Here is a 56,747-nt window from a genome sequence, read left to right on the forward strand (position 1 = left end):
GCTTTGGGTGGCACAGGACAGGGCAAGTCGGCAGATTGTGGGCCTGCACCTGGGTGAGAGGGGCGCAGCGGGTGCAAGGGGGCTGTGGGAGAGTATTCCTGGGCACTACAGGCGGCAAGCGACTTTCTTCACCGATGACTGGGATGCCTATAAGCAGGTGATACCAGCCAGGCAGCATAGAGCCTCTAAAATGAAGAAAGAGACCAACCATGCCGAAAGGTTCTTCTGCTCTCTCAGGCAGAGATGCTCAAGGTTAGTGAGAAAGGCACTCTCTTTCTCAAAAAAGTTCGACAGGCACCTGATGGCTATTAAGTTCTTTGTCGCCAACTATAACTTATCATTACTTTTATAAAAGTACCTAAAGCAAAACATGATAACTTAAGCTATCTACTTATTAGACTTTTATTTAATATTTTTACCCAACCAACTTAGTTGCTCTCCAATACCCATATTAGCTAGAGGCACCTCAACAGTATACCCGAGCAATACAAGGTTTCGTACAAGAAACTCCCTATAACGTACCCCCGCTAGAAAGACAATATGATCTCCCACAGTCGTTTTAGCTTCTATAGACTTCAGTACCTCATCTGCCCATTTGAGTCGTTCCTTTTTAGGCATTGAGTTTAAAGTTTTTTCATATGGCTCTATCATATCACTTGGAGCTACCAACCCATACTTCGCAGAAAGAATGAACCACTCATCTGCACGTTCTTGTGTAAAAGCCTTGGCCTTCTTAAACCAACTGGAGATATAAAGATCCGTAGCAGCAGCTTTCTTGTTCTTCTTTACGCTGACACAGGAAACTAGATAAATTTTGCCATAGTTTAGTTATGAAACAATAGGTAAAGATTGGGCTGTCTCCTTTGCCTGCTGCCTAATTTTTGAAAGAGTGCTTTGGAAGGGGTGATGCTGGTTTTTATCTAGGTTTAACAGAAGGGATATATTCTTTATAAACTCTTCTTCCGGTTCCCACGGAGTTGGGTACTCACAGCAAGCAATGAATGCGTTCTGGTCCATCCATTCTGATAAAGTTTCTTCTCCTTTAGAAAAGGTGAATCGCTTGCCACTGCCTACTCTTCTTAACTGAATGTTTAGTTCGGTATTAAGCAGGCATCCGGGAGTGAGTCGAAGAGTAGAGCCTTCTGCATTACCTCTAAAATGGTAGCGCACTCGGTCCCTAACCGTTTGACTGCTAAGCTTTGCACCATTCAAGGGGGGAGCCTTAGGAGATATACCTACATATAGAAGCGTGTATTCATTATAGCGAATGCAATTCTCAGTAGGAACACCTGGAGGAACCTCTTTAAAATACCAGGCATAGATTCCCGGTGCTTTTGGGATTGGGCAAAGCTTTTGTAAAACTTCCTGGCGCGACCAAAGTTGTGGGTGGAGAAATAACTGCTGTTGTACGTTTTGCATTTAATATCTACTGATAATCAAGTGAATGGATGATATATTGACCTTTCCGTTGGTCAAACTTATTATTAGATCAACGACCCCTCAAACATAGCAGCCCATTTTTTATTGAATATATAAAAATTAATATATAAATTGGGAATGCTCATTTTCATTATAATAAAGATTATCTATCGGAGCTTCTACCAGCATCAATAGTAGCATTTACTAAACAACTATACTAAACATCAGATGGAACAAGAACAACTTATTGAAAACGAACAAATTATTACCCAGTCTTCGGAGGGAGTAGTAACACTAACTACACACAGAATTAGGTATGCTACCTCTGGTTGGGGACATGCTCATATTACCTCAATCATGTTGGATAGCATTAGCTCAATTCAGTCTCACTTTAAAAGTATACCTTTATTCATAGTCTTAGGTGTAGCTGCATTTATTGTTGGATTATTTGCTGAATTCAACAATGAAAGTGGCGGGGCCATCGCAGGTTTAGCAGTAGGAGCAGTGTTTACACTACTATACTTTGCATCAAGAAAGCATGTAGTGACTGTATCTTCGAAGGGAGGTGCAGCTATTAGCTTCTTAGCGAAAGGGATGGATCAGTACGAAATAACAAAGTTTATTGATCAGGTTGAGGAGGCTAAGAATAGCAGGAGAGCTGCGGTGCTCTAAAAGGCTTCGCTCAAAACCCTATTATGGAGAAAATAAAACCATCTATTACTATGTTATTAGATGGTTTTATAATTTAAGCTCGAATAGTTTTAAATGAGTGAAAGGAAAAAAACTTAAAAGAATTAAGTATACCATTATCCATGGTTAAATTAACTAATTACGAGCAACCTGAAATACTATTAAGTAAGCAAATAAGGCCCAAAGGCTTTAAGCTTATCGATGAGCGAAATCAAGACAAATTTGTTGAAATTTTTAATTCTTGTATTGCGCGATTACCAGACGAGTTAAAATTTCATCCAATCTTATTTGCGTCTATTTATCGAAGGATCTTTGGAGTTATTCCTTACAAAGTTACAACACAAATCATTTTAACAAGAACAAGTATAATCATCAACAATAGAGTTGAGAGCAAAATTTACTCTTTTAACTTAGATAACTTAGAAATACTTTACAATGAGCAAAAGGCAGCATTGAAGGGTAATGGTTTTGTAACTGATGGTGCTTTCATAAGCCTTTATACCTCACAAAGCTCAAAGGAAAGCGACAAGATCAAAGAGTTAGAATTAGTTCTCAGGACAATCAATTCATTAAAATTAAAAGGAAGTTGGTTGGTAGAAGCTAAGCCTTTTATCAAAAGTTGGAAAAAACATGCGTTTCTACCTTACCATAATGCTTTGGGAGCAATTAGGGATAAAGCTTATTCATTAGGTAGAAATTGTCTATTGAATGGAACAAAGGCGAACCCATCCGCTGTAGCTTACCTTGTCCCGGATAGCTTTGATCAAAACTATCCCAACCTTTCTAAAGCTTTAGAAATCGATTTTCAGGAGGGGTTCAATTCCGCCTATGAGGGATACAAGCTTAGAGTTAAAAAGAAGTTATCAGAATTCTCAAAGTTTGTTACTTCTCTCTTATCTGAACTTCAAAAAGAGGTTGATAATAAAGGAAGAGAATGTTTTGAAGAGTGCAAAGAGCCAGATGAATACCTTTCTGTTCTACAATCTAAGTTTAACACCGACTTATTAGAGTTTTGTTCTATAGAGGATATAGAAGATTGGTTCTTTAAAGGCTATAATGAGCAAATAGAAATATTGAAAAATGAAGCATATTCAATAGGCTACAATTACGGATACAGTAGTAAGTACTTATCAAGAAGGTATATAAATTTCTTTTATGAGCTAACACATAGCTTGGATGAGCAGCCTCAGGCTGAAAAGCTTATTAGAATGATGACTTTCGAATTTGAGCTTGGTTCTAAAGAGGGGGCTAAAGGTAAGCACGAAAAAGAAGAGGATAGGAAGAAGAGGGAAGCTGAATGGGAAAGGGAAGACCAGAAGTGTATGTGAGCAATAAAAGCGAATACTAACAAGTGATGTGGAGCTGCTACATTTGAGAGGACAGAGAGTTAAGCGAAAAATCAATAACTTAACGCTATGTCACGAGAGAGAAGAAAGTTCGATAAAGAGTTCAAGCTAATGGCTGTAGAGCTCAGCAAGACCAGAGAGAATACGTATGAGCTAGCCAAAGAACTGGGCATACGGCCAGAGCTTATTTACCGCTGGCGCTCCGAGCATTTAGAAAAGCCAGAGAGTAGCTTTGCAGGCCATGAAAAACCCAGACATACCCCAGAGGAGGCAGAGATAGCCAAGCTAAAGAAACAGCTTCGGGATGTGGAAATGGAAAGGGATATCTTAAAAAAGGCCATCAGCGTCTTCTCCAGGGCAGACGGGAAATCTACAGGTTTATAAGCTCTCACAGTTCCAGATTTCCAGTTGAGAAGATGTGCAAGGTATTCAAAGCAAGCAGGAGTGGCTACTATGATTCATTGAAGGGTTCTATATCAAAAAGGGCCAAAGAAAATGAAAAGCTGCTGGATTTGATCAAAGAAGAGCATAAGAAAAGCAAACAGCGCTATGGCAGCCCCAGGATCACCAAAGCACTGAAAAACAGAGCAGTGCAAGTTTCTAGACCTAGAGTTGCACGCCTAATGAAACAGGCTCAAATCAGAGCTAAGATGGTAAGAAGATTCAGGTTAACCACAGATTCAAAACACAGTTTTGCTGTAAGTGAGAACCTGCTGAATCGAAATTTTACAGCTGTAACTACGGGTCAGGCATGGGTATCGGACATTACCTATGTCAGAACCTCAGCAGGTTGGCTTTACTTGACTGTAGTGCTGGATTTAGCGGATAGGAAAGTTATAGGCTGGGCCTTGAGTGAAAGCATGAAAGCAAAGGATACTACGGTAGCCGCTTTGAAAATGGCTACCATCAACAAACCTGTTGTTCAGGATCTCATCTTCCATTCTGACAGAGGGGGTGCAGTATGCCTGTGATGATTTCAGAAAAGAACTAAAGGCTTACCCTTTGATCCGTCAGAGCATGAGCCGCAAAGCCAACTGTTGGGATAATGCCGTTGCTGAAAGCTTTTTTAAAAGCCTGAAAACAGAATGTGTGTACGGAGGTAAATTTGGAAACCAAAGAAGGGCAGCCATGGAAATGTTCGAATACATCGAGGTTTTCTACAATAAAGAAAGGCTTCATTCTAGCCTAAGCTACCGTACACCTGCACAGATGGAACAACTACTACACCAGAAACCTTTAGCAGCTTAATCTTTTGTCCACTTTTTTGTTGCAAGTCCAGTTTCATTATTAAGGCTTGAAACAATAAGCATTTCACCAGTAATCCAGCTAAGGCTGCTGGTAATATGCATATTGGTAATAACCTCCCGGTTTTTCACCAAGTTTTAATGTGTCAGGAATGCCTCCTTGGAAGTCTAACACGATCATCAGGTTTCTTGACTCGTTTAAATGTTCAATCCTTGTGAAAACACCATTAAAGCCTTTTATACCACCAGAAGTGAACCTAATCACGTTAGTGGCTGGGTCAAATTCATAACTTCCAGTCTTGTCAAACATTTTGTATTCCCCGTTCAATAGCTCGATTTTATACTGAAATGTAAATCCTGCGGCTGACAGCTGGTGAATATGGTAAACACCAGGCTTTAGTTGGCCTTCAGCGGTTTGAGCTTCCTGCTTGAGAAAGGAGGCTGTTTCAGTTGCCTGTGCCTCCTTTTGAGTATCTGTGCATGATACACAAATCAGCAATGCAGCAACGAGTAGAGAAGTTCTCATAATTGATAGTTTTAGATTAATATACAATTTCAATAATGTTGAATAAGAATGTTCTGAATTATTATATGTTACAAGAGTACCAGTAGCTAATCTCAGGAATTAAAGCTCTAATTTTTGCCCTGCATTTTATACCTATCATTTCTTAATTCTTTCATTGTTATATTATAGAGCAGGTTTACAAATAAAAAATTATTAAGTAAAAATATAATAAATAATATTAAATATTTATTATATTTTTATAAATTTACTTGTAAAATACAATTAAAGACTTTTATAATTAAAAAAATAATTTATTGCCATCTTGCCATGTGCATGTTTAGCCTGCTGTTTACAACAGGTAGCGTCCTTGCACAAGGTACAGAAAAAGAGCAGCGGATCAAGGGATCCTACATGATTGCTTTCGGCCGCCTTCCCTCCAGCGGTGAGCTTAGTTACTGGAACGGGCAGGGCAACTACTCAGTTGGGCAGCTAGTGGATAATCACAAAGGCTACATCAGCAGTGATGCAGGTACAAAGCCTAGCGTGATCACTAAGTCCTACAACGACGCTTTCGGAAGGAACCCAAACGCAGGTGTATTAAAATATTGGTCCCAGTATTCGCAGTCTTATACCGAATTAGTAAATGCCCATGTTCAGGGGTTAACGTCTAATTCCAGAGAGTATGTTGATGTGATCAAAAGATCTTATGTGAAAGTTTTTAGAAGACAGCCTAGTGCAGGAGAGATTAATTTCTGGAAGGCAAAGCCTTATTCTTATTGCACTACTGTTGGCCTGCCACGATGAGTATAAGCGGACAAACGGAAGAAGTGCATCTGGTGGCACTACTAAGATCTCTCCTGCGAGCAGAGCGCTTAATGTAGTTAACTTGTCAAATAGGGTAGCCAATGAGGCTAAAGCGGCAGCAGGAATAATCTCCACTGGAGGCGGTAACATAACTGCCACAGGAGGTGGTAATATAATTGCCACAGGAGGACTTAATTAAATTATGAACAACAAACTCCTGTTATTATTATGAGTCACCAGGGCTTTTGTGCAAATAAACTGCCTTATTTAATCCTGAGACATCTCTTTGGTAAGATACAGGTATAACAGTATTTCACAAATTTTTATACCTGTTGTTAAGTACTACAAAGGATTGAATTATAAATTGCAACTGCCACTGCTGACCATACTGTTATTCTGCTCCACTCCACTGCTCTCTATGCTCAAAACGCTTTAGACGAACAGCCAGGCACAGAGATAGCTCAGATTAGTGTGAGCTTTTCTGACGACAACAACTGGGAGTGCGGCTGTGAAATTAACTAGTATCTGACGGCACCAGGTTATACCAACCTCTGGTAAAGGGGGCCTACATTATTGGTCGCTCTAACTTAAAGGGCCTTAAAAAGAGAGTTTTCACATATCAAAGCCTGGTGGCTTCCCTTTCTAAGGCCCTTATCGTGACTCATAATAGTATAAATTCGGATCTGCTATGGATTAGATCTTGCTGCTAGCCTCCGAACAGTTCTTCCAGGTCAGCTGACTCTACATAAGGTTCCAATATTTTGGAACTCATGAAGCCATGTACCAAAGCTATCTGATTATCTTCCGGTGAATACCACACTTCGGCAAAGAACTCTGGCATTTTGTATAAAACAACACTACATTCCATATAATCTCTTATAGCCAGTAACCTTCCATGCTGCCAGACAAGTGCAACCCTTTCACTCCCGGGTAAGTAGTTGAATTCATAGATGTCCATTGTGTTACATGCTGCTTACTCTAATAATACACTTGTACTTAATAAGACAATCAAAATTCTTTCAAAGATGCACTTCCTTCATTGATGAATAACCATAAATAAAACCATCTCGTTTAGAAAAGTACTGTATTTAAAAAGCAGCGGGAAATCGCTAAGCTTTATCTTTGTTGATGCTAAATCAAGTCATGCCAAATACTGGCGAAACAAATCTTTCTCCGTCTGAAATCTAAAGCATCATTTAAGTCTTCTAAAATGAAAACAGAATTAAAGGTCTTAATCCTTGGGCATAATTCAGATGACATCTTCTTGCTTCTGGATGTGCTAAAAAAAAGTAGTTTGAAATATGTAACAGAAATAGTACAAACTAAAGAAGAGTTTGAAAATGCACTTTATAGTTTTAGACCGGATATAGTTTTATCAGATTACTCTCTTCCATCATTTGACGTGGTTACGGCTTTTAAACTCAAGCAGGAGGTTTGTATTGAAACACCCTTTATTGTTGTTTCGGACCCCATAGGCGAAGAAAATGCAATAGAGTTAATCAAATTGGGAGTGACGGACTTTGTACTGAGGGAGAATATTCATCAGGTTGTTCCTAAAATTCAGCGTGCTTTAAAAGAAGCGGAAGACCGGAAGCAAAAAAAGCTGGCAGAACATCAGCTCAGGCAAAGTGATGCACAGCTTCAGAAGATAATGGACCTCTCGCTCGATATTATCTGTACTATGGATGAGGAAGGAAAATTTGTAACTGTTAGTGCTGCTTCTGGTATTGTCTTGTGTTATTTGCCAGAGGAGCTTGTTGGCAGAAAAGTAATAGATTTTGTTTTTGAAGAAGACATAAACAAGACAATCAAAGCCATTGCAGATCTAAAAAATGGTACTGATTTAGTTAATCTTGAGAACCGCTATGTGCGCAAAGATGGAGAGGTTGTCACACTACTTTGGTCAGCACGGTGGGACAAGAATGAGAAGTTAGTATATGCAATAGCCAGGGATGCAACTGAGATTAAAAAGGCGGAGGAAAAGATAAGAAATAGTGAGAAGCGGCTTAAAGCGATTCTGCATAATAGTGTAGAAGCATACAGTCTGTTAGCTGCTGACGGAACTGTAATAGAAAGAAGCGATACAAGCCAAAAAATATTCGGAGACAACTCTGATGAAACCTGGCGGAGCTTAATTCATCCCGATGACTTACCACCTGCAGAGGAGACTTTTGCTAAGACTTTGAACAATCCGGGTAAAGCTTTTAAAGTAGAATACCGCTTCAGGGTGCCGGATGAAAGTTATATATGGCTTGAGATGACTATCCAAAACCTATTGGAGGACCCCGCTGTAAATGCTATCGTGCTAAACTTCAGGGATGTTACAGAAAGAAAGACATCCCGAATAGCTCTCGAAGAAAGTGAAGCAAGACTTAAAGAAGCCCAGGCCATAGGACGTATTGGTAATTGGGAATTCAATCTGATTGATGGAAGTACAACATGGTCTGATGAAATTTACCATATATATGGAATACGCAGAGGAGACGTACAGCCATCGTTTGAGAACTTTATTTCCTATGTTCATCCTGATGAACGATCTACTGTGCTTGAAAAAATAAAAAGAGATTTATTAGCTATTGAGTATAACCTTTCAAGCTTCCGTATCCTGCGCCCTAGTGGAGAAGTTCGTCATGTTTCTATAAATGCAAAATATAATTTTGATGCTCACGGAAAACCAATCAAACTTGTTGGTGTAGAACAGGACGTTACAGAGCAGGAATTCATCAAAGAAGAACTAAAGAAAAGCGAAAATCAATATCGGGAGCTCTTTAATCAGAGCCCTATACCCAAGTGGGTATTTGATGTTGAGACGTTGCAGTTCCTTAACGTAAACGATGCTGCTGTAGAGCATTATGGTTACAGTAGGGAAGAATTTCTATCGATGACCTTGAAAGATATTCGGCCTAAGGAGTATGTTGTAGAACTGGAGGAGGTTGTAAAAGGGCTTAGAACTGACAACCCTGGAAAGTATAACAAAGTAACACAGCATGTGAAGAAAAACGGTGAGGTTATTCTAGTAGAAATAAAGAGTAATTTAATAGATATTCCAGGCAAACAAGCTCGCATGGTTCTCGCTATAGACATCACAGAACGAGTAAAATATGTTCAAGCTATTGAAGAGCAAAATGCTAAACTGCGCGAAATAGCTTGGACACAGTCACATGTTGTAAGAGCCCCGCTGGCACGCATGATGGGTTTGATCAACCTGCTCAATAGTATTGACCATCAAACAATCAATACTTCTGATGTTTTAGGCTACATAGCTGCATCTGCTCAGGAACTTGATCAGATAATACGGGATATTGTAAGAAAGACAGAAAAAGTAAACTATCAGCCAATTATTGAAGAGGAGGTTAAAAGATGAGTTTAAAAGTTTTCCTGGTAGATGATGACGATATGATCATTTATTTACATAAAATGGTAGTTAAGCTCAGCCAGTTATCCGATACGCCTTTTTGTTTTAGTGATGGTAAAAAAGCCTTGGATTATCTTTTTGAGCATTATGATACGAAAGATAACTACCTCATTTTATTAGATATCAAAATGCCTGTCATGGATGGTTGGAGTTTTCTTGAGTCAATTCAGACAAAACAATTTGATGGCGTTATAGCAGTAGTAATGGTTACTTCTTCTATTGACAAAGCGGATCGGGATAAAGCTTTTCAGTACCGGCAAGTGATAGACTACCTAGAAAAACCGCTAAGCTCGGAATTGTGTAGGCATATAATGCAACTGCCTCAGGTAAGAGGCTATTTTGACAGATCTTAAAACTAAACCATCATTGATTGTGGAAGCTGATTCCCTGTTTTGAACAAATCTGCTGGAGTACAAATTAAATAAGGGGTATCAAGTAATAATCAAGGATGGCTACAAAATCAGTCCAGTCTGTATCGTAGGCAGAGTGCCACGTGAAAAAGACTGGATGGAATGGTTCAAGTGTGCAGAAGGGAACCTTTTAATTTTGGTAAAAGGTAAACACGGCTGGCAAATAGCAAAACAGTATAGTCTGTATAAAACTTAGGAAAGACAACAGATATAAAAAAAGCATTGCCTAACCAAGCACATGAGCCAAGCTTCGGCTATGCCTTACTCACCCCATGTACAAGACAGTTATCTACAATTAATGACTTCAGACTATTTAAGATCAATCTAAAAATTATTAACGGATCAAAAATAGCTCTAGTGTCCGAATAGTGTCCGAACTAAAATAAAAAATCCCTTCAGGATTAACTGAAGGGATTTTTAGTAGTCCGTAGGGGAATCGAACCCCTGTTGCCAGAATGAAAATCTGAAGTCCTAACCCCTAGACGAACGGACCGTTTTGCTGTATTGCGGTGCAAATATAATAGCTTTTTTTATTATTGCAAATATAGATGCGAAAAAAATAAAATGCAATCTATGGCTATATAGAGAAATTTTAACCTATAGATGCATATTGCGTTTATAATCTATATTAACAACGGAAGAAACTTCAGATGAGCAAGCAAGTACAATATGAGGGTGTTAAACCCGAAGCTTTTAATCAATTTAAAAGTAAACTACAGCAGATGGGGGTAAATTTACCTGGCAATGCAGGCAGTTTTAGCGAGAAGGGAGTATCGGGTAAATATGCCTACGATGAAACTACAGAATTATTAAAAATAGATGACCTAAGTGTGGGATTCCCTGCAAGTATGATGCTAAATTCCGATACGCTGGTGAAAAGAATGACAGATCTTATTCAACAGCATGGGGGAAGGCCTAAAGTATAGCTATCTTTTCCTATGCTGCATGCGTAAACAACTTAAATTATATATTAAAGAACATACACTATAACTATGGAAAACAATACATCTCAGAACCAAGGTAACAACAAAGAGCAAAAAGGCCAACAAGGTGGAGGTGAAGGCATGCTGACGCTGCTGCAGCCACATGATATGTCAAGAACAGTGGAGTCGGCATTGCATGTATTTCAAGGGCGCCACGATAAGCTGCCTGATTTGATGCAGGATGTTGGGCAAATTCTTTTGAAAGCTACAAAGCGTTTTTCTACTACACAGCTTATTGTTGCAGCAGGTGCATTAACAATAGGAGCCATATTGATTACACGTTATGGCCCTGAAGGTGTTGAAGTAGAACAGTAACAAATACTTTAGACAGATAATAAAGAAGTCCTTCGGCGTTAGCTGAAGGACTTCTTTGCTTTAGAACCAGTAAAAGAACATGTATGGCTATATAGTGTGGCACTATACTTGCGTTCATTCATGAAAGAACTAAATCAACTATCTGTTGCTATAAAATTATGAAAAAGAAGCCCTTTATTTTTTTGTTCGCACTCTTACTGTTTGCTTTTAGAGTTAATGCACAGCAGCAGGTAGCACCACCTTTGGTGAGCGTAAATGGAGTAGGTGAGGTAATGGTAAAACCTACCGAAGTAGTTGTAAGTTTAGGAATTGAGGAACGAGAAAAAACACTTGATGCTGTTAGAAAACTGACAGACAAAAAAGCGGCCGCGGTTATCAATTATCTCAGAAAACAAGGTCTTGATTCTAAGCATGTGCAAACTTCTTTTGTAACACTAAACCCCATTTACAATAATGGAGAATTTAGTAGAACAACACCAGACTTTTACGTGGCCCAGAAAAGCATGACTATCACTATAAAGCAGATAGATAAGTATGATCAGATTCTGGCGGGTTTGTACGAAGTAGGAGTAAATAGGGTAGACGGAGTTTCATTTCAGGTGTCTGACCTAGAAAAATATAAAACGGAGGCTCGTAAAAAAGCCATACTACAAGCCAAACAAAAAGCCATAGCCCTTACTTCGGAACTTGGAGCAAAAGTAGGGCGTGTATATGCTATAGATGAAGGTAGTTCCGATATGCCACGACCTCTATTGAGAGGTAAAATGGAATCGATGTCTTATGATGCTGCTCAAGGTCCGTCTATTGCAAGTGGTGAACTAGTGGTTACTTCAAGCGTTAACGTCAGTTTTATTATAGAGTAGTATCATTGCATCATTAAAAGCAAACGGCCCAACTTTTTATAGTTGGGCCGTTTGCTATTTTGAATATTCTTGAATCACTTTGAAACTTCTTTGCTCATCCAAAAGAAAAGTTAATGGCTCACGTGGATTCTTTAAGATTTCTTCTTCTCGAATGCTCCAAGGCTTCAGCATTTCTTCCAACATGTGGGCATAAGCTGTCATTTCCCAAGGGTTAAAGATTTCGTTGGTAACATCATCTACAATAGTGTCTATCACCAAACAACTATCTTCCGCTTTGGTAGGGCGAATAAAATACTCTGGAATAACATTGAAAATATAAGCTGCATAGAACGCTCGTGCTTTGAACTCTGCTAACTGAATGGGATGTAGAGCCTTTCCTTCTGTCAGCCGATACAGTTTTCCTAAGGCACGTCCGATATAGCCATTGTCAAGCAGAGTGCAAACTACTGCCACAGAACCTAATTTTATACTAAAGGCCATGGTGGTTAGTTCATCCTGGTATTCGAAAGGAAGCTCATCTTCTTTTGGGTCTATTTTTAGCAGGAAAAGCGAGCAAGGCAGAAAATCAGAAAATTCCATAGGCACGCGTAGCGACTGCAGTACCATGAAAAAGTAGCGGAACTTGCCCTGCATTTTGGGGTCTTCACTGACAGGGTACTCAGACCTGATGAGAGGGTCTACTTCCTTTATAAGTTCTGTAACCAGTGTGCCATAATACATTTTCCCTATCCATTGAAATAGCCGCTGTTCTGGAACTGCCTGCAATCCTTCAAAGCCTTGTTCTGCAGCCTGAGCTATTTCCTGCTCTAGTGGCAATACATGGTGTAAGTGGCAGTGGTCGCAGCAGGGGATGGTAAGGTTGCCAAAGGTGGTAACGCTTTTATCCAGCAGCAGCAATTCTTTCTGAGCCAGTTTATATTTTTCTTGTAGCCACTCTCCGAATACAGGAGTTCGTTGGTCTTTGGTGATTGTTGTGCCGCACAGAAAGCAATGTTCATCACTGAACTGCATCTTCTCGAACGGGTCGTATAAAGTAAGATCTGCCATGATTTTGTAATGAAGTTGCAAAGATACTAAAACATCGGTTGATCAGCAGTACTATAAGCTTTAACCAGGCAGTTACTGTTGTTACTTTTATATAGTGCTTTTTTTATGTTAAACACATAGGTTTAAGTTTTCCTCTACGAAGAGATTTTTCGAATTATGGAAGGGTGGGAAGTGTTTATGGGAAAGTATAAATTAACAACAAGCCGATAAGCCGGGTTCTGTCGCTCCACCCGAAGGTGTGCGTCTTATCATTTATCTAGGCCTGCACTCGCGCACAGGCTCCATCGACCTACCCACTGACATCGGACGAGCAGCCCTTAGCCTTGCCGAAGCGAGGCGCTGCCAGCCTATTTGGTCTTTCAACTCCTAAGGTTTACCCAGCTGGGTCGGTCGCCCGCCCACTGGTGCGCTCTTACCGCACCTTTTCACCCTTACCTCCTTTGCAGGAGGCGGTAATTTTCTGTGGCACTAGCTGTAGCCTTTCCGTCTCCAGAAAAGCCCCTTCCCGTTAGGAAGTAGGATGCTCTGCGTTGCCCAGACTTTCCTCTCCTCTATAAAAGAGCAGCGATAAGATGGCTTGCTGTTAATCTACAATTACAAAGGTAACATTAATTGAGAAAAGGTTTTAAGTTAAAAATTCAGAAGGTTAAAAAGCTTTGAAGAGTTAGAGAGTGACTATCCTGAGATAAACATCTATGAGCGTTAGTGCACAGTTCATAAAGCTAATATTCAACCTTCTACCTTTCTACCTTATTTCAGCTTTACCAAGGTGGCACCGTAGCCGAATTTTTCTTTTTTGGCGTCCTCGAAATATTTGATGCCAGGAGTGCGACTCAATAGCTTTTGTATCTCTTTACGTAGCACTCCGTTGCCTGCTCCGTGTATAAACACAATTTCGTGCATGTTTGTAGCCATGGCTCTGTCTAATGAGTCTTGGAAGCGCTCTAGTTGAAGTTTTAGCATGGCACTGTTGCTCATGCCACTGTGGTCTTCAGTCAGTTTTTCAATGTGAAGGTCCACCTCATGCTCTGGGGCCTGCAGCCTGAAAGTCTCCTGCTGGGCTACTGCCTCTGAGAGTTGCTCTATTATCTTGTCAGTGTTGACAGTTGTTGGTTTTGTGTCGATCTGGAATACATATCCTTCTTTATTCAAGACAGGAACTGTTTTTCTGCTTTTGTAGAAAGAGGCAGCCTTAAACTGTACTTTCTTAGTAACTGGTTCAAACAAACTAGGTGCCCCGTTGCGGTGCTGCAGAAACTGTATTACAAGACTTGGCCATTTCTCAAAATCCTTCATATGATAATGTGTTATCACACGTGTTGCCTTGGGTGCAAGCTTATCGTTTTGCAAGCCTCTGTAGCCATTGGCGCGTTCTTCCCCAGAGGTGAAAAGCACATCATAATCTGTATTATTAATGACTGTGACAGCCAGAAGTTCATCTGATTGGTGAACCAAAGCCAGGTATATACCTTTAGCAGACAGTACAGGAGCTGTTGGTTCTTTTTTACGAGGTGCCTGAGTTGCAACAGGTTCATTATTCATGAACTTTGCTTCCTGAGCGTCAATTACCACCACCTCACGGCGGGCAACTGGTATAGTAAAGTCGTTGTCTATAGCGACTTCTACAATATTATTTTCTAAAATGCGCGTAACAATGCCTTCCTCTCGGCCAGACATTAAGCGCACGCGGTCTCCTACGTTCATCGTTTTATCTTTTCTTAATCGTTCTGTCTCTCTTGCTTCCTAACAGGAGCAGAAAGAAACATGCTTTAACAAAGGTACGGATTTATCATCTCCTGTGTCGAGCGTTCTTTGTTTTGGCTCTACAGGGCAGGTTATGTACAAGGCTTTTTAACGTTAAAAGTACAGGGTGTGTACTCTGAAGCCTTGGCGGTTGCTGTACGCTAAAGTAGGAGCTGGTATCTTAATGGTGCTGAGTAGGTATAATGCTGTGTTCAATACTTTGCTTCGGCCTTTGAAGTGCATTAAATTAAGGTCAGGGCTTAGGTAGTATTGTCGGTAAGCTTGAAAGCCCATTGCTCTGTTGCTTGGTTCATGGTTATAAACCATTTCTTCTGCACCGTATCCCACAGCTATATTCAGCCACTTCGGGTACCTGCTTTCTTCTTTCAGAAATGCTCCTAAATTTACCGAAAGCCAGTAAGTTTGGCCGTTATAGTCTTTCAAAATTTGTTCCGCAGTAGTGCTACCAAGTACGTTGGGCCTTGCGGCAGCGTATTGTGTGGTGTGGAAAGAAAACTTTGGCATAATGCGCACTTCCTGCCAGGCCAGTTCCTGGGCTACTACAGCGGCACTTCCTACAGTGTTTGCTATCAAATCACCAACGGAGGCACCATAGTCAGATTGGTATCCGTCAAAAATTTCTATTGGTGTTTGCAGCACAATGCCTGTAAGGCCACCGTATATAACTGCTTTTTTCTCGGGCACACCTGCCCAGCGCAGCAGGTCTATACCAGCGCGGCTCTGGTGGAAAGCACTCCAGAAATGACCAGCCTTGTCCAGCTGTTTCCATTGGTTGTTATCGTTGAAGAAGTGGAAATTAGTGCGCTCCTGATTTTGGTACCAAGCTTTGTTGAGAGTGATGAGCATCGATGCATAGCCTGCCGTAAAACCTGATCCAAGTAAAATTAGGCGGGGCTTGCTTGGTTGAGTAACAGTAGAATCGGGCATAGCATTAAGCTGGAGCGGCCAAAAGAACAGTAGCCAACTAATGCAAGCCAGACTTATGAGTTTATACTTAACCATGTTTCAAAGTTAAAGATATATAAGCTTAACATAATAATTGGTAGGAAAACACAGGCAGGATACATTCTAATCTTATTCTAATGTGGCTTTAATATTAAGTTAAGGAGACAAGTATTACTTGCAGCTTAATTATTATGTAATCTATGAGATACCTATTACTATCAATTTTATTGTTTATTGCTGTTGTAAGCGTACAAGCACAGGATACCCTGTCAGTTGAAAATGCAAAGAAAAAGCCGCTGAAAATAGAGCATGCTGAACCGCTCTACATTGATTTGATTCGGGACCTTGGAGCACATAAGGGTGAGAAAGAGTGGAATATTGGTGCTGGTATGACAGATAACCTCTCGTATGACGAGTATGAATTCTTGGTGGAATATGAATGGGCCCCAATAAATAGACTGGGCCTGGAGATAGAAGTACCTGTAACACTTTATAGCAAGAACAGCAAAGACCGAAATGGGGAGGTAAATCGTCCGTCTGATAGGGTTGAGTCGCTGAAGCTTGCTTCGCAGTATACCTTTTTTGTTTCTGAAAAACTGCAGACCTCTATGGCTTTAGGCCAGATAACTGAATTCGAATTCAAAGACTTTGATACGTTTAGCAGGAATGATATGTTTCAGGGGCTCTTGTTCAACCCTTTTTTTATAGCGGCTAAGCGTTGGGGCAAAGATTTTCATTCTCTTATTTACACTGGTCCTAGACTTTCCAGGCATTTTGGGCATAGTGGCATTAACACCTCTTATGAGGTTAATACTAGCTTTCACTACATGATCCCGCACAGCAGAAACTTTGTGGGATTGGAATTAAATAAGGAAATTGCCGATGGAAATATGCATGTAACAGCCAGGCCTCAAATGCGACTCGCTATACACGAGGGTTTAATGGTGGGTATTGTTTCAGGTATACCTCTTACCAGAGGCAACGAGCGTATAAGTTCTTTTGTGCGTTTGATATACGAACCTGGACATAAACGACATTCGCATTAATCAAGCATTTGCCAGTGGTTATGCTTCTTTACTGCAATCAAGCATAAAAACTGCTCCATATGAACATACTTATAATTGAAGACGAGCCTAATGTAGTAGCTTTCATAAAACGGGGTTTGGAAGAGGAGGGCATTCTTGCGGATGTAGCATACGAGGGCGAGACGGGTTTGAATATGGCTCTGCAAAATAAGTATGACCTCATTATACTGGACATAATTTTACCTGGTAGCGATGGTATAGAGGTATGCCGCACCATCAGGCAGCGCAAATTGCAGGTACCCATTCTTATGCTGACTGCCTTGGGCACAACAGAGGATATTGTAAAAGGCTTGGATACTGGAGCCGATGATTATCTGACAAAACCCTTCAAGTTCAAAGAGCTACTAGCTCGCATTAAGGCCTTGGGCCGCCGAATCAGTTTTACTAAAGTAACGCCAGCCTTAGCTGTAGCTGATTTGGAAGTAAACCTAGATACAAAGCAGGTAACCCGTGCCGATAAAAAGATCGGTTTGACTGCCAGAGAGTTTCTATTGCTTGAGTATTTTCTACGCAATAAAGGCAGAGTAGTGTCGCGGCAAGACCTGCTGGAAAATGTGTGGGAGTTAAATTTTGACCCTGGGTCTAATGTGGTGGAAGTGTACGTAAACTACCTTCGAAACAAGATTGATAAGGGATTTGAACCAAAGCTGATTCAGACAGTGGTAGGTATGGGGTATGTGTTGAAAGATTGAGTCCAACAAATGAATTTCCGAAGCAAACTCACCCTAACTTTTACAGTGCTTATAGCTACCGTTATAAGTGTTCTTAGTCTGACGATCTACTTTTTTGCTAAACAATATACTTACAGTGACTTTAACGATCGGTTAAAAACAAGGGCATACACTATTGCACAGGTATATTTGGAAGAGGATGAGCTAAACAGGCAGGCTTATAGGGACATTTTAAAAATGTATCAGGTACCGCTATCTGACGAAGAAGCTTATATTTATGATGCACAGCGTATGCCTGCTTTTGAATCTGATACACTCGAGCTATCCTCACAGAATGAAATTCTGGACAAGATACGGAGTGACAGTTACCTAGAGTTTAAAAGGCAGGATAGGCAGTGGGTAGGTCTTTTTTACCAGGACAATCAGGGTGATCATTACGTTTTTGCGTCTGCACGAGATGTAGCAGGTAAGCGCAAGCTGGAGAATCTCAGAAATATTCTTTTGCTGTGCTTCTTCGGAAGTACAGGATTAGTTTGGGCATTAGGCTATTTCCTATCGGGTCTGGTACTCAGGCCTATTGCCACCCTTATTAAAGAAGTTAATACCATCAGAGCTTCAAACCTGCATCTTCGGCTACAGGAGCCATCGGAGCATGATGAAATTTCTGCGCTTACGAAAACCTTTAACCAAATGCTGGACCGACTTGAGGTTTCGTTTGAGATGCAGAAAAACTTTATTGCCAATGCATCGCATGAACTTCGAAATCCTTTAACTGCCCTTAGCGGTGAAATAGAAATCACGCTTCGCAGACAACGAACACCAGCAGAGTATATAAACTCATTGGAAACGCTGCAGAAAGAAACAGACAGGCTGGAGAAACTAACCAGCGATTTGCTTAGGTTAGCTCAGGCAGGTTTTGATGAAGCAGAGGTTAAGCAGGAAAAAGTGCGACCAGACGAACTACTATTGGAGTGCCTGGCGGAGCTGCGGTATTCAGAAACAGTAAGGCTATGCTTAGACGATATGCCTGAGCAATCTGAAAGTTTATCTATTATGGGTAATACTAGCCTTCTGAAAATGGCTATTATGAATGTGCTTGAAAATGCTATAAAGTTTTCGGGGAAGTACGTCGTAACAGTGCGGCTACAGTTACAAGAGCAAAAGCTTGCTATAGTTGTAGAAGACCAGGGAATTGGCATACCGCAGGATGATATAACACATGTGCTGCAGCCCTTTTACAGAGCTAAAAATGCACGCGGGCACGCTGGAACAGGCATAGGTTTGTCTTTATCAGATAAAATTGTTCGCTTGCATGGCGGCAAACTTTCCATAAATTCAACAGAAGGAAGAGGTACAACTATTACCTTGTTGCTTCATTGCTCTTAGTTAGTAAATTAAGGAAGTAAAGCTTGTGCGTGTTTAAAGCTAATTTTTTATCTAGCTTTGCACCTGTAAAAACAGAGGCTATTGTTCTACAGTACAAGCCTCGACTACATCTAAAGCCATAACTTGCGCATGTTTATATCCATTAGCTCTTTTGAGGTTGCCAACGATATGGCTCCCGAAGTAAAGGAGGCATTCAGAAACAGACCACATTTAGTAGATGATGCCCCAGGCTTTATAAAGCTGCAGGTGCTAAGCCCACAGGAAAATCTGAACGAAATCTGGCTGATGACATACTGGACTGATGAAGAGAGCTTTCAGGTCTGGTACAAAAGCCACATGTACCACGACGTGCACAAAGGGATACCTAAAGGATTAAAACTGGTACCTGGCAGCGTGAAGGTACGTGGCTTTGAGCACGTGACCGAATAGGAGCGAAATGTTACTCACAATGCTGAGTTAGATAACATGATGCTCCTTCAGTGCTGTAATTAGTTCATGAGTTAAAAATTATCTACAGCCTGTCTTTTTTTCAAGGCAGAAATATACATATCAATCCACAGCCACTGTAACTTAGGTATGCATAGCCAAAATTGTGGCGCACGTTGCCTTGTACCGAAGCATGCCTTTCCCTTTACTTACTGCAAGCTTTTACCTGTGCTATTCTTTCTTCCTTTAAAGGGAAGTTCAAAATAAACGCAACTATTTCCTTTGATAGCAGTTTTAATATAGATAGCATTTGTATTTATGATGCATGCATACTATTTTTGATATAAGGGCTTAGAGGAATTTAATCATCCTCATAATCCAGGCCCATCATTTTGTTGTAGGCCTGTTGCAGTTCAGAAAACGCATGAAGGTTGCCTTCCTGTCTGCTGATTTGCATACCTTTTTTATAAGTGCTTTCTGCCAAATTGTTTTCGCCTAACTCTTCGTAGAGTTTAGCAGCATGGTAGTAAGTTCCTACATAGTTTACATGTTCGGCCAGTAGCTTTTCATAGTATTCCCTGGCCTTTTCTTTGTCAGAGTTGCGGTATTCTGTAGCAATGGCGTAAAGTAAGAAAGGATCGTTTGGGTCCTCTTCCAGGAACTTGAAAAGTTGTTCTAATCTATTTTGTAACATTTCTATTTGGCTATATTTTAACTAAATTCGCACAAATTTAACTTTAAAAGCTAACATTTCTAATCATGAAAATATTAGTTTGCATCAGTAACGTTCCCGATACTACAGCCAAAATTAATTTCACGAGCGACAACACAGCGTTTGATAAGAACGGTGTTCAGTTCGTGATTAATCCTTGGGATGAGTATGCTTTAACAAGAGCCATTGAGCTGAAAGAAGCCAAAGGTGGTTCTGTAACTGTATTAAACGTAGGAGAGGCCGATACGGAGCCTAATATCCGTAAGGCGCTTGCCATTGGTGCAGACGATGCCATACGCGTAAACGCACATCCTAAGGATGCTTTCTTTGTAGCACAGCAAATAGCAGCCGTAGCTAAAGAAAATAGCTATGACATCATTCTGATGGGCCGAGAATCTATTGATTACAATGGCTTTCAGGTGCACAACATGGTAGGAGAGATATTAGGTATTCCTTCTATAACACCAGCATTTAAACTAGATTTAATAGATGATGCCACAGCACGCTTAGAGCGTGAGATAGAAGGTGGTAAAGAGGTAGTAGAGGTAAAGTTGCCTTTTGTAGCTAGTGCTCAGCAACCTATGTCTGAACCTCGTATACCTAATATGCGTGGCATTATGACGGCCCGAACAAAACCTTTGAAGGTGGTAGAGCCATCAGGCGCAGAGGCAAAATCTGCCTATGTAAGCTTTAGTAAGCCTGAGAAAAAAGGTGGTGTTAAATTGGTAGATGCCGATAACGCCGCTGAACTGATTACATTATTAAGAAACGAAGCTAAAGTACTATAAGATATGTCTGTATTAGTATTTGTAGAAGGTCTTAACGGAGAGATCAAAAAATCATCGTTGGAGGCTGCCTCTTATGGTAGCCAAGTAGCGCAAACCCTTGGAACGAGTGCTACTGCTGTAGCAATGGGCGATATCAGCCAGAATGCGTTAGCGAAGCTTGGCGAACAAGGGATCAGCAAAGTGTTGTATGATGCCGACGAAAAGCTGGAGAAGTTTGTAGCCGAGGCTTATGTAAAAGTTATTGCCAAGGCAGCAGAGCAGGAAAATGCTAAAGTGCTTGTGTTTGCACACTCTAACATAGGTGCAGCTGTAGGGTCAAGGTTGGCCGTAAGGTTAAACGGGTCGCTTGCCACAAACGTAACTACGCTGCCTAAAACGGATGGTGCCTTTACTGTTACCCGTAGTGTTTTCTCTGGTAAAGCTTTTGCTGAAGTAGAGTTAACTTCTGATGTGAAAATCATTGCGGTACAGAAAAACAATTTCGAAGTTAGCCAAAATGCAGGCACAACTGCTACGGTAGAAAACTTATCTGCCGATGTTACGGATGCCGACCTAACCACAGCCCCTAAGGAAACTGTGATGCAGGAAACTGGCGGTGGCGTATTGTTGCAAGAAGCTGCCATTGTGGTTTCTGGTGGTCGTGGCTTGAAGGGACCAGAAAACTGGCACCTGATTGAGGATCTGGCAAGAGAGTTAGGAGCCGCCACAGCCTGTTCAAAGCCTGTAGCTGACATGGATTGGCGCCCTCACCACGAACACGTGGGCCAAACAGGAATAACGGTTAGTCCTAACCTTTACATCGCAATTGGTATATCTGGCGCTATACAGCACCTGGCGGGGGTTAACTCTTCTAAAGTGATTGTCGTTATTAATAAGGATGCAGAAGCACCGTTCTTCAAAGCTGCCGATTATGGTATAGTAGGCGATGCTTTTGAAGTGGTTCCAAAATTAATCGAGGCTGCGAAAGCTTTAGACAAATAGATTTAGAAGATATATTGTGGAAAAAATTCAGTTAGAGATACTTGGCCTGTCTTCCAGCCAATCGCAAACAGGATCGTTTGCCCTTGTATTAGGAGAAAGAGACGGAAACAGAAGGCTACCGATTATCATTGGTATGTTTGAGGCTCAGTCTATTGCCATTCAGATAGAGAAAATAAACCCAAACCGCCCGCTCACGCACGACCTTTTTAAGACGTTTGCTGAGCAAGTGGATGTTAGTATTTCTGAAATTATTATTTCAGACTTAAAGGAAGGGGTGTTTTACTCTAAAATAATGTGTACTGATGGCACAAAAGATTTTGAACTGGATGCCCGTCCCTCAGACGCCATTGCCATAGGTTTACGTTTTGGAGTTCCGATTTATACTGTTGAATCTGTTTTATCTGAGGCAGGAATTATACTAAGCGACTTGGAAGATGAGGACGAGAACGAAGAAATGACTGTTAAAAGCAGCACTTCCTCTACCAGTTCAACTTCTTCGAGTTCCAAAGAGCCTTTAAATCAGACATCAACAGATGAACTGAACAAAATGCTGAACGAGGCTCTGGAAAAGGAAGATTACGAAAGGGCTGCCAAAATTAGAGACGAAATAAACAAACGTAACTGATGTAATAACATACATCGCGCTAAGTCCTGCATCCTGGTGGTGCAGGACTTTTTTGTTTTGTTCGATTTAAGGCTTACTTTTGACAAATTTTCCTGCCAAGTATGCTTGATATCCTTAGAGGGCTTTTAGGGTTAATTGCCTTATTAGCTATTGCTTTCCTTTTCTCCAGAGACAGAAAACGTATAGACTGGAAACTGGTTGGTTTCGGTGTCTTTTTGCAAATCTTTTTTGGGGTAATGGTTACCCAAGTTCCTTTTGTTGCCGATGCTTTTGCTTTTGTTAGTAAGGTATTTGTTAAATTACTTAGTTTCTCTCAGGCAGGTGCCGAGTTTCTTTTCGGAAACCTAGCAAATCCCGCGCAAAATGGTGGGTTAGGCTATATCTTCGCTTTTTCTGTACTGCCTACAATTATCTTTTTCTCTACTGTTTCTGCTGGGTTATACTACCTGGGTGTGTTGCAAAAATTGGTTTTCAGCATTGCCTGGATTATGTCTAAAGGCATGCGGCTATCGGGTTCAGAAAGTTTATCAGCGGCTGGCAACATATTTTTAGGCCAAACAGAGGCACCTCTTTTAGTAAAGCCTTTTATTTCCCGCATGACAAAGTCAGAGCTTATGTGTCTGATGACTGGGGGAATGGCTACGTTGGCTGGTGGTGTTTTGGCTGCTTATGTGGCATTTTTGGGTGGCGACGATCCTGCACAACAAGCAGTGTTTGCGGCGCACTTGCTAACAGCTTCCATCATGAATGCTCCTGTAGGTATTGTGTTGGCAAAGATGCTAGTACCAGAAACTGAGCCAGAGAAGATAAATACAGAGCTTGAGGTAAACGAGGAGCAATTAGGTGTAAACTTAGTAGATGCTTTGTCTCGTGGTGCTGCAGATGGTTTGAGGCTTGCTGCAAACGTAGGAGGTATGTTGCTAGCATTTATAGCTGTTATAGCTTTGTTAAACTATATGCTCATTAAGTTCGGAAGTGTAACTGGATTGAACGGAATTGTTGTAGCTAGCACGAATGGTCAGTTTGACGGCTTTTCGTTCCAGTATATCTTAGGCCAGATCTTTAGAGTATTTGCTTTTGTTATGGGTGTGCCTTGGGTTGATACCTTACAAGTAGGAAGTTTGCTGGGCCAGAAAACTGCCGTAAATGAATTCGTGGCTTACCTGGACCTGGCCAACATGAAGGCTGCTGGAACATTAAGTCCTAAGTCTTTGGTGATGGCAACATATGCTCTTTGCGGCTTTTCTAACTTTAGCTCTATTGCCATACAAATAGGAGGCATAGGTAGTATGGCACCAAATCAACAAGGCAACCTGTCTAAGTTGGGCTTTTTAGCCTTACTGGGTGCTTCCTTAGCTTGTATGATGACCGCCACTGTAGCTGGTATGCTTTACGAATTATAAGCAACTAAATTTTATAAAGCAGAGGCCTCTTACTAGTGTTGTAAGAGGCCTCTGCTTTTATGGCAGGTTAGCTTCAATAAGAATCCTACCTGTCGCGTTCATCTTCTACTTTCTTAGCATCGCGCATCAGTCTGTTCGCAAATATAAAATCCTGAAGTTCTGGTATTTGGTTATCCATGATATTGTCGTTAGTGCCTTCCCAGAGCTTTTTGCCCTTGTAGAGGAAAAAGATTTTGTCGCCAATCTCTATCACCGAGTTCATGTCATGCGTTACAATAATGGTGGTAATGTTGTACTCATGGGTTATTTCTTTAATTAGCTCATCTATGGTGATGGCAGTTTGCGGATCTAGTCCAGAGTTCGGTTCGTCGCAGAAAAGGTACGTACAGTTAGGCGCAATAGCACGGGCGATACCAACACGTTTTTTCATGCCTCCGCTAATTTCAGATGGCATTTTATTATTGGCATTTTCTAAACCTACCCGTTGCAAACAAAAGTTTACGCGGTCCATTCGCTCACTTTTATTCATGTCGGTGAGCATCTTTAACGGGAATTCCACGTTTTGCTCCACCGTCATAGAGTCGAATAGTGCCGAGCCCTGGAACAGCATTCCAATCTTTCTTCTGATTTCCTGCCTTATATCTAGTTTATTATTCGTGAAATAAGTGCCGTCGAAAGTTACACTACCAATATCAGGTTTCACAAGACCCACAATACACTTTAAAAGTACGCTTTTACCTGTACCGCTGGCACCTAATAACAAGTTAGTTTTACCCGTTTCAAAAACGCCGCTAATGCCATCTAAAATCGTCTTGCCATTAAAGGACTTATGTATGTTATGTATTTCAATCATTTAACCTTTCGTTTAACCTTTGCCAGCCGCCAAAATTAATCCTTCTTTGAATATAAAACTGTTACCTAAACAATATTCTTAGAGCAGCAACTGGGCACAAATAAAGTCTGCTATCAATACGGCGATCACACTGTTTGTAACGGCTGTTGTACTGGCTGCACCTACTTCTAAAGCTCCACCAGATGTGTTGTATCCTCTAAAGGAGGCGATGGAGGAAATCAAAAATGCGAATACCACCGATTTGATAAGCGCAAACACGATGTTGTAAGGAATAAAATCTCCTCTTATTCCGGATGTATATTCTTGAGCTGTCAGTTCACCAGAAAGTGTGCCTGCTACGTAGCCACCTGCTATGGAAAGAAACATAGCTAGTATAACCAGCATCGGAAAAACCAGCAGGGAAGCTAAAATTTTAGGGAGCACCAGGTAAGATGCAGAGTTGATACCCATCACCTCCAGTGCGTCTACCTGTTCCGTAATTTGCATAGTGCCTAAGCCACCTGCTATGCTGGAGCCTACTTTACCTGCCAAAACGATGGAAGTAATGGTAGGGGCGAGCTCTAACAAGGTCATTTCACGCACCATAAACCCGATAGTGGAACGTGGAATAAAGGCGTTGTCCAGGTTGTAAGCTACCTGCACACAGGTTACGGCACCAATAAAAGTGGAGACAATTGCTACGATCACGATGGAATTTACTCCAATCAGAATCGCTTCGTCAATAGTTCTCTTGAAAATGATATTTGACGATTCTCCCCTTGCAAAAAGGCTTTTTAGAAAAAGAAGATATTTTCCGAAATGCTGCAGCATAATGAGCTATATAAGCTTTAAGAACTTTGGTTAAAAGGTGTTTTAAAACAAAAATACTTAATAATACCTATCTTACGGTTATAATTGCAAAACATATAAAGTCATACATATTTATGCAACGATACATACTAGTGACAGGCGGAACAAAGGGTATTGGTAAAGCTGTAATTGAACAGTTTTCGAAAGAAGGCTTTCACATCATTACCTGTTCACGAAACGAAAAGGACCTGCAAAAGTTAAAGCTGGAGATAGAGCAGAAGTATACTTTCTCTAAAGTTTTTTACCAGGAGGCAGACCTGAGCGAAAAAAAATCACTTCAGAGTTTTGTAGATTATGTACATGGGCTTGATGTAAAAGTTGATGTTTTGGTAAACAACAGCGGCCTCTTTATTCCTGGCAAAATAACCGAGGAAGACGACGAGGCTCTGCCATTCATGATCAACACAAACCTTTACAGCGCTTATTACCTTTCAAAAGCATTGGTGCCGCAAATGATCGAAAGCCGATCAGGACATATCTTTAATATGTGTTCTACTGCCAGCATTACTGCCTACACAAATGGTGGCTCTTATTGTATTTCTAAATTTGCGCTATATGGAATGACCAAAGTGCTGCGCGAAGAACTGAAGGAGCACAATGTGCGTGTAACTGCTATACTACCAGGTGCTACGCTTACGGCTAGTTGGGAAGGTGTAGACCTGCCCCCTGAGCGCTTTATCAAATCGGAGGATGTGGCGATGGCAATTTATGGGGCTTATACCATGTCTGCAAACAGTGTGGTAGAAGAACTGCTAATCAGGCCACAGTTAGGTGACCTATAATGTTTAGGAGTTGAAGAGTTAGAGATTTAAACAGTTGAGGGATTGATTGAAGTACATTTCTTAAATAATTGATACAAAATATACTATGAAATTAGAAGGTAAAATTGCCGTTGTAACAGGGGTAAGCCATGGCATTGGCTTGGCCACCGTAGAAGCACTTTTGGAGAAAGGGGTAAGAGTGGCAGGTTGGGGCAGAACGGCACCAGAAATTGAGCACGAAAACTTTTACTTTTTTTCCTGCGATGTGCGGCAGCCCGAGGCAGTGCAGCAAGCTTTTGATCAAACGGTGCAGCAACTAAACGGAACAGTTTCCATTTTAGTTAACAATGCTGGCTTGGGTATACCTGCCAATCTGGAAGACCAAAAGCTAGAAGACTGGCATAAAATGTTCGATACAAATGTGCATGGACTTTTTTACTGTACCCGCTTGGTTTTACCTGGCATGAAGGAGCAGGAGGAAGGTCATGTCATTAACATATCTTCTATAGCAGGTAATACTGGCGTGAAGGGTATGTCTGGTTATGCAGCTACAAAACATGCGGTACGGGGCATTTCGCAGTCGCTATATATGGAGGTGCGTGATTATGGCATAAAAGTTACCTGTATTTACCCTGGCTCCGTGCAAACCAACTTCTTCGATAACATGGAGAACTCACCTGCAAGCCCCAACATGATGCGCCCCGAAGACATTGCCTCCACTATTCTGCATGCGCTTGAGTCTCACCCTAATTACCATCATGTAGATATAGAAGTAAGGCCGCTCATGCCTAAAGGAAAAATACAGAAATAGTGAAGAATGGTATGGCTTTTGTAGCTTTGCAGATTAGGATGAAGAGAAAAAGGCGCTAAAGCTTTTGTATGATAGCAGCGCTAGTTTTCTGTAGTCCAGAAGTATAAAGTACAGAGATGAGCTTCAGTGTTTATTCATCGATATTTTTTTAAAATTGTCTGTCGAAGTAAGAAACTTAACTAAAATATTTGGCTCCCAGCGTGCTGTAGATGCTATAAGCTTTACGGCTGGGCAAGGGGAAATTGTGGGCTTTCTGGGTCCTAATGGTGCTGGCAAATCCACTACCATGAAAATAGCCACTTGCTACCTGCCACCAAGTGCGGGAACGATAACGGTAAATGGCTACGATGTGGTGCAAGACCCTATAGCCGTGCGCCGTAGTGTTGGCTATTTGCCAGAGCACAACCCACTTTACCTCGATATGTATGTGCACGAATACCTACAGTTTGTAGCCTCTGTGTATGGCATAAAAGGCCGCAAAGGTGCGGAAAGGGTAAAGGAGATGGTGGACCTCTGCGGTTTAACAAGAGAGCAAAGCAAAAAGATAGGGGCTTTATCGAAGGGTTACAGGCAAAGGGTAGGGTTGGCACAGGCGCTCGTACACGATCCGCAGGTGCTTATTTTAGATGAGCCCACCACTGGCTTGGACCCAAACCAGATCGTTGAGATCCGTTCCCTCATCAAGCGCGTGGGCCAAAACAAAACTGTTATTTTCTCTACCCACATCATGCAGGAGGTTTCAGCCATCTGCGACCGTGTGGTGATCATAAACCGAGGCAAGTTAGTAGCCAATAGCGATGTAGCAAGTCTGCAGGCAGGTAACCGCACTGGCAAAGTAACGCTGGTGGAGTTTGAGCAGCCAGTTGCGCAGGAGTTATTACAAAACATACCAGGCGTGCTGCAGGTAGATTTGGCGCAGGGAAACACCTACCGTGTTACATCAGACCGTGATGCTGATATACGCGCCGCTGTTTTCAGAATTGCTGCTGAACATAACTGGCCGCTGGTTGGGCTCAGGCAAGAAGAAAATTCACTCGAAAAGATATTCCAACAGCTTACAAAGTAGTTATGAATTAGAAATTATGAATTATGAATAAGGGTAGCTTTGAAAGTATAGGTTTATACTAAAAGCAAGTCTCGTAATTCGTAATTCGTAATACGTAATTAAAATAAGATGCTTTCCATTTTAAAAAAAGAATTTAACGGCTTCCTTAACTCGCTGATCGCTTACATCGTGATCACAGTTTTTCTGGTGGCTATTGGCATGTTTATGTGGGTTTTCCCAGAGAGTAGTGTGCTGGAGTATGGCTATGCCGACCTGCAGACGCTCTTCAACATGGCTCCTTGGGTTTTCCTGTTTCTGATACCTGCTATTACCATGCGCACTTTTGCCGAGGAAAAGCGGGAGGGAACAATAGAACTGCTGCTTACAAAACCTATTACGGACTTGCAGCTTATTCTGGGGAAGTACTTTGCTGCTTTGCTGCTGGCACTATTCGCATTGCTGCCTACGCTGCTCTACTATTATTCTGTTTATGAATTGGGCAGCCCGCAGGGAAACATAGACTCCGCTGCCGTAGTGGGCTCTTATCTTGGTCTGATCTTTCTATCGGGAGTTTTTTGTGCGATAGGAGTGTTTGCCTCCTCCATTTCCAATAACCAGATCATCTCATTTGTAATTGCTGTTTTCTTGTGCTTTATCGTTTACACTGGTTTTGAATCCATTGCTTCCATACCCTTGTGGGGCAAGCACAGCTACTTTATCAGTCAGTTAGGTATAGCTTATCATTACACCGCTATTAGTAAAGGCCTTGTAGATTCTAGGGACGTGCTTTATTTTATAAGTGTTATTGCCATTATGGTGCTTGCTACAAAATTAGTTTTGAGGAGTAGAAAATGGTAACTGAACAAACACAGCAGAATAAGAGCAAGCGCAACAGCGACATCTTAAGATTTCTGGCTTGGATAGTTGGCATTGTTGTACTCAATGTCTTTGCTGCTAATTTCTTTTTCCGCCTCGATTTAACCGAGGATAAGCGTTATACCATTGCGCCTGTGACAAAGCAAATGCTAGGTAGTTTGCAAGACGAAGTGGTGGTAGACGTGTACTTAGAAGGAGATTTTCCTGGTGGCTTTGAGCGACTACAGCAGTCTGTACGCGAGACATTGGAAGAGTTCAGGGTTTATGCCGATGGTAACCTGCGCTACAATTTTATTAACCCGATGGATATTTCGGATGAGGCAGCGCGAAATGAATTTATAACCTCTTTAGCTCAGAAAGGAGTTATTCCAACAAACCTAAATGCTACCGAAGACGGCAAGCGAGTTGAGCGACTGGTTTTTCCAGGTGCTGTCATACGTCATAAAGGCAAAGAAACTGGTGTTACATTCTTAAAAGGCAATTTGGCTGCATCAGCTGATGAGCGTTTAAATCAGTCGGTGGAAGGGGTGGAGTATGAACTGGCTACTGCTATTCGTAAAGTAGCTTTCCAGGGAAATAAAATGATCGGCTACATTACAGGCCAAGGTGAGTTAGATTTAAACCAGGCGGCCGATCTGATAGGTTCTTTGCAGGAGTTTTATAGGGTGGCACGCGGCGATTTAGATCAAATTCCAACCTTACAAGGACTTGATTTGATTGTAGTAGCCAAACCAACTTCCGCATTTTCTGAAGCAGACAAGTATAAAATTGATCAGTTTATCATGAACGGCGGTAAAGCTGTTTTCTTTGTGGATGCGCTGAACACCAATATGGACAGTGTAGCTACAGGTGGAACATTTGCTTTGCCTTACAACCTGAACCTGGAGGACTTGCTGTTCCGTTACGGACTACGCCTTAACCCAACCATGGTGGTAGATATGAACGCTGGTTTTATACCTATTGTAACGGGTTATATGGGAGATCGCCCACAGACAGAAATGGTTAGCTGGCGCTTTTACCCAGTGCTGAACAATTTTAGCAAGCATCCTATATCACGTAACCTGGATGCTGTTTATGCAAAATTCATTGGTACTATCGATACCGTGAAAGCTGAAGGTATAAATAAGACACCACTGGTTTATACTTCTAACTATAGCAGAGTGATGCAAGCGCCTGTACCTATTACTTTAGAAGAATCGCGATTAAACGTTGGAGCAGAGGTGTTTATAGATGGTCCGCAGCCTGTAGGATATTTGCTAGAGGGTAAGTTTACGTCGTTATTCAGAAACCGCATGGCGCCGCAGGGCGTGCAGGATACGCAGGTGAAAGAGGAGGGAGTGCCTTCCAAAATTGCTGTTTTCTCAGATGGTGACCTAGTGCGTAACGATGTAAATCCTCGCACTAACCAGCCGTATGAGTTGGGCTACGACCGTTATAACAACATAACATTTGCTAACAGAGAATTGGTGATGAATACTGTTCATTATCTTTTAGACTCAGAAGGACTTATAAACGTGCGGAGCAAAGAAATTCAGTTGCGCCCGCTGGACCGAGTACTGGTGAAGGAAGAGAAAACGTACTGGCAACTCCTGAACCTTGTTGCGCCTATTGTGCTGCTAGGTTTGTTTGGTGTAGCCAGGTACTATATGCGCAAGCGTAAGTATGAGAGGTTTTAAATCTTGATTCTTTCAGGACTTGGTCTTTTAACTATGTAAACATTGTTGCTAACCAGGTTATTTTCTTCAAAACAATGAAATTTCCCTTCAAAAGCCGAAAAAGGGCCTGTTGAAAGGATAGGAGAAACGCAATTTATTTCTAACTTTGCTTTTATAACATTATAGGTCTACGTAATGAAATTTATCGTCTCTTCTTCTGCACTTTTAAAGCAGCTATCTAGCATCAACGGCGTGGTAACCAACAATCCTGTGGTGCCAATACTGGAAAACTTCCTCTTCGAAATTAACGACAGCACGCTTACCATCACAGCCAGTGACTTAGAAACTTCTATGATTACAGAGCTGCAGGTAGAAGCGAGAGAGAATGGCCGCATAGCCGCTCCAGCTAAAATCCTTTTGGAAACTCTGAAGAACCTTCCAGATCAGCCAGTTACTTTCACGATAGACGAAGAGACATATACCATAGAAATCAGTTCTGCCAATGGCCGTTATAAGCTGTCTGGTGAGAATGCTACCGATTTCCCGCGTGTTCCTGTAGTAAAAGGAGGAGACGCAATCGAGATACCTTCTAATGTGCTGTCAAGAGCTATCAACAAAACCATATTCGCGGTTAGCAACGACGAACTTCGTCCTGCCATGACGGGTATTTTTGTGCAGTTGCGTTCTGATAACGTTACGTTTGTAGCTACAGACGGTCACCGTTTGCTGCGCTTCCGTCGTTCCGACATCGTTACAAACCAAGAGGCATCTCTCATTATACCTCGCAAGGCTTTCACGCTGCTGAAGTCTACGTTGCCAACAGAAGCTACAGCTGTAAGAGTGGAGTTTAACCAATCTAACGCTTTCTTTAGCTTCGATAACATTCGTATGATTTGCCGCTTGATTGACGAGCGCTATCCTGACTACGAAAATGTTATACCTGCACAAAACCCTAACAAACTGGTAATAGAACGTGCTGCCTTATTGAGCTCTGTGCGTCGTATATCTATCTATTCAAATAAAACAACGCATCAGATTCGCTTAAAGCTATCTGGTTCTGAGCTGCAGGTTTCTGCCGAGGACTTAGATTTCTCTAACGAAGCAAATGAGCGCCTTACTTGCCAGTATGAAGGGGAAGATATGGAGATTGGCTTCAACGCAAAGTTCCTGATCGAGATGTTGAACAATATCGATTCTGACGAGATAACGTTTGAGCTTTCTACTCCTAACAGAGCTGGTTTGCTTATGCCGATTGTGAACGAAGACAACGAAAACGTATTGATGCTGGTAATGCCAGTTATGCTTAATAACTACGTATAAGTATATTCTACCATAAACAAGAAAGGCGACCTGTACAGGTCGCCTTTCTTGTTTATGGTGAGGCTTTGATTGTTTTTTTATTTCTTAACTGTTTTCACCTGTATATACACTGGGAAATGGTCGCTGTAGCCTCCCAGATAGGTGGTGCCTGTGTAAGTCTTGCGAGGGGTGTTTCGGTACCTTCCAAATCGAATGGTAGCAAAGTCAGGTCTGTGTATGGTGGCTGATCCTCTTACTAGCTCTAAACCTTTGCCCGTTAACAAAGATTTAGAAACGATAATCTGGTCAATCATCTGAAAATCTGCTCGGTTAAAGTAGCTGCCTTTGCCATCAATAAAGTGCATGTAAAAAGGGTTGAAAAGCTCTTCATTAAAAACGGGGTTGGGTCTACCAGAAGCTTTCAGAATATTTTCCATTACTTCTGATTTCGGTTCAGCGTCAAAATCTCCCATTAATATAATGTTTGCACTTGGGTTCAGTTCCTGCTGCTGTTCTATAAGTTTGCGCAAAGTTGCAGCTGCTTCTTTTAACCTGCTGTCATCTTCTCTGCTACCCTTAGTGGCTCTGCTGCGAGGAGGCCAATGATTCACATAAAGCGTTACATCTTCTCCTAGTAATTTTCCTTTAACCAACAATATGCCTCTAGTTTTAAAGTTTTTGTCTTCAAAAGGGATACTTATACTTTGGTTCGTTATAGGGCTGAAAACCTTTGGCTTATATAGAAAAGCTACATCTAGACCTTGTTCATCTGGCATGTCATAATGTATGATAGCATAGTTGCTTTTCTCAAGTGCCTCAGTATGTACAAGGTCGTTTAATACTTCTTTATTTTCTATCTCACATAAACCTATAATAGCTGGACCATTTTCTCCACCTATGGATTTTATAACAGCGGCAAGGTTTTTAACTTTTTGCTGATAGCGTTGCTCGTCCCACTTCAGGTAACCAGTAGGAGTAAAGACATCATCGTCTGTAGCAGTGTCATTTGCAGTATCAAATAGCCTCTCTACATTATAGAAAGCTATTGTTTGTATGCGTTCTTTGTTAGATTTTAAACCTACTCTGGCACATCCTGCAAGGGTAATAAGGGTAAAAAGAATCAATAGTGTTTTTATTCCGTAGCGCATCGCGTAACTTTGTACTTATATAGATAATAAAGCATATTACGAGATACCTATAGTAGAAAGTTCTAAATTTGATAAAATGAAGAAGTCAGAAATATATTTCAGCATTGCACTTGATGATAACAGAGTGCCAGAAGCAATCAGCTGGCGTGCCACAGATGCAGGAGAGAAGATTCATTTTGCCAAAGCCATCAATATCGCCTTATGGGACAGAGATGAAGCTGGTACAATGAAGATTGACCTTTGGACAAAGGATATGCCTGTAGAAGAAATGAAATACTTTTACATCGACACGATGGGAGCCATGGCACAGAGTATCGCCACTGCTACAAGTGATACGGTGATGGCACAAAAGATCAGAAGCCTTTGCGAAGAACTGATGAAGCATGTAGAGGAAGACAATAAGAAGAACGGCTAGATATTACTTACTTCCCTATAAAAGCGAAAGCCACCTACATAAGGTGGCTTTCGCTTTTATAGGGAAACTGCTGATGATTAATTGATGCTCGCTGTAGCGCCTTCAGCGCTTACAGTTTGATTGGCTGTTATATCTTTGCCAGCTTGCAAGGCTGTGGCTTGTGCTACAAAAGTACGATCAGATTTATTATAGTCTGTACGCACCTCGTAATAGTTGCTATACTGCACAGTGCTCAATACCTTTTCTAGCTGAAAATCGCGCTCGTTACAAACCATTTTGCATAGTTCATCTATCTTGGCCTGATTGCCAGCGTATTTTTTTTCGATGGCCATCATTTTAGCAACTTTGTCTAAATTGATAGCTCTTACCTCTTTTGATTGGAAGTTATTTAGACGAAGTTCTGTAATCATCTGATCTGTTAAGTTAGCAGCTCTTTTTTCTGCTGTTAGTGGAGTATCTTGCGCTGCAGTTGCGAATATAAAACCGAACATCATGCAAGTTATTATCAGTAGCTTCTTCATAGTATTTCCTTTCTATAGTTTTTAGTGGTTCTCAGAAATGTTTACTGTTCTTATATAAAACTGATGGCAGTGTTAAATAATTCCAGTCAAACAGACATTTCTGACTAATCATTTACACAATATATAGTACACATACTATGCCAAAAAAGCCGATTTTAGAGCTAAAATCGGCTTTTTTTAAGTTTTTGCTACTGTCTTCTACCACTCGTTCATCCACATCATCGACTCTACAGGTGTGATGGTGCGGTGATTGTATTTTGCGTTTGTTTTGGTGTTGTAGTAGTTCTCTATGCCGCCTTTCACTTCGAAATAAATCAATTGTCCAATTGGCATGCCATGATACACACGCACAGGTTGTGTTACCGATATCTCTAATGTCCAGGTGTTGCAAAAGCCAACATCGCCTTTACCTGCAGTGGCATGAATGTCTATGCCTAAGCGCCCAACACTCGATTTTCCCTCCAGAAAAGGTACGTGCGCATGCGTTTCTGTGTACTCCAGCGTAACTCCCAGATAAAGTGTATCTGGTGTAAGCACAATGCCTTCCTCAGGAATTTCGAACACCTCTATCTCATTATGCTTGCGGGCATCCAGTACTTCATCTTTATAAGTAGCCAGGTAGCGGCCCAAGTGCACATCATAAGAATTTGTGCCCAGGCATTCACGGTTAAATGGCTCAACGAGTATGGTACCTTTTTCTATTTCTGCTAAAATCTGTTTATCTGTCAGTATCATGATGGTGTGCTAAAAGCGAGTTGTAAAAGTAAGGAAATAAGCAGATATGTGCCAAGTATAAAAAGCGAGCGGCAGCACCTTTTACAGGCCTGCCGCTCGCTTTTCAGGTATATTGACTGGTAGTTTTTAATTTACTGCTTCTTTCAGTGCTTCCAGGTTTGTCTGAACAAACTGCTGTGCGAGTTCTTCTGTGATGGCTGTTGATACAAAAAGGGCTTCATACTGAGAAGGAGCCAAATAAATTCCTCGTTGCAACATACTGTTAAAGTAACGACCAAACAAAGCAGTGTCTGAAGTCTTAGCACTTTCAAAATCTACCACAGGCTGATCGGTAAAGAAAAGGCTAAACATAGAGCCAACGTGATTGATGGTACAATTCAAACCCAAATCTTGTAGGTTTTTGCGAATACCTGCTACGATAGAGGAGGTTCTCTCTTCCAGTTGCTGGTACACCTCTTTATGATCGTTCAGGTAGTTTAGCATGGCCATACCTGCTGCCATGGCTATAGGATTGCCAGAAAGCGTTCCTGCTTGATACACAGGGCCTGCTGGTGCCACAAAATCCATTATCTCTTTCTTGCCACCGTAAGCACCCACCGGCATACCGCCACCTATAATCTTACCTAAGGTTGTCATATCAGGGGTTACGCCAAACAGTTGCTGTACACCACCTGGCGCTAACCTAAAGCCTGTCATTACTTCATCAAATATCAGCACAATGCCTTCCTGATCGCATAGATTGCGGAGTCCTTGCAGAAAACCATCTTGCGGAAGAACAAGCCCCATGTTACCTGCTACAGGCTCTAAAATAATGGCTGCTACTTTTTCTTTATTTGCCTCTACAAGCTGCATTACCGCCTCTAGGTTGTTATAGGGAGCGGTAAGTGTATCGGCTGCAACTCCTTCTGTTACGCCTGGGCTATCGGGTACTCCCAAGGTAATAGCGCCGCTTCCTGCAGCAATGAGAAAAGAGTCGCCATGCCCGTGGTAGCATCCTTCAAACTTAATAATTTTATTGCGACCAGTATAGCCTCTGGCTACCCGAATAGCAGACATGGTGGCTTCAGTCCCTGAGTTCACCATGCGAACTTTTTCTATGCTTGGCACCATGCTAACGATTAGCTCGGCAATTTCAACTTCTTTGCGAGTAGGTGCTCCAAAAGAAAGTGACTTTGGAACAGCAGCCTGAATAGCCTCTTGTACTACTTCATTGGCGTGGCCTAAAATCATTGGTCCCCAAGAATTTATAAATTCCATGTAGCGGTTGCCATCTTCATCGTACAGGTAAGGGCCTTTAGCCGAAACCATAAAGCGAGGATTACCGCCAACGGCTCTAAAGGCGCGAACAGGAGAGTTTACGCCGCCAGGTATTGTGTGCTGTGCCCTTTCGAATAGTTCGTTGCTTACTGGTGCTTTAATCATAGTCATGTGTATCGTTGTAATTTTATTAGAATAGTGGGTTTACCACCGTTAACTGCAGATTTTCAAGTTTAGTAATAGGTACGTATTGGTTGTCGCTGCTGATTTCGCTAAGCTTGAAAGGGTTTGTATAGCCAATTCCCTGGTAAAAGACGCCAGGTCTAATTCCTGTCTGAACAAAAGAAGTATGAAACTGCGGACCGTATTTCTGTAGCAAGGTACCAAAGTAGTACAGCATCTCGAAGCCTGCATAGGCATAAACGGAAGGAGGCAGGTTATAATTTCTTGTATACTGCTTTCGGAACCAAGTCACATTCGGGCTTAACCTGTTTACATATTTAGGATTGATAAAGTATATCTCCAGGTTATCCAGCTGCTGTAAGGAAATCTGGTTTATGTTCAGCCATTTATCATAGGTGATAAGTGGTAATTTGGAAGACATACCTTGCAGCAAGCTAGTAGCGTTTACTGCCGCCGTCATTTGATCTGAAAAAACAGCCATATGGCCTACCTCTTCCAGTTGCAAACTTCTAAATACTGTAGCAGTTGCTGTATTTTCTGTTGAGTTTATCTTCTTAAAGGTTTTAACCTTACCGCCCAACTTTATAAACTCTCTGCGATAGTGGCCGGCAAAGGTTGTGTCTTCTTTGGTTCCTTCGTAAAGTATAGAAGCTGTTTTGGGGCTGAATGTCTGATAAGCATAACGAGCAGCTTGGCGTGCCTGGGTGGCAACTGAAGATTCGAACAGAAAAACATTATTGTAGCCCTGGGCCATTTCCAGGTCCTGCGACAGCGGATTAATAATGTTGATGTTATTTTCTTTTGCAAACCTAGCCGCTACCCGTGCTGATGTTTTATAGATGGGGCCAATGATCAGGTCCATCTGCTTCATCTCAGGAAGAGCTAGAGTGCGCTTCAAGCTAAGGGTGTCAGCGTTGGTGTCATAAGCAAAAAGCTTGAGGTTAATACCTTGCTGTTCCAGCGAATCTTTTGCCAGTTTCATGCCTGCGTATAAGTCAGTGACAAACTGGTTTTTACGGGCAGTCTGCTGTAAGTCTTGGTTTAACTGAAAGGGTAGGAGCACAGCTACATTCATGCTTTGCTGCTGCAGGCGAGAAGGGTTTAAATAGCGGTTACGGTCTAGGTTGAAACGAGAAACAATGCGTTCCAGTGTTTGCCTGTCCTGCGGCTTATACCAACCTCCAATCAGCTTGTCAGCATAAACCTGGGCTACAATTTTGTCATTGCTAAAGCGCTGCTGTAGCTGAGCAAAGGTTTCTTTGTTGTTCAGGTTGTTTAGGTAATAGCGCTTCAAGCCTTCAGCATCGGCTGCCAAAGCAGATCCATTCAGCTCTTGCAGTTTACTAAGGGCACGCTCGAACTCACCTTGCTCAAACAGCACGTTTGCAAACAGGTAGTCGGCGTCAGGCATATTTTCCCAACGCGGATGCTGGTTCTGCAGCTGTAGCAACATCTGGTAAGCTTCTGCAGTCTTGTTAGCCTTTAGTGCTGCAAGGGCATAAAAATAAGTGGCCTCTGCCGCATATGGGTTATCTGATCCTGCTGAAGTAAGTGGTAACAGCTCTTGCATAGCCAGATCATAGCGCTGCTGCTGTAGAAGTACCTTGCCATTGTTGTAAGTGGTGCCCTTATCCTGCACCTGTGCCTGGGCAGGCATTGCTAAAATAAGAGCTAATGATAAGCCTGCAATATTTTTCCAGATGCTTTTATTCATGTTTTACAATTATGGATAAAAGACAAAGGACAAAAGACTTAGTATAGTTAGTCCTTCATCCTTTGCCATAGTGTCTATATTTAAATATTTATTCCCACTCAATAGTAGCTGGTGGTTTTGAGCTGATGTCGTAAACTACTCTATTTACGCCTTTCACCTTGTTGATGATCTCATTCGAAACATCAGCCAAGAAGTCGTAAGGCAAACGGCTCCAATCAGCAGTCATACCATCCACACTCGTTACGGCTCTTAGGGCTACTACGTTTTCATAGGTACGTTCATCTCCCATCACACCAACTGATTGCACAGGTGTAAGAATAGCGCCAGCTTGCCACACCTCGTCGTAAAGACCTGACTTTTTCAGGTTGCTAATGAAGATAAGATCTACTTGCTGCAGTATCTGCACCTTTTGTGGTGTTATATCACTTAAAATGCGAATGGCTAAGCCAGGACCAGGGAAAGGATGACGACCGAGAATAGTGTCATCTATCTTTAAGGTTCTGCCTACTAAACGTACTTCGTCTTTAAAAAGTGTTTTAAGCGGTTCTACCACCTTTAGCTTCATAAATTCAGGTAAACCACCTACGTTGTGGTGCGACTTTATAGTGGCGGAAGGGCCTTTCACGCTCATTGACTCAATCACGTCTGGGTAAATTGTACCCTGCGCCAGCCATTTTACATCTTCAATTTTATGCGCCTCCTCGTCGAAAACCTCTATAAACACACGGCCAATGGCCTTACGCTTCTGCTCAGGGTCAGTTAAGCCTTCCAGAGCGGTATAGAATTTGTCCTTTGCGTTCACGCCTTTCACATTCAGTCCCATGTGCTTATAAGAATCCAGCACAGTTTCGAACTCGTTGTGGCGTAGCAGACCGTTATCAACAAAAATACAGTATAAGTTTTTGCCTATCGCGTGGTGAATCAGCATAGCAGCCACGCTAGAGTCCACACCGCCAGATAATCCTAGCACCACCTTGTCGTTTCCTAGCTGTTCCTGTAGGTCGGCCACTGTGGCCTCTACAAATTGCTCAGAGGTCCAGTCTTGCTGGCACCCGCAGATATGCACCACGAAGTTTCGGAGCAGAATCTTTCCTTCATCTGAGTGGGTTACCTCTGGGTGGAACTGAATGCCATACGTTTCCTGGCCTTTCAGTTTGTAGGCAGCCACACGTACGCTTTCTGTACTAGCTATCACCTCAAAGTTGTCAGGTGTCTCTTTTATTGTATCACCATGCGACATCCAAACTACAGAGCCGAGGGTAATTTCCTTTAAAAGTCGGTCCTGCGTGTGCAGTTCGCTAAGGCGTGCACGGCCATACTCTCTAATAGTAGAGGGGGTTACTTCGCTTCCGTGTTCAAAAGCAATCAACTGAGCACCGTAGCATACGCCTAGCACTGGCAATTTGCCTAAGAGCTGATCCAGCGCTATGGTTGGGTGTTCTTCATCGCGTACAGAGCAGGGGCTACCTGAAAGTATAACGCCTTTTACTTCGTCAGTTAGTTCTGGAATGTTGTTGTAAGGGAAGATCTCACAATACACGTTAAGCTCGCGCACCCGCCTTGCAATAAGCTGGGTATACTGGGAGCCGAAATCGAGGATGAGTATTTTTTCTGGCATGCGCAAAATTAAGGCACTTTTATAGTTAATGCTAATTTCTTTCCGTTGATTTTGTAGATGTACAAAGATTAGAAGATATCTCCTTTCTTACTTTTATGTAAATCCTATTATAAGAGTTTTCAAGTCTGTTGCTGTTGTTTGAACACAGACTTAGGGTAAGACTAAGTATTTATACTTGATAAGTAGTACAAAATCAGCTTATATAGCAATAACTTCAATCCGTACCTAGCGTATTTCTTTTAGCTATGAATAAAGATGAGTTAGACATAACGAACTGGAAGCGAATTCTGATAGGCGAGGTGCCGCCTGAGTTCATGCTCGAGACTTTCTTCCGAACGATCATTATATACCTGTTCCTGATTTTTATATTAAGGATGTTGGGGAAGCGTATGAATGCACAGCTAACCCTTACCGAAATGGCCGTTATGCTAACGCTCGGTGCTGTTGTGGCTCCAGCCATGCAGATTCCAAATCGTGGGTTACTACCTGCCATACTTATCTTGGTATGTATTCTGGCTCTTCAGCGCGGGCTAGGGCAGTTGTCTTTTAAACATCGTAAAGTAGAGGTGGTCACTCAGGGTGATGTAAGCCTAATGGTTAAAGACGGAATTCTGGTGCTAGCTGAGATGTCTAAATCCAGGGTGTCAAGAGCACAGTTATTCGGGGCACTCCGAACACATAAAATTAGACATTTAGGGGAGGTGAAGCGGGTGTACTTAGAGTCAGGAGGTTTCTTTAGCGTATTCAGAATGCCAGAACCTAAACCTGGATTAAGTATCGTACCCGAGCGTGATTATCAACTGCCACAACCTGTTGATAAAGAACTGGTGCACTTGGTTTGTAAAAAATGCGGTAAGCTGGTGCCTTACAACGAAAACCATGCAAACCAAACCTGCGACAATTGTGAGCACCAGGAGTGGACTTATCCTATCAGTTAAGCATAAAAATGAAACCAGAAGATATACATATAACAGATTGGCTAAGGATATTATTAGGCGAGGTGCCTTGGTCCTTTCTTTTCGAAGTGGTTATCAGGATCATCTTTATATTCTTTATTCTGATTTTTTCTATGCGCCTGATGGGAAAAAGGATGGCCGCCCAACTGACCCGCATGGAGATGGCAGCCTTGGTGTCGATGGCGGCTGCCATAGGTGTTCCGATGGCTGATCCAACGCGGGGGTTAGTTCCTATTGTTATTATTGCGGCTGTCGTGATAGGTGTACAGCGTGTTGTTTCTACCAAATCGGCTAAAGATACTAGTTTCGAGAGTACTGTTTTAGATGATATGGATATAGTAGTAAAGGATGGAGTTCTGCACTTAGAAACGATGGAAAGGACAAAGCTAACCCGTGAGCGACTGTTCGCGGAGTTAAGAAGTGAGGAGATAGGGAATTTAGGTAAAGCACAAAGGGTATATCTGGAAGCAAACGGATCTTTTACAGTTTATAAATTCAATAATCCCAAGCCAGGACTTTCCATCATTCCACGGTGGGATACAGAGTTTTTTCAGGAGCAAAGCATCGCAGAAGATGCATTTGCATGCTGCAGCTGCGGAGATGTAGTGCTGTCAGAGAACCGCCCTAAATTACCCTGTACCCGTTGCGGTAGCTCAGATTGGGCTCAAGCCGTGTGCGCCTAGATATTTTGTTAACCTGTTTAGTATAATGAAATCCTTTGAGAGATAGGGGGATAACAGAAAAGAAGCTTATTTTAGAACATCTAAAAGACTATTATAGTAAAAAATCTGCTGCAATAGTTTGCATTGATATAAAAAAGCTCTACTTTTGTAACGGCAAATCGGCACGGCCAGCTCCCGCCGAACTCCCCCAGGCACGGAAGTGAGCAAGGGTAGGCGGTTGAGCGGCGCGATGTTGGTTTGCCACTTTTTTTGCCCATACCTCAAGGCTGTTCACGCCTGACTCCAAATAAACTCTTTATCTCTTCCTGTTTCCCGATTAATACCTTAGATTTGTAAGGGAAATTTTCCTGTGCTTTCGAATATTGCAGCAGTTGCCTTAGCATTTGGTTGCATATTTCGTAATTCAAATTAGAAAACAATCAAAATAATTAACTCATGAAATTCTTTATCGATACTGCAAACCTGCAGGACATCCAGGAGGCACAAGACCTCGGCGTTTTAGACGGTGTAACCACCAATCCATCACTTATGGCTAAAGAAGGTATCTTTGGTCATGACAATGTAATAGCGCACTACAAAAAGATTTGTGAAATTGTAGATGGTGACATCAGTGCAGAGGTAATTGCCACAGATTTTGATGAGATAGTGCGTGAAGGAGAGGCGCTAGCTGAACTACACCCAAACATCGTAGTGAAAGTGCCTATGATCAAAGAAGGTGTGAAAGCTATCCGTCACTTCAGTGATAAGGGTATTAAGACAAACTGTACTTTGGTATTCTCTGCAGGACAAGCTTTGTTAGCAGCTAAAGCAGGTGCTACTTACGTATCTCCATTCGTTGGCCGTTTAGATGATATTTCTACGGACGGTATTCAGTTAATCGAGCAGATTGTGCAGATTTACAGTAACTACGGATACCAAACACAGGTTTTAGCAGCTTCTGTGCGCCACGTAATGCACCTGGTGCAGTGTGCTGAAGTTGGTGCTGACGTTGTTACTTGCCCTCTTTCTGTTATCACTGGATTGTTGAAGCACCCTCTTACTGACAGCGGTTTGAAAACTTTCCTTGCTGACCACGCAAAAGGCAATAAGTAATATTAATTACGAATTACGAGTTTCGAATTAAAATGAGCAGGAGGAAGCCTAAAGCTACTTTCTGAATCTTTTTAATTCGGAATTCATAATTCATAATTCGTAATTATAAAAATGTACATCATCAAAGTTAAAGGCAAGGCTAAAATTCCTGACTATATACAATTGCGCGACAGTAATTTTGTGCTGATTGCTTATTTTCGTGCAGACCGCCCGCTCAAAAACCTTGACCGCTACGGACTAGACGGTAAAGAGGAAGCCCTTGCTGCCCTTATTAATACTCTTGAGTTTGGCAAACTACAGAAATTAGAAATTTAAGTACCCATGAGTTTTTCTACTACCCCAGTGGTGTCATCGCGTGATGTGGCTGTGTATCAGGATGTAAATACCGTGCTTAGCGGTGTTAATTTTGATATAGAGAAAGGGGAGTTTGTTTACCTGGTAGGCAGAACAGGTAGTGGTAAAAGCTCCTTGCTTAAAACGCTGTATGCCGACTTACCTTTGCTCACCGGTATTGCTTCTGTAGCTGATTATAAACTTACAAAACTGCCTCGCAAGCAGGTGCCTTACCTGCGTCGCAAAATAGGTATCATCTTCCAGGACTTTCAACTTCTTCTGGATAGGAGTATAGCCGAAAACCTCACGTTTGTACTACGGGCCACAGGCTGGAAAGACAAATCGAAGGTAAAGCAGCGTATATCGGAGGTGCTAATGCGTGTCGGCCTGGATGCCGCCGCTGGTAAAATGCCTCATCAACTTTCAGGTGGAGAGCAGCAGCGTATTGTAATTGCACGTGCTCTTCTCAACGAACCTGTCATCCTTTTCGCCGATGAACCTACAGGTAACCTGGATCCAATGGTTGCTGAAGGAATCATGAAGCTGTTTCAGGAAATTAACAACAGCGGTACGGCTATTTTAATGGCTACACACAACTATGAGATCATTAACCGCTACCCAAAGCGCGTTCTCAAGTGCGAAAATGGAAAGGTACTGGATTCTAAGGTTCAAGAATTCAGCCTGATTAGTAGCTATTAAAAGCATAAAGCTTCTTTAGCTCCTACAACTAACACTTCTTCTGAATTATCTATTAGAACAAGCTATAGCATCTGCATTTGCGAGAGCATAACTAAAATAGCTGCTTATCTTTTCAAAAGCTTCTTCACCAAATTTAGCAACCAGAGATTCAACTCTGGATATACCTTAAGGCTAAGTGTAAGGCTTCCGTAGATAGCAGTGATTATCAGAGATCTTACTATCAGATCTAAAAATACATTCCCCAAATCAGGTATAAGGTAAGAAACGCCTAAAGCAGCTGCCGCAATTGCTGTAATAAGCAAAGAGCTTACAGTGAAGGGCTGTATGTGGTAGTGGTACTGCACAAAGAACAATCGTGAAAGGTTTATGAGCACATAAGAAATCATGGAGGCTAACGCGGCACCATTCATGCCATACAACGGAATAAAGTAACTGTTTGTCCAGATGGTGAGCCCTGCAAGCACCATGTTAAAGAGCAGGTCCCAGCGGTACTTTTCGGAGGTAGCCAGAATAATACCGTTAATGCCTGTAGCCATGTCTATGATGCGAGCCATCGATAAAAAAAGCACGACGTACTTTCCCTGCCTATAAGATTCAGGCATGAAAGAGAACAGGTTATCAATATTTGCCCATATACCCACAAAAATAAGTAAGCCGAGCACCAAGTTTATCGTAGTAATGTTTTTATAAAGCTTCTCCATTCCCTGCATGTTTTTGTCCTTCCAGAAATCTGCAACCTGCGGACTTGCAATTTTGTAGATGGAACGTGCTGGAATAATAATTGCACTTGTCATGAAGAAAGCAGTGGTGTAAATTCCGTTATCAGCTAAGCTATAGGAGGCAATCATTACCTGGTCTATAGAAGTGATGATGGTAACAGAAATATTGCCCATGAAGGTAAAAAAGCCATAGTATAGCATTTCCTGCAGTGGAAATGTTCTAAGTTGCTTAAATGAGGGGCGAATAAAAAGCTGCTTTAACCACAGGGCATAAGCCACCAGTACAAACGACAATACCGAGAACAAAGCAATGTATAGTAGCACGAACTGCTGAAAGCTAATCAGGCCAAATGCAAAAACAGCTATCAGGGCAGAGGTTAGCACCCGCAGCAAGATATCTTTGGTGAAAGAAGATACAATTGTTTTATAAAGAGACCTTAAGTACGCCTGAAAAAGCTCGAAGAGCAGCGTGAACAAGGCCAGCGGAATTATAAAATAGTAGTAGTTTATCAGAAGGGATGAGTTCTCCTGATAATGATTTACCACAACAGGCTTGAATAACAGGAAAAGTGCTGTAACCACAGCAAAACCCAGCATGGGCACCGATAACAGCAGGAATAAAAACCCGTTGTGCTTTTGCTCCTTGTTTCGGAAGTAGGGAAAGTACCTAACACTCATGTTCACGAAACCAAGGGCAGAAAATTGTGCAAACATGGTGGAAATGGTAATCAGTAGCCGCGTAAGTCCTACCTGTTCTTCATCTAGAAAGTTAGGAAAGAGGAGTATTGTGTTAACATAGCCAATGCCGATGCCAGCATACGAAATGATGGTGTTCCAGATTCCTTCACGCTGAAGCGTCTTACTCATTAGGGGCTGTTAAACGATGAGGTGCAAAGGTAAATCAAAAGAGCTAAAAGAATAAAACTACTTTACCGCCTCAACCCAGCCTTTATACAACTTGCTCTGAAACAAGGCTTTTGTTGATAATCAAATTTTACCATCTGTAAACTAGTCGGATTGCTTAATTTGATGCTATGAATTGCTGTAGTTTCTGTAAGGCTAATTCGCTGCTGTGTCCATCATAGTGGGTGCCGACGGTGGCATTGTAATATTTTGCTCTGTGGTAAACCTTAGGCTTGTTGTGGAGGTGCTGGCGTAGGAGGTCGGCTAGCGAGGCTGTATTTGAAGCAGTGTCCACTAAGCCATTTGCTACATAGCCATAGTAGTCTTGTAAGTTTTCTTTTGGGTTAAAGTTGTAAAAAATAGACCACACGTTTAGTAGTACTGCCTCTAAGTGTATTCCAGAGTTACCGCTTACCTGCAGATCAATTTGGCTGAGATACTCGAATGTTGGAGCTGTGCGGCTATCCGAGAGACTAATATTAGAGCCTATACTTTTAAGAAAGCTGAAATCACGGTTGTCGCGTGGGTGAGGGCGAAGGATGAACTGTAATGTAGGAAAGGCCGCTGAAAGTTGCACCAACAGTCTCTCTAACTCTTCTATAAGGTCCATCAGGTTACTGCCAATGCCTACGGTTTTTATGCTTGTGTTATGGTTGCGCAGAGGCACATATTTGTCTGCTTTTGGCATACCAATTAACTCCACTTTTCCTGCAATCGGCCCACAAAGCTTATACTTGTCCAGCGAATCATGGCCCTCCAGCAAGTTTAAATCGAACATCAATGGAGGAAATAAATTACTGACACTGGCGTGTTGAATGTAAGCTGTTTTGATGCCTAGCTTTTTTGCTGCTAGGAGCATGGCACGCGCATCAGGATTATGATCGTTGGCAAACACCACACAAGTCGGCCTGTACTTCCGCAGCTTTTGGAGGTATACTTCATAAAAGCCGATAGCATCGAAAAGCAGGTCGTAAAAACGCAGCGTGATGTGCTTTTTTTGCTTGAGAAACTGAAAAAGCAGCGGCAGAAACTTATAGTAGTAAATTATTTTTTTCCGCAGCGAAATACGTTTTACATCATTAGCGTATTTGCCGATGCTCTTGTTCTGCCCAGCTACCAACACAGCATGAGGTAAAGCTTCTGCAATAAAGCTTAGGCTGTCGTAGTTATTTTGGCTAACTACATAGAGCCAAACCTTCCTTTGTAACTCAGCAGGTTTTTCTACAGACTGAAAAAGGTTTCCGAGCAATCGTACTACAGCATAGCCAGCTACTTTCAATACTCGCTTCAGCGAACTTTTAGGGGAAGCATTGTTCTTTGCACTTTCAGGAAGCTTTAAAAAGCCTTCCGAGAAGTACAGGTACAAAATATTGCTGTAGCGGGCAAACTGCTGCTTCATGAACTATAACAAGACCCAATTGAGGGGGGTGCCTGCCTTGATTTCCTTTGTGGCGGTTCTGCCCAATAGTTCTTCGTAGTATTTAGGAGCAAGCCCCAACCCTGGCCTGATTACACGAATATTCTCCTTTGAGAAAGCCTCACCAGGCTGAATATCTTGCGCTGCATACACAGACCGCTTGAAGAGGCGGCTCTTTTGCTCGGCACGCTGCACCCCGTACTGCACATGCCCCAGCGCCTGCCAAGCCCTTTCAGACTCTACCACCAACGACTGCAGTTCCTGAGGCTCCAGCGAAAAAGCCGAGTCTACACCACCGTCTGCTCTACGGAGCGTAAAGTGCTTCTCTACTACGGTTGCGCCTAAAGCCACGGCAGCCACGGCGGCTCCCACACCTATTGTGTGATCCGATAGGCCCACCTGCACACCGAACAGTTCCCGCATATGTGGAATGGTGAGCAGGTTCGTGTTCTGAGGGGTGGCAGGATAGGTGCTGGTGCATTTGAGCATAACAAAATTATGACAGCCAGTGCTGCGAAGCACCTGCACAGCCTCATCGAGCTCGGAGATTGTGGCAGCTCCAGTACTGATAATGACAGGCTTGCCTGTTGCGGCTACCTTGCGCAGCAGCGGGTGGTCTGTGTTTTCAAAAGAGGCAATCTTATAAACTGGTGCTCCTAATTCCTCCAGAAAATCAACGGCCGTCTCGTCAAAAGGAGAAGAGAAAGCGATGATGCCTCGTTCTTTGGCCCTTTGGAAGATTGCTTTGTGCCAATCCCAAGGAGTGTAAGCTTCCTGGTACAGGTCGTACAGTTCTCGGCCTTTCCAGAGCGAGTTTTCGTCTTCTATGGTGAAAGCCCCAGGCAAAGTCATGGTATCGGCAGTGTATGTCTGCAGCTTTATGGCATCGGCCCCAGCGTCGGCAGCGGCATCTACAATTTGCAGCGCCCGCTCCAGCGACTGGTTATGATTCCCCGACATCTCTGCAATGATGAAAGGTTTATGTCCAGGTCCGATCTGGCGGTCTACTATGGTTATATCGTTAATCATGTGGTTGCTCTTTCTCCTTTAATAATTTACCTGCAAAACAAATCGGAAGGCATTCGGGTGCTGCGCATGCGGTTCTCCATAACTAAAGCCAGCCTTTTCAAAAGCTCTGATAGAGGCAATATTGTCTTTTTGAACCAGTCCTTCGACCACCTTCACTTCCGAGGCTTCCCGTGATAGCTGCTTTATACCCTTTAGAAGCACCGTGTGGCCCAGCCCTTTGCCCCTGAAGCTTTCGCTGATCAGGTAGCTCAGTGTTGCCCGCTCTTCCTTCAGGTCGAAACGGATATGTGCCGCAGGTTCGCCTTTTACTTCCGCAATATACAAGTAGCTGTCTGGAACTGCCAACTTTGTCTCCAGCCAACGTTTGTGATCTTCCAGTTTTATCTTGTCTGTATTAAAAGAACGTGCACGCACAGCAGGATCGTTTGCCCAATCGAAAAGCAAAAGTGTATCTTCGGAAGTTGCATGACGTAAAATAAGGCTTGCCTGTAGACTGAGGGACTGAAAGAACTGCTGATAAAGTTGCCAGCTTTTGCCGTCGAAGAACTGTCTCTGCTTTTGTACTTGCGCAGCAAATGCTTCTGATGTTACACCTCCCTGAACAAATTCAGGAAGCTTCGCATAGTCATAAGCGAGGTTGTTCTGAGTCAGGAAAGTATAAAGCCCCTCCTGGTTAGCTGCCGTTCTCAAGACAAAAAGAAGCCCGCCCACTGCGCAGTACTCATAAGAAACTCCGCTGGCTGAAGTTACGGCCAAAGAGCATTGCTGCATCAGGTTACACATTGCGTCGGCACCGAGGTTCTGATGCAACTTATAAGCTGGCTTATTCCGTAGCCAGTGCTGTAACTTCTCCAAATGCATATAGGCACTTCCGACCACAATCTCCACGCGATCTGCTTTAACCTTTAGAAGATCTTCAGCAATTCTTAGCGTATAGTTTTCAGGGTCAGCGCCACCCATATTCAGAAGCACATGCACTTTGTTTTGGTAGGTACGCCCTTGTAGTGCTGCTGCTAAAAACGGCTGACGGAGCAAGGCGTAGCTTGGGCCTAAATACAGCTTGGTGTACGGCGATACGCTATAGTTGCTGCTATCCATATTACCTGCTTGGTTTATAATTGCATCTGCTACAAAAGGATATGCATGTATATCGTCGATGCAGGCAAGAGAACAACCTGATACTTTTATCTGTTGCTGATAAGTTGTATCGAAATGATAGCCGTCTAGTATAACCACATCATCAGGCTTTAGAATAGTATCTACTAGGTATTTAGCCTCATTCGACTTAACTTCTGCTTTAGGAAGCGAAATAACATGTTCGCATTCCTGCTTTATTTGTGCCAGCAACTTTTCATCTGGTTCTTGTATAGCAAAAGCCAGTTCAAACTCATCGCGCAGCATGCTGGCCAATGCGAGTGACCGAACGACGTGCCCAAGTCCGATGGTGGAGCTTCCGTCTGCCCTGAATACGATGCGGCTTTTTTTCTGCATTGACTTTGATATGGCTAATGGTAAAAATGATTTACTCCTACAGTTTTTTCTGCTCGATGTGTGCGTTCAGTTGGACCAGTTCTGGGTGCTGATCTAAAAGCTGGATAAGTTGCTCACTACCTAGTTCAGCTGCGTTAAAGTTATTGATGAGCAACTGAATGAGGTGTAAATCATCCTTCGTGTCTAAGGTGATGCGGTAGTGGCTGGCATCAGTTGCTCGCTTATAGTGCCGAATCTCCACATCACCGCTTTTATTTTGGTTGATGTAAGGCGTTACATGCTCCAGTTCGGCTGGAAGAGTGGCATTTTGAAATGCCTTCTCCAGTAGACTGAAGGAGAAAATCTCAAAATCCATTCCTCTAGGAAATGTACGCTGCAAAGCGTTAGATAAATAAACCTGCTGATTGTTTTCTACGGCGTTATACTGCTTAAGTGCATCCTTTATGATGCTGCCGTCTATAAGAGGACAGTCTGAGGTAACGCGTACAATTATATCCAATTGGTACATCTCAGCGCAGTGGTAATAGCGGCTCAAAACATTTTGCTCATCACCTCTATAGAGATTAATCTGACGAGCTTCGGCAAACGCAGCAATAGGATTGTCAGAGGCATTTGTGGTGGTAGCAATAAAAACATCTAAACCCGCTTCTCGCAGCCTATCTATATGGTGCTGAAGCATTGTTTTGCCGCTTGCTTCTAAGAGCACCTTGCCTGGCAAACGCGTGCTTGTCATTCGCGCTTGCGTAATGACGCCGACTTTTCTATTTGCCATGGCTAACAAACTTTTTCACCTGCTCTATCACATACTGCTGCTCTTCATCCGTCAGTGAAGGGTACATCGGTAAACTGAGACACTCGCTATAGTATGCTTCTGCCACAGGAAAGTCTCCATTCCGGTAACCTTGTTGGCGGTAGTAGGGCATTGTGTGTGAAGGAATATAATGCACCTGAGCAAGAATATTGTGCTCGCGCAGGTAATCGTAAAGCCCCTTACGGTCCTGTATGCGGATAACGTAAAGGTGATAGGCGTGGCCTGTATCACCAGTTTTGCCTAGTACTACACCATTGGTGCTTAATACTTTAACTTCATTGATATCTTCAAAAGCTTCATCGTATATCCTGGCTATTCCTTTTCTTCGGGCCAAACCTGCATCGGCACGAGCTAACTGGGAAAGGCCAAGGGCACAGAGCATATCAGGTATACGGTAATTATAGCCTAGTTCCTGCATCTCCATATACCAACCACCGTGGTTTTCCTCCAACAATTCCGCATCGCGGGTAATGCCGTGGGTACGGTAGAGCAGGAGCTTCTTGTATAGTTCCTCGTTATTTGTCGTTACCATGCCGCCCTCACCCGTGGCAATATGTTTCACTGGGTGAAAAGAAAAGATGGAGAGATCTGCATGTTGTCCGTTGCCGCAAAGCTGTTTGTTGCCCTGGCTGTCGTGGAAGTAGCCACCAGGGGAGTGAGCCGCATCTTCTATAATCCACAAGCCGTACTCATCCGCCAGTTCCCGAAATGCCTCCAGGTTCACAGGATTACCAGCAAAATCGACAGGTATAAGTCCATGAAAATAGCCTTTAGGTTTGCTTTGTAGCAGTGCCCGCACTTTCTCTATATCTAAAAGAGCGGTAGCAGGATCGATATCGGCAAAATAAACAGTACCTCCGCAGTAGCGCACGCAATTGGCAGAGGCCACAAACGTAATGGGTGTCGTAATCACTCTTGTCTCCGCATTCACTCCCAAAGCCATGGTGCATAAGTGCAAGGCAGCGGTGCCATTAGAAACAGCCACCGCATATTTTGCCCCGACATATTTTGCAAAAGCTTGCTCAAACTCCGCCACTTTCGGCCCCTGTGTCAGGTAATCCGACTGAAGTGTTTCTACCACAGCGGCTATGTCCTCTTCTGTAATATGCTGCCTGCCGTAGGGGATGGGAGATTTATGTTCTGAGTTCGATGACATTTTTATGAATGAGAAATTGTGAGTGGCGACACAAGTATGACGGATCAAGATACACGACTTTGTGAAGCTGCCTCTTTAATTTTGATATTGCAGTTGCTGCACAAGTATTCCAACTGTTGGTGAGAGCACACAACAGCGGCGGAGGTAGTGCTGCACCGAGTTATAAATTAGTAACCAAGAATAAAAATGAACAAAAATGAGTGTTTCTAGACTTTATGCAAAGAATGCCACTGCGGCGACACTTCATTCATGATTTCTAATTCATCATTCCCCAATTTTACGCAGTAAAACTTGGGTCTACGTGTTGACGGATCTGCTCACGAAGTTGCTCTACATCAAGCCACTCGGAGTTAGTGCCAGAGTTATACTTGAAGCCCATCTCCACCATTTTACCATTGTGTGCTTGCAGAAAATCTTCTGTCTTCCAAATAGGAGTAGAAGGGAGTATAACATAATATTTCTCCAGCTCCACCGTCATCAGCGAATCAGTTTCTGTAATCATCTCTTCATGTAGCTTCTCGCCTGGTCGAATGCCTACAATCGCCTGGCGGCAGTTCGGGCCTATCGCTTCGGCCATCTCTGTAATGCGGTAAGACGGAATTTTAGGTACAAATATTTCGCCCCCCCAGTGGTTGCCAAGTGCATGGAAAACCATTTCCACACCTTCTTCAAGTGAAATATTAAAGCGTGTCATTTCTGGGTGCGTGATGGGGAGAACACCATCTGACCTTTTCTTCAGGAAGAAAGGAACCACAGATCCGCGTGATCCGATCACATTCCCGTAACGCACAACAGAAAATCGGATGTCACGCCTGCCTTTCATGTTGTTGGCAGCTACAAATAGTTTATCAGAGCATAGTTTCGTGGCACCATAAAGGTTTATTGGAGCCGCCGCTTTATCGGTAGAGAGCGCCACCACTTCCTTCACACCACAGTCAAGGGCCGCATTGATGACATTCTCAGCACCCAAGATATTTGTTTTAATGCACTCCATAGGATTGTACTCTGCCGCAGGAACTTGCTTCAAGGCAGCAGCGTGTACAATTACATCAATGCCTTCGCAGGCTCTTTTAAAGCGATCTCCATCGCGTACATCTCCAATAAAGAAACGAATGGAATTGTACTGGCTGTGTGGAAATACCTGCGACATCTCGAACTGCTTCAGTTCATCGCGGGAGTAAATTACAACCCGTTTAATCTGCGGGAAACGGGCGTACAGCATTTCCACGAATTTTTTTCCGAACGAGCCTGTGCCGCCTGTTATTAAGATAGACTTATGATTTAGGTCTAATGCCATGCTTTTTTTCTTTTGTTCTGTAGGTACGATAAAGTACCCTTTTGTGCTGCAAGATACTTTATTTCGGAACAAGACACACCTTGCATAATATAGACTTTTTATCTGAAGCGGTATTCTGGAAACTGTAGAAGAACAGAGATGACTTTTCCTTGAATGCAAATAGTATAATCAAAACTTGTTGATTAATGTTAGGCAATCAAATAGTCATGATATCAGGAAGTTTACAACGTTTGTTAAATAACCGAAGTGGAGACAAACGTTCTCAATAAATAAGAAAGGTACTTTGGCTTAACCCGAAGTACCTTTCTTATTTATAATGAGCTACTTTGTTTTTCAGAAAGCTGATGAATAACAAACGCCAGTTTTTCCGTCAATACGCGTCTGGAGTACTGGTCATGGTTCATGACTGGCAGGTCTAGGTTCGGATTGATTTTCCAGGCCTTACTGGTTTGTGTCATGTGGTCGAGCATGAGGTCGTAAGCAGAGTAATGGAACAAGCGACCAGCACCACATTCATCAATAATACGATCGGTATCAGAGTGCACGGGGCCCAGGCAAACTATTTGTTTGTTAGAGGCCAGGTATTCAAAAAGCTTTCCTGGCACGTTTGAATAAACAGTTGGCACATCAGGTATAGCCAAAAGCAGGATTGTGGTTTGCATCAAGTACTGTATGGCTTCTTTATGCGGTACATACGGTACAAACTCAGTTATACCAAGCAAGCCAGTTTTTTCAATCCTTTTTCTCACACCCTCAGATACTTTTCCTACAAAACGCAGCTTGTAATTAATTTCGGAATGTACTGACTGCAGGTGTGCAATCACCTTCAAGAACACATCGATATTGTAATTTTCGGCAATAGTGCCCGTGTAGGTAATTAAAAAGGTGTCCTCTGGTGGCGAAGATGGATAAATGAAATCATCTTCATCATACCCATTAGGAATGACATAGATTTTATCGGGGTCTATGTTGATTGGTTTGTTCAGGAAGAGGCGCTTTGTGTCTTCACTCGTAACGACCAAAGCATCCGCTTGCTCCAATACCTGGCGCTCATAGCGCTGGTCGAGGCGCTTAGCTAGTGCAGTGTGGTAAAGCTGATCGTAATAATGAATGTTTGTCCAGGGGTCACGTAAATCGGCTATCCAAGGCAGATTAAACTTCTTCTTGAGTTTTAGCCCAATCAATTGCGTAGAGTGGGGCGGACTTGTGGTCAAAATTGCCTGATACTTACCAGCATCTATCTGTTTTTCTGCTTCTGCCAGCGCATGCTTGTTCCAGCCGACTCTGGCATCAGGGATAAACATATTGCCACGCACAAACTTAAATGCCTTGTCTAAGAGCGAGTCTTTTGATTTCTGATTGGCAAAACCGCTATAAGGAATTTCTTTTTTCCCTGAAAGCTTCTTATAATACTCAAAAGGCTCTGAAGTCGCGGTTTTATGAACCACTAAGTCCTGAGGCACCTCTTTCTCAAAAGAAGGATCGAGTAGGGGATACGAGGCCTGTTTTTCATCTACTGTCAGCACCCCAGGCTGCACACCAAAATAGGGGAAGTATTTACAGAACTTTAGCCCACGCTGCACACCTGGTCCACCAGAAGGAGGCCAGTAATAAGATATATAAAGAAGGTTAACAGAATGCTGATTTTCCAAATCTTAGATTTTACTTTACAATCGAAACAAATATAAGAGTTTTATTACGCTAAAGCGGCGGCTCTGTTCCCTTTAAAGGCTCTATAAGCATTCATTGATTTTAAGATATTGCCTTACTGCTAGAAAATATCATCTAAGTTAGAAAGAGGAGTAATTGTCCAGTATGGATTATTTTCTGGCTCGTCTGAATATATTATTACAGAATTTCTTTATGTTAAAGCTGTAATTGCTACTATAATTTGCTAAGTTTAAAGGTCTAAAGTTTTTATATTAGATACCTTATCACTCTATAACCACTAATCTAAACTTTATGAAGCGTAAGCTTTTCCGCTCACTTGCCCTCCTGCTTTTGCTACAAGCCTCCATTAGCGCTTGGGCACAAGAGCTTCCATCGCCTAAAGAACATTTTGGCTTCGACATCGGCGATGATTATCATCTGGCGAATTATACCCAAACCGAAACCTATTTTAAAAAGCTGGCAGAAGCCTCAGACCGTGTAAAACTGGTTGATATTGGTTTAACGGAAGAAGGAAGGCACCAGTACATGCTAATCGTTTCTTCTCCAAAAAACATAAAACAGCTAGGCCGCTACAAAGAAATTTCGCAGAAGCTGGCCCGTGCCGAAAATCTTACAGACGAACAGGCCCGCGCACTTGCAGTTGAAGGCAAATCTGTGGTTTGGATTGATGGCGGCTTGCATGCTACGGAAACAGTGGGTGCACACCAGTTAATAGAAACTATCTGGCAACTTGTCAGCCGTAAAGACCCTGAAACGCTACGCATTTTAGAGCAAGATATAGTGCTACTAACCCATGCTAACCCAGACGGCCAAGAACTGGTTTCTGACTGGTATATGCGTGAGGCGGATCCTAAGAAGCGCTCCTTTAGCCATCTGCCAAGGCTTTACCAAAAGTATGTGGGCCACGACAACAACCGTGATTTTTATATGATGAACATGAAGGAGTCCCAAAACATCAGCCGCCAGCTGTTTGTTGAGTGGATTCCTCAGATCATGTACAACCACCACCAGCGCGGACCTGCTGGCTCTGTTTTGGCAGGACCTCCATACCGCGATCCTTTCAATTTTGTGTACGACCCGTTGGTAATTACAAGCCTAGATGCTGTTGGGGCGGCCATGAATAACCGTTTGAATGTGGAAGGAAAGCCTGGATATACCCAGCGTGCAGGTTCTTCCTTTTCTACCTGGTGGAACGGCGGTTTACGAACCACTCCTTATTTTCATAACATGATAGGGCTACTAACCGAAATTATTGGTGGTCCAACGCCAGAAGATGTGCCGCTTGTGTCGCAACGACTAATACCTAACGGTGCAACACCAAACCCTGTAGAGCCACAAAAATGGCATTTCAGACAATCTATTGATTATTCTGTGTCTCTTAATTACGCTGTGCTTGATTATGCTGCCCGTTACAGCGACGATTTGCTTTTCAATATTTACCGCATGGGTAAAAACTCAATTGAGAGAGGCAGCAGAGACAATTGGACACTGATGCCGAAAAGGATAGCAGATATGGAGTCGGCTTTCAGAAAAGATCAGGAAGAAAAAGCAAAGTCTGGCGATGGAAACTCATCTCGTAGGAGCAGTGCAATGCCCGCAGAATACTATAGCGAAGTTTTAAAAGATCCTGCACTGCGTGATGCCCGTGGCTACATTCTTCCTTCCGATCAGCCAGACTTTCCTACGGCAGTACGTTTTATAAATGCCCTTATTCATTCGGGTGTATTGGTGCATAAAGCTACTTCCGATTTTACTGTAGCTGGTAAAAAATACCCTGCTGGCTCTTATTTTGTGCAAGCGGCACAGGCGTTCCGACCGCACGTACTCGATATGTTTGAACCACAGGATCACCCGAACGATTTTCAGTTTGAAGGTGGCCCTCCCATCAGACCATATGATGCTGCTGGCTGGACACTTGCTTACCAAATGGGTGTGCAGTTCGACCGTATATTAGAAGGCTTTGACGGGCCATTTGAGCGCGTGGCTTACGGGGAGTTACAGTCGCCTCTTAAAAAGGCAATAGCTTCTAATGCCAAAGCGGGATATGTCATTTCAGGAAGTGCAAACAATGCCTTCATTGCTGTTAACGATTTGTTACAGGCTAAACTAGATGTTTACCGCGTTCAAAAGCCAGGGTCTGGTAAAAGCGGTTCTGCACAGGGAGATTTTTTTGTACCAGCATCAGCTAAAGCGAAAAGCCTTTTAGAGAAATCCGCTGCCAATCTTGGTTTAGAAATCACAGGCGTTTCGAAGCGACCTACTGGTGCCCTAGCCAAGGTAGCACCTATGCGAATCGCCCTGTGGGATACTTACGGTGGATCAATGCAATCGGGGTGGGTACGTTGGATGATGGAGCAGTATAACTTTCCTATAGAAGTAATTTACCCACAGGATATTGATGCTGGCAAACTTCGTAAGAAATATGAAGTAATTGTTTTTGTTACGAGAGCCATTCCGTCTGTAAATAGTGGAGGTAATGGCTACTCCAGCAGAGGCCCTAAACCAGAGGATACTCCGAAAGAATATAGAGGGCATTTGGGGCAGATTACAGCTGAGAAATCTGTACCTGAATTGAAGAAGTTTATGGAGGAAGGTGGTTCGGTTGTCACAATCGGCACCAGCACAAACCTTGCTTATCATTTGGGACTGCCAGTAAAAAACGCTTTAGTGGATATGAGCAGCGAAGGAGAAGAACGACCATTGCCAGGAACAAAATATTATATACCTGGCAGTATTTTGCGCATGAGTTTCGATAACACGCATCCTGCTGCCTGGGGTATGCCTGCCGAGGGCGATGTGTACTTCGATAACAGCCCAGTATTCAAAATTTCACCCGATGCCGTTGCCAAAGGACAGGTTAAGCCGCTTGCCTGGTTCTCTTCAGATAAGCCTCTCAGAAGTGGTTGGGCATGGGGACAGGCTT

General features: G+C 42.6%; 58 protein-coding genes, 1 tRNA gene and 2 other RNA genes (1 of these 61 running past the window's edge). 35 read left to right on the plus strand and 26 right to left on the minus strand.

The window, feature by feature from the left end:
* Positions 1-352 (plus strand): IS1 family transposase (locus LN893_RS10150; protein WP_255709972.1); only part of this gene is annotated, 352 nt, incomplete at its 5' end.
* 50 nt (positions 353-402) lie between these two features.
* On the opposite strand, the gene LN893_RS20730 is transcribed toward LN893_RS10150, so the two are convergent.
* Positions 403-813, minus strand: coding sequence for a DUF6884 domain-containing protein (locus tag LN893_RS20730; RefSeq protein WP_369427670.1), 411 nt, complete (start codon positions 811-813; stop codon positions 403-405).
* Between the two features lie 15 nt (positions 814-828).
* Complete coding sequence (locus LN893_RS10160) at positions 829-1,419, minus strand: GIY-YIG nuclease family protein (protein ID WP_229969711.1); 591 nt, start codon at positions 1,417-1,419, stop codon at positions 829-831.
* A 228-nt stretch (positions 1,420-1,647) separates the two neighbouring features.
* On the opposite strand from LN893_RS10160, the gene LN893_RS10165 reads away from it, so the two are divergent.
* From LN893_RS10165 to LN893_RS10185, 5 genes are all read left to right on the plus strand, one after another.
* Positions 1,648-2,091 (plus strand): PH domain-containing protein, encoded by a 444-nt coding sequence (locus LN893_RS10165; RefSeq protein ID WP_229969712.1) that lies wholly within the window; start codon positions 1,648-1,650, stop codon positions 2,089-2,091.
* Between the two features lie 140 nt (positions 2,092-2,231).
* Positions 2,232-3,437 (plus strand): hypothetical protein, encoded by a 1,206-nt coding sequence (locus LN893_RS10170; RefSeq protein WP_229969713.1) that lies wholly within the window; start codon positions 2,232-2,234, stop codon positions 3,435-3,437.
* An 87-nt stretch (positions 3,438-3,524) separates the two neighbouring features.
* Positions 3,525-3,839, plus strand: a complete 315-nt coding sequence (locus LN893_RS10175) for a transposase (protein ID WP_229969714.1) — start codon at positions 3,525-3,527, stop codon at positions 3,837-3,839.
* A complete protein-coding gene (locus tag LN893_RS10180) occupies positions 3,836-4,426 on the plus strand; it encodes an IS3 family transposase (protein ID WP_229969804.1) in 591 nt (196 codons plus the stop codon). The genes LN893_RS10175 and LN893_RS10180 overlap by 4 nt, the downstream gene beginning before the upstream one ends.
* Entirely contained in the window at positions 4,374-4,703 is a 330-nt protein-coding gene (locus LN893_RS10185; protein ID WP_229969715.1) for an IS3 family transposase, read from the plus strand. Before LN893_RS10180 ends, LN893_RS10185 begins: the two co-directional genes overlap by 53 nt.
* A gap of 78 nt (positions 4,704-4,781) precedes the next feature.
* Here the strand turns inward: LN893_RS10185 and LN893_RS10190 are convergent, their stop codons facing one another.
* Entirely contained in the window at positions 4,782-5,225 is a 444-nt protein-coding gene (locus LN893_RS10190; RefSeq protein ID WP_229969716.1) for a hypothetical protein, read from the minus strand.
* Positions 5,226-5,531: 306 nt separating this feature from the next.
* Here LN893_RS10190 and LN893_RS10195 point away from each other — a divergent pair, with 306 nt between their 5' ends.
* Both LN893_RS10195 and LN893_RS10200 read left to right on the plus strand, forming a co-directional pair.
* Entirely contained in the window at positions 5,532-6,008 is a 477-nt protein-coding gene (locus LN893_RS10195; protein WP_229969717.1) for a hypothetical protein, read from the plus strand.
* A complete protein-coding gene (locus LN893_RS10200; protein ID WP_229969718.1) occupies positions 5,992-6,207 on the plus strand; it encodes a hypothetical protein in 216 nt (71 codons plus the stop codon). Before LN893_RS10195 ends, LN893_RS10200 begins: the two co-directional genes overlap by 17 nt.
* 507 nt (positions 6,208-6,714) lie before the next feature.
* Here the strand turns inward: LN893_RS10200 and LN893_RS10205 are convergent.
* Positions 6,715-6,966 (minus strand): hypothetical protein, encoded by a 252-nt coding sequence (locus LN893_RS10205; protein ID WP_229969719.1) that lies wholly within the window; start codon positions 6,964-6,966, stop codon positions 6,715-6,717.
* Between the two features lie 252 nt (positions 6,967-7,218).
* Here LN893_RS10205 and LN893_RS10210 point away from each other — a divergent pair, with 252 nt between their 5' ends.
* Together LN893_RS10210 and LN893_RS10215 are read left to right on the plus strand one after the other, a co-directional pair.
* Positions 7,219-9,372 (plus strand): PAS domain-containing response regulator, encoded by a 2,154-nt coding sequence (locus LN893_RS10210; protein WP_229969720.1) that lies wholly within the window; start codon positions 7,219-7,221, stop codon positions 9,370-9,372.
* Complete coding sequence (locus LN893_RS10215) at positions 9,369-9,776, plus strand: response regulator (RefSeq protein WP_229969721.1); 408 nt, start codon at positions 9,369-9,371, stop codon at positions 9,774-9,776. Before LN893_RS10210 ends, LN893_RS10215 begins: the two co-directional genes overlap by 4 nt.
* Before the next feature lie 478 nt (positions 9,777-10,254).
* Here the strand turns inward: LN893_RS10215 and LN893_RS10220 are convergent.
* A tRNA-Glu gene (locus tag LN893_RS10220) sits at positions 10,255-10,326 on the minus strand.
* A gap of 157 nt (positions 10,327-10,483) precedes the next feature.
* Between LN893_RS10220 and LN893_RS10225 the strand changes: the two genes are divergently transcribed.
* The 3 genes from LN893_RS10225 (at position 10,484) to LN893_RS10235 (ending at position 11,994) form a co-directional block, all read left to right on the plus strand.
* Positions 10,484-10,759 (plus strand): hypothetical protein, encoded by a 276-nt coding sequence (locus tag LN893_RS10225; protein WP_229969722.1) that lies wholly within the window; start codon positions 10,484-10,486, stop codon positions 10,757-10,759.
* 66 nt (positions 10,760-10,825) lie between these two features.
* Positions 10,826-11,131, plus strand: a complete 306-nt coding sequence (locus tag LN893_RS10230; RefSeq protein ID WP_229969723.1) for a hypothetical protein — start codon at positions 10,826-10,828, stop codon at positions 11,129-11,131.
* A 158-nt stretch (positions 11,132-11,289) separates the two neighbouring features.
* Positions 11,290-11,994 carry an SIMPL domain-containing protein gene (locus LN893_RS10235; protein ID WP_229969724.1) on the plus strand — a complete coding sequence of 235 codons (705 nt, stop codon included), beginning with the start codon at positions 11,290-11,292 and terminating at the stop codon, positions 11,992-11,994.
* Between the two features lie 54 nt (positions 11,995-12,048).
* On the opposite strand, the gene LN893_RS10240 is transcribed toward LN893_RS10235, so the two are convergent.
* From LN893_RS10240 to LN893_RS10255, 4 genes are all read right to left on the minus strand, one after another.
* Entirely contained in the window at positions 12,049-13,041 is a 993-nt protein-coding gene (locus tag LN893_RS10240) for a hypothetical protein (protein ID WP_229969725.1), read from the minus strand.
* A 191-nt stretch (positions 13,042-13,232) separates the two neighbouring features.
* Positions 13,233-13,625, minus strand: an RNA gene (rnpB, locus tag LN893_RS10245) — RNase P RNA component class A.
* Positions 13,626-13,791: 166 nt separating this feature from the next.
* Entirely contained in the window at positions 13,792-14,745 is a 954-nt protein-coding gene (locus tag LN893_RS10250; protein ID WP_229969726.1) for a Smr/MutS family protein, read from the minus strand.
* Between the two features lie 153 nt (positions 14,746-14,898).
* A complete protein-coding gene (locus LN893_RS10255) occupies positions 14,899-15,732 on the minus strand; it encodes a DUF2279 domain-containing protein (RefSeq protein ID WP_229969727.1) in 834 nt (277 codons plus the stop codon).
* 218 nt (positions 15,733-15,950) lie between these two features.
* Here LN893_RS10255 and LN893_RS10260 point away from each other — a divergent pair, with 218 nt between their 5' ends.
* From LN893_RS10260 to LN893_RS10275, 4 genes are all read left to right on the plus strand, one after another.
* Complete coding sequence (locus LN893_RS10260; protein WP_229969728.1) at positions 15,951-16,796, plus strand: HAEPLYID family protein; 846 nt, start codon at positions 15,951-15,953, stop codon at positions 16,794-16,796.
* Positions 16,797-16,855: 59 nt separating this feature from the next.
* Entirely contained in the window at positions 16,856-17,527 is a 672-nt protein-coding gene (locus LN893_RS10265; protein WP_229969729.1) for a response regulator transcription factor, read from the plus strand.
* A 9-nt stretch (positions 17,528-17,536) separates the two neighbouring features.
* On the plus strand, positions 17,537-18,892 hold the full coding sequence (locus LN893_RS10270; RefSeq protein WP_229969730.1) for a sensor histidine kinase: 1,356 nt from the start codon (positions 17,537-17,539) through the stop codon (positions 18,890-18,892).
* 129 nt (positions 18,893-19,021) lie between these two features.
* Positions 19,022-19,321 carry an antibiotic biosynthesis monooxygenase family protein gene (locus LN893_RS10275; RefSeq protein ID WP_229969731.1) on the plus strand — a complete coding sequence of 100 codons (300 nt, stop codon included), beginning with the start codon at positions 19,022-19,024 and terminating at the stop codon, positions 19,319-19,321.
* 358 nt (positions 19,322-19,679) lie between these two features.
* Here LN893_RS10275 and LN893_RS10280 read toward each other — a convergent pair whose 3' ends face one another.
* Entirely contained in the window at positions 19,680-20,012 is a 333-nt protein-coding gene (locus LN893_RS10280) for a tetratricopeptide repeat protein (RefSeq protein ID WP_229969732.1), read from the minus strand.
* Between the two features lie 65 nt (positions 20,013-20,077).
* Here LN893_RS10280 and LN893_RS10285 point away from each other — a divergent pair, with 65 nt between their 5' ends.
* The 4 genes from LN893_RS10285 (at position 20,078) to LN893_RS10300 (ending at position 23,827) form a co-directional block, all read left to right on the plus strand.
* Positions 20,078-20,818: an electron transfer flavoprotein subunit beta/FixA family protein gene (locus LN893_RS10285; RefSeq protein ID WP_229969733.1), complete on the plus strand. Its 741-nt coding sequence runs from the start codon at positions 20,078-20,080 to the stop codon at positions 20,816-20,818.
* A 3-nt stretch (positions 20,819-20,821) separates the two neighbouring features.
* Positions 20,822-21,799 carry an electron transfer flavoprotein subunit alpha/FixB family protein gene (locus LN893_RS10290; protein ID WP_229969734.1) on the plus strand — a complete coding sequence of 326 codons (978 nt, stop codon included), beginning with the start codon at positions 20,822-20,824 and terminating at the stop codon, positions 21,797-21,799.
* Between the two features lie 16 nt (positions 21,800-21,815).
* On the plus strand, positions 21,816-22,424 hold the full coding sequence (locus LN893_RS10295) for a bifunctional nuclease family protein (RefSeq protein WP_229969735.1): 609 nt from the start codon (positions 21,816-21,818) through the stop codon (positions 22,422-22,424).
* A 101-nt stretch (positions 22,425-22,525) separates the two neighbouring features.
* Positions 22,526-23,827, plus strand: coding sequence for a NupC/NupG family nucleoside CNT transporter (locus tag LN893_RS10300; RefSeq protein WP_229969736.1), 1,302 nt, complete (start codon positions 22,526-22,528; stop codon positions 23,825-23,827).
* A gap of 85 nt (positions 23,828-23,912) precedes the next feature.
* Here LN893_RS10300 and LN893_RS10305 read toward each other — a convergent pair whose 3' ends face one another.
* A complete protein-coding gene (locus LN893_RS10305) occupies positions 23,913-24,680 on the minus strand; it encodes an ABC transporter ATP-binding protein (protein WP_229969737.1) in 768 nt (255 codons plus the stop codon).
* Positions 24,681-24,758: 78 nt separating this feature from the next.
* Positions 24,759-25,490: an MlaE family ABC transporter permease gene (locus LN893_RS10310; protein ID WP_229969738.1), complete on the minus strand. Its 732-nt coding sequence runs from the start codon at positions 25,488-25,490 to the stop codon at positions 24,759-24,761.
* A gap of 113 nt (positions 25,491-25,603) precedes the next feature.
* Here LN893_RS10310 and LN893_RS10315 point away from each other — a divergent pair, with 113 nt between their 5' ends.
* The 6 genes from LN893_RS10315 to dnaN all read left to right on the plus strand — a co-directional run bounded on the left by LN893_RS10315 (position 25,604) and on the right by dnaN (position 31,997).
* Entirely contained in the window at positions 25,604-26,311 is a 708-nt protein-coding gene (locus LN893_RS10315) for an SDR family oxidoreductase (RefSeq protein ID WP_229969739.1), read from the plus strand.
* 85 nt (positions 26,312-26,396) lie between these two features.
* Positions 26,397-27,101 carry an SDR family oxidoreductase gene (locus LN893_RS10320; RefSeq protein ID WP_229969740.1) on the plus strand — a complete coding sequence of 235 codons (705 nt, stop codon included), beginning with the start codon at positions 26,397-26,399 and terminating at the stop codon, positions 27,099-27,101.
* A 154-nt stretch (positions 27,102-27,255) separates the two neighbouring features.
* Entirely contained in the window at positions 27,256-28,167 is a 912-nt protein-coding gene (gldA, locus tag LN893_RS10325) for a gliding motility-associated ABC transporter ATP-binding subunit GldA (RefSeq protein WP_229969741.1), read from the plus strand.
* 108 nt (positions 28,168-28,275) lie between these two features.
* On the plus strand, positions 28,276-29,004 hold the full coding sequence (gldF, locus tag LN893_RS10330) for a gliding motility-associated ABC transporter permease subunit GldF (protein WP_229969742.1): 729 nt from the start codon (positions 28,276-28,278) through the stop codon (positions 29,002-29,004).
* Positions 28,998-30,698 carry a gliding motility-associated ABC transporter substrate-binding protein GldG gene (gene gldG, locus LN893_RS10335; protein ID WP_229969743.1) on the plus strand — a complete coding sequence of 567 codons (1,701 nt, stop codon included), beginning with the start codon at positions 28,998-29,000 and terminating at the stop codon, positions 30,696-30,698. The genes gldF and gldG overlap by 7 nt, the downstream gene beginning before the upstream one ends.
* 174 nt (positions 30,699-30,872) lie before the next feature.
* Complete coding sequence (gene dnaN / locus LN893_RS10340; protein ID WP_229969744.1) at positions 30,873-31,997, plus strand: DNA polymerase III subunit beta; 1,125 nt, start codon at positions 30,873-30,875, stop codon at positions 31,995-31,997.
* A gap of 77 nt (positions 31,998-32,074) precedes the next feature.
* Here dnaN and LN893_RS10345 read toward each other — a convergent pair whose 3' ends face one another.
* Positions 32,075-33,124: an endonuclease/exonuclease/phosphatase family protein gene (locus LN893_RS10345; protein ID WP_229969745.1), complete on the minus strand. Its 1,050-nt coding sequence runs from the start codon at positions 33,122-33,124 to the stop codon at positions 32,075-32,077.
* A gap of 76 nt (positions 33,125-33,200) precedes the next feature.
* On the opposite strand from LN893_RS10345, the gene gldC reads away from it, so the two are divergent.
* Positions 33,201-33,539, plus strand: coding sequence for a gliding motility protein GldC (gldC, locus tag LN893_RS10350; protein WP_229969746.1), 339 nt, complete (start codon positions 33,201-33,203; stop codon positions 33,537-33,539).
* 77 nt (positions 33,540-33,616) lie between these two features.
* On the opposite strand, the gene LN893_RS10355 is transcribed toward gldC, so the two are convergent.
* From LN893_RS10355 to guaA, 5 genes are all read right to left on the minus strand, one after another.
* The gene (locus LN893_RS10355) at positions 33,617-34,060 is read right to left on the minus strand and encodes a DUF4890 domain-containing protein (protein ID WP_229969747.1); all 444 of its coding nucleotides are present in this window, start codon (positions 34,058-34,060) and stop codon (positions 33,617-33,619) included.
* 198 nt (positions 34,061-34,258) lie between these two features.
* Positions 34,259-34,795, minus strand: coding sequence for a dCTP deaminase (gene dcd, locus LN893_RS10360; protein ID WP_229969748.1), 537 nt, complete (start codon positions 34,793-34,795; stop codon positions 34,259-34,261).
* Positions 34,796-34,921: 126 nt separating this feature from the next.
* Complete coding sequence (hemL, locus tag LN893_RS10365; RefSeq protein ID WP_229969805.1) at positions 34,922-36,217, minus strand: glutamate-1-semialdehyde 2,1-aminomutase; 1,296 nt, start codon at positions 36,215-36,217, stop codon at positions 34,922-34,924.
* A 25-nt stretch (positions 36,218-36,242) separates the two neighbouring features.
* Positions 36,243-37,949 carry an ABC transporter substrate-binding protein gene (locus LN893_RS10370; protein WP_229969749.1) on the minus strand — a complete coding sequence of 569 codons (1,707 nt, stop codon included), beginning with the start codon at positions 37,947-37,949 and terminating at the stop codon, positions 36,243-36,245.
* Between the two features lie 88 nt (positions 37,950-38,037).
* Entirely contained in the window at positions 38,038-39,567 is a 1,530-nt protein-coding gene (guaA, locus tag LN893_RS10375) for a glutamine-hydrolyzing GMP synthase (RefSeq protein WP_229969750.1), read from the minus strand.
* Positions 39,568-39,812: 245 nt separating this feature from the next.
* Here guaA and LN893_RS10380 point away from each other — a divergent pair, with 245 nt between their 5' ends.
* From LN893_RS10380 to LN893_RS10405, 6 genes are all read left to right on the plus strand, one after another.
* Positions 39,813-40,505 carry a DUF421 domain-containing protein gene (locus LN893_RS10380; protein ID WP_229969751.1) on the plus strand — a complete coding sequence of 231 codons (693 nt, stop codon included), beginning with the start codon at positions 39,813-39,815 and terminating at the stop codon, positions 40,503-40,505.
* Positions 40,506-40,513: 8 nt separating this feature from the next.
* A complete protein-coding gene (locus LN893_RS10385) occupies positions 40,514-41,206 on the plus strand; it encodes a DUF421 domain-containing protein (protein WP_229969752.1) in 693 nt (230 codons plus the stop codon).
* Between the two features lie 150 nt (positions 41,207-41,356).
* Positions 41,357-41,453, plus strand: an RNA gene (ffs, locus tag LN893_RS10390) — signal recognition particle sRNA small type.
* A 188-nt stretch (positions 41,454-41,641) separates the two neighbouring features.
* Positions 41,642-42,298, plus strand: coding sequence for a fructose-6-phosphate aldolase (gene fsa, locus LN893_RS10395; RefSeq protein ID WP_229969753.1), 657 nt, complete (start codon positions 41,642-41,644; stop codon positions 42,296-42,298).
* A 111-nt stretch (positions 42,299-42,409) separates the two neighbouring features.
* Positions 42,410-42,613, plus strand: a complete 204-nt coding sequence (locus LN893_RS10400; RefSeq protein WP_229969754.1) for a fructose-6-phosphate aldolase — start codon at positions 42,410-42,412, stop codon at positions 42,611-42,613.
* Between the two features lie 6 nt (positions 42,614-42,619).
* On the plus strand, positions 42,620-43,330 hold the full coding sequence (locus LN893_RS10405) for a cell division ATP-binding protein FtsE (protein ID WP_229969755.1): 711 nt from the start codon (positions 42,620-42,622) through the stop codon (positions 43,328-43,330).
* 104 nt (positions 43,331-43,434) lie between these two features.
* Here the strand turns inward: LN893_RS10405 and LN893_RS10410 are convergent, their stop codons facing one another.
* From LN893_RS10410 to LN893_RS10445, 8 genes are all read right to left on the minus strand, one after another.
* Positions 43,435-44,916, minus strand: a complete 1,482-nt coding sequence (locus tag LN893_RS10410) for a lipopolysaccharide biosynthesis protein (RefSeq protein WP_229969756.1) — start codon at positions 44,914-44,916, stop codon at positions 43,435-43,437.
* Positions 44,917-45,070: 154 nt separating this feature from the next.
* Positions 45,071-46,351, minus strand: coding sequence for a glycosyltransferase family protein (locus LN893_RS10415; RefSeq protein WP_229969757.1), 1,281 nt, complete (start codon positions 46,349-46,351; stop codon positions 45,071-45,073).
* 3 nt (positions 46,352-46,354) lie between these two features.
* Positions 46,355-47,398 carry a pseudaminic acid synthase gene (pseI, locus tag LN893_RS10420; protein WP_229969758.1) on the minus strand — a complete coding sequence of 348 codons (1,044 nt, stop codon included), beginning with the start codon at positions 47,396-47,398 and terminating at the stop codon, positions 46,355-46,357.
* An 18-nt stretch (positions 47,399-47,416) separates the two neighbouring features.
* On the minus strand, positions 47,417-48,889 hold the full coding sequence (gene pseG, locus LN893_RS10425) for a UDP-2,4-diacetamido-2,4,6-trideoxy-beta-L-altropyranose hydrolase (protein WP_229969759.1): 1,473 nt from the start codon (positions 48,887-48,889) through the stop codon (positions 47,417-47,419).
* Positions 48,890-48,926: 37 nt separating this feature from the next.
* Entirely contained in the window at positions 48,927-49,661 is a 735-nt protein-coding gene (locus LN893_RS10430; RefSeq protein WP_229969760.1) for a cytidylyltransferase domain-containing protein, read from the minus strand.
* A complete protein-coding gene (gene pseC, locus LN893_RS10435) occupies positions 49,651-50,856 on the minus strand; it encodes a UDP-4-amino-4,6-dideoxy-N-acetyl-beta-L-altrosamine transaminase (RefSeq protein ID WP_229969761.1) in 1,206 nt (401 codons plus the stop codon). The genes LN893_RS10430 and pseC overlap by 11 nt, the downstream gene beginning before the upstream one ends.
* 277 nt (positions 50,857-51,133) lie before the next feature.
* Positions 51,134-52,153: a UDP-N-acetylglucosamine 4,6-dehydratase (inverting) gene (pseB, locus tag LN893_RS10440; RefSeq protein WP_229969762.1), complete on the minus strand. Its 1,020-nt coding sequence runs from the start codon at positions 52,151-52,153 to the stop codon at positions 51,134-51,136.
* A 311-nt stretch (positions 52,154-52,464) separates the two neighbouring features.
* Positions 52,465-53,805 carry a glycosyltransferase family 4 protein gene (locus tag LN893_RS10445; protein ID WP_229969763.1) on the minus strand — a complete coding sequence of 447 codons (1,341 nt, stop codon included), beginning with the start codon at positions 53,803-53,805 and terminating at the stop codon, positions 52,465-52,467.
* A gap of 310 nt (positions 53,806-54,115) precedes the next feature.
* Between LN893_RS10445 and LN893_RS10450 the strand changes: the two genes are divergently transcribed.
* Positions 54,116-56,747 carry the 5' portion of a M14 family metallopeptidase gene (locus LN893_RS10450; RefSeq protein WP_229969764.1) on the plus strand. It continues 164 nt past the right edge of the window, so the window shows 2,632 of its 2,796 coding nt (coding positions 1-2,632); its start codon is at positions 54,116-54,118; its stop codon lies beyond the right edge, outside the window.

The sequence above is a fragment of the Pontibacter harenae genome (assembly GCF_020907245.1).
Taxonomy (GTDB): Bacteria; Bacteroidota; Bacteroidia; order Cytophagales; family Hymenobacteraceae; genus Pontibacter; species Pontibacter harenae.

Excerpts from the sequence above, each read along its gene's own strand:
- LN893_RS10160 (WP_229969711.1), bottom strand. The coding sequence starts at position 1,419 with ATGCAAAACGTACAACAGCAGTTATTTCTCCACCCACAACTTTGGTCG.
- LN893_RS10165 (WP_229969712.1), top strand. The coding sequence starts at position 1,648 with ATGGAACAAGAACAACTTATTGAAAACGAACAAATTATTACCCAGTCT.
- LN893_RS10170 (WP_229969713.1), top strand. The coding sequence starts at position 2,232 with ATGGTTAAATTAACTAATTACGAGCAACCTGAAATACTATTAAGTAAG.
- LN893_RS10175 (WP_229969714.1), top strand. The coding sequence starts at position 3,525 with ATGTCACGAGAGAGAAGAAAGTTCGATAAAGAGTTCAAGCTAATGGCT.
- LN893_RS10190 (WP_229969716.1), bottom strand. The coding sequence starts at position 5,225 with ATGAGAACTTCTCTACTCGTTGCTGCATTGCTGATTTGTGTATCATGC.
- LN893_RS10195 (WP_229969717.1), top strand. The coding sequence starts at position 5,532 with ATGTGCATGTTTAGCCTGCTGTTTACAACAGGTAGCGTCCTTGCACAA.
- LN893_RS10205 (WP_229969719.1), bottom strand. The coding sequence starts at position 6,966 with ATGGACATCTATGAATTCAACTACTTACCCGGGAGTGAAAGGGTTGCA.
- LN893_RS10210 (WP_229969720.1), top strand. The coding sequence starts at position 7,219 with ATGAAAACAGAATTAAAGGTCTTAATCCTTGGGCATAATTCAGATGAC.
- LN893_RS10215 (WP_229969721.1), top strand. The coding sequence starts at position 9,369 with ATGAGTTTAAAAGTTTTCCTGGTAGATGATGACGATATGATCATTTAT.
- LN893_RS10225 (WP_229969722.1), top strand. The coding sequence starts at position 10,484 with ATGAGCAAGCAAGTACAATATGAGGGTGTTAAACCCGAAGCTTTTAAT.
- LN893_RS10230 (WP_229969723.1), top strand. The coding sequence starts at position 10,826 with ATGGAAAACAATACATCTCAGAACCAAGGTAACAACAAAGAGCAAAAA.
- LN893_RS10235 (WP_229969724.1), top strand. The coding sequence starts at position 11,290 with ATGAAAAAGAAGCCCTTTATTTTTTTGTTCGCACTCTTACTGTTTGCT.
- LN893_RS10240 (WP_229969725.1), bottom strand. The coding sequence starts at position 13,041 with ATGGCAGATCTTACTTTATACGACCCGTTCGAGAAGATGCAGTTCAGT.
- LN893_RS10250 (WP_229969726.1), bottom strand. The coding sequence starts at position 14,745 with ATGAACGTAGGAGACCGCGTGCGCTTAATGTCTGGCCGAGAGGAAGGC.
- LN893_RS10255 (WP_229969727.1), bottom strand. The coding sequence starts at position 15,732 with ATGCCCGATTCTACTGTTACTCAACCAAGCAAGCCCCGCCTAATTTTA.
- LN893_RS10260 (WP_229969728.1), top strand. The coding sequence starts at position 15,951 with ATGAGATACCTATTACTATCAATTTTATTGTTTATTGCTGTTGTAAGC.
- LN893_RS10265 (WP_229969729.1), top strand. The coding sequence starts at position 16,856 with ATGAACATACTTATAATTGAAGACGAGCCTAATGTAGTAGCTTTCATA.
- LN893_RS10270 (WP_229969730.1), top strand. The coding sequence starts at position 17,537 with ATGAATTTCCGAAGCAAACTCACCCTAACTTTTACAGTGCTTATAGCT.
- LN893_RS10275 (WP_229969731.1), top strand. The coding sequence starts at position 19,022 with ATGTTTATATCCATTAGCTCTTTTGAGGTTGCCAACGATATGGCTCCC.
- LN893_RS10280 (WP_229969732.1), bottom strand. The coding sequence starts at position 20,012 with ATGTTACAAAATAGATTAGAACAACTTTTCAAGTTCCTGGAAGAGGAC.
- LN893_RS10285 (WP_229969733.1), top strand. The coding sequence starts at position 20,078 with ATGAAAATATTAGTTTGCATCAGTAACGTTCCCGATACTACAGCCAAA.
- LN893_RS10290 (WP_229969734.1), top strand. The coding sequence starts at position 20,822 with ATGTCTGTATTAGTATTTGTAGAAGGTCTTAACGGAGAGATCAAAAAA.
- LN893_RS10300 (WP_229969736.1), top strand. The coding sequence starts at position 22,526 with ATGCTTGATATCCTTAGAGGGCTTTTAGGGTTAATTGCCTTATTAGCT.
- LN893_RS10305 (WP_229969737.1), bottom strand. The coding sequence starts at position 24,680 with ATGATTGAAATACATAACATACATAAGTCCTTTAATGGCAAGACGATT.
- LN893_RS10310 (WP_229969738.1), bottom strand. The coding sequence starts at position 25,490 with ATGCTGCAGCATTTCGGAAAATATCTTCTTTTTCTAAAAAGCCTTTTT.
- LN893_RS10315 (WP_229969739.1), top strand. The coding sequence starts at position 25,604 with ATGCAACGATACATACTAGTGACAGGCGGAACAAAGGGTATTGGTAAA.
- LN893_RS10320 (WP_229969740.1), top strand. The coding sequence starts at position 26,397 with ATGAAATTAGAAGGTAAAATTGCCGTTGTAACAGGGGTAAGCCATGGC.
- gldF (WP_229969742.1), top strand. The coding sequence starts at position 28,276 with ATGCTTTCCATTTTAAAAAAAGAATTTAACGGCTTCCTTAACTCGCTG.
- gldG (WP_229969743.1), top strand. The coding sequence starts at position 28,998 with ATGGTAACTGAACAAACACAGCAGAATAAGAGCAAGCGCAACAGCGAC.
- dnaN (WP_229969744.1), top strand. The coding sequence starts at position 30,873 with ATGAAATTTATCGTCTCTTCTTCTGCACTTTTAAAGCAGCTATCTAGC.
- LN893_RS10345 (WP_229969745.1), bottom strand. The coding sequence starts at position 33,124 with ATGCGCTACGGAATAAAAACACTATTGATTCTTTTTACCCTTATTACC.
- gldC (WP_229969746.1), top strand. The coding sequence starts at position 33,201 with ATGAAGAAGTCAGAAATATATTTCAGCATTGCACTTGATGATAACAGA.
- LN893_RS10355 (WP_229969747.1), bottom strand. The coding sequence starts at position 34,060 with ATGAAGAAGCTACTGATAATAACTTGCATGATGTTCGGTTTTATATTC.
- dcd (WP_229969748.1), bottom strand. The coding sequence starts at position 34,795 with ATGATACTGACAGATAAACAGATTTTAGCAGAAATAGAAAAAGGTACC.
- hemL (WP_229969805.1), bottom strand. The coding sequence starts at position 36,217 with ATGATTAAAGCACCAGTAAGCAACGAACTATTCGAAAGGGCACAGCAC.
- LN893_RS10370 (WP_229969749.1), bottom strand. The coding sequence starts at position 37,949 with ATGAATAAAAGCATCTGGAAAAATATTGCAGGCTTATCATTAGCTCTT.
- guaA (WP_229969750.1), bottom strand. The coding sequence starts at position 39,567 with ATGCCAGAAAAAATACTCATCCTCGATTTCGGCTCCCAGTATACCCAG.
- LN893_RS10380 (WP_229969751.1), top strand. The coding sequence starts at position 39,813 with ATGAATAAAGATGAGTTAGACATAACGAACTGGAAGCGAATTCTGATA.
- LN893_RS10385 (WP_229969752.1), top strand. The coding sequence starts at position 40,514 with ATGAAACCAGAAGATATACATATAACAGATTGGCTAAGGATATTATTA.
- fsa (WP_229969753.1), top strand. The coding sequence starts at position 41,642 with ATGAAATTCTTTATCGATACTGCAAACCTGCAGGACATCCAGGAGGCA.
- LN893_RS10400 (WP_229969754.1), top strand. The coding sequence starts at position 42,410 with ATGTACATCATCAAAGTTAAAGGCAAGGCTAAAATTCCTGACTATATA.
- LN893_RS10405 (WP_229969755.1), top strand. The coding sequence starts at position 42,620 with ATGAGTTTTTCTACTACCCCAGTGGTGTCATCGCGTGATGTGGCTGTG.
- LN893_RS10410 (WP_229969756.1), bottom strand. The coding sequence starts at position 44,916 with ATGAGTAAGACGCTTCAGCGTGAAGGAATCTGGAACACCATCATTTCG.
- LN893_RS10415 (WP_229969757.1), bottom strand. The coding sequence starts at position 46,351 with ATGAAGCAGCAGTTTGCCCGCTACAGCAATATTTTGTACCTGTACTTC.
- pseI (WP_229969758.1), bottom strand. The coding sequence starts at position 47,398 with ATGATTAACGATATAACCATAGTAGACCGCCAGATCGGACCTGGACAT.
- pseG (WP_229969759.1), bottom strand. The coding sequence starts at position 48,889 with ATGCAGAAAAAAAGCCGCATCGTATTCAGGGCAGACGGAAGCTCCACC.
- LN893_RS10430 (WP_229969760.1), bottom strand. The coding sequence starts at position 49,661 with ATGGCAAATAGAAAAGTCGGCGTCATTACGCAAGCGCGAATGACAAGC.
- pseC (WP_229969761.1), bottom strand. The coding sequence starts at position 50,856 with ATGTCATCGAACTCAGAACATAAATCTCCCATCCCCTACGGCAGGCAG.
- pseB (WP_229969762.1), bottom strand. The coding sequence starts at position 52,153 with ATGGCATTAGACCTAAATCATAAGTCTATCTTAATAACAGGCGGCACA.